The 57671-nt window shown below is 52.0% G+C and carries 38 protein-coding genes (1 of these 38 running past the window's edge); 20 read left to right on the top strand and 18 right to left on the bottom strand.

All coding sequences use genetic code 11. The features are described 5' to 3' along the window. Together JW814_06510 and JW814_06505 are read left to right on the top strand one after the other, a co-directional pair. Window positions 1–1166, top strand: the 3' portion of a protein-coding gene (locus JW814_06510; GenBank protein ID MBN2071095.1) for a sodium ion-translocating decarboxylase subunit beta. Its footprint begins 151 nt before the window's first position; 1166 of the gene's 1317 nt are visible here — the last part of the coding sequence; its start codon lies beyond the left edge, outside the window; its stop codon occupies window positions 1164–1166. Window positions 1167–1276: 110 nt separating this feature from the next. Then, the gene (locus JW814_06505) at window positions 1277–2326 is read left to right on the top strand and encodes a mechanosensitive ion channel (GenBank protein ID MBN2071094.1); all 1050 of its coding nucleotides are present in this window, start codon (window positions 1277–1279) and stop codon (window positions 2324–2326) included. Between the two features lie 4 nt (window positions 2327–2330). Here JW814_06505 and JW814_06500 read toward each other — a convergent pair whose 3' ends face one another. Together JW814_06500 and JW814_06495 are read right to left on the bottom strand one after the other, a co-directional pair. After that, window positions 2331–2750, bottom strand: a complete 420-nt coding sequence (locus JW814_06500; GenBank protein ID MBN2071093.1) for an OsmC family protein — start codon at window positions 2748–2750, stop codon at window positions 2331–2333. Window positions 2751–2802: 52 nt separating this feature from the next. Beyond that, on the bottom strand, window positions 2803–4941 hold the full coding sequence (locus JW814_06495; protein ID MBN2071092.1) for a neutral/alkaline non-lysosomal ceramidase N-terminal domain-containing protein: 2139 nt from the start codon (window positions 4939–4941) through the stop codon (window positions 2803–2805). A gap of 240 nt (window positions 4942–5181) precedes the next feature. Here JW814_06495 and JW814_06490 point away from each other — a divergent pair, with 240 nt between their 5' ends. The 4 genes from JW814_06490 to JW814_06475 all read left to right on the top strand — a co-directional run bounded on the left by JW814_06490 (window position 5182) and on the right by JW814_06475 (window position 7801). Continuing rightward, the gene (locus JW814_06490) at window positions 5182–6150 is read left to right on the top strand and encodes a DUF1722 domain-containing protein (GenBank protein ID MBN2071091.1); all 969 of its coding nucleotides are present in this window, start codon (window positions 5182–5184) and stop codon (window positions 6148–6150) included. 165 nt (window positions 6151–6315) lie between these two features. After that, the gene (locus JW814_06485; protein ID MBN2071090.1) at window positions 6316–6663 is read left to right on the top strand and encodes a helix-turn-helix transcriptional regulator; all 348 of its coding nucleotides are present in this window, start codon (window positions 6316–6318) and stop codon (window positions 6661–6663) included. Further along, complete coding sequence (locus JW814_06480; protein MBN2071089.1) at window positions 6660–7403, top strand: hypothetical protein; 744 nt, start codon at window positions 6660–6662, stop codon at window positions 7401–7403. The genes JW814_06485 and JW814_06480 overlap by 4 nt, the downstream gene beginning before the upstream one ends. A gap of 11 nt (window positions 7404–7414) precedes the next feature. After that, window positions 7415–7801 carry a MotA/TolQ/ExbB proton channel family protein gene (locus tag JW814_06475; protein MBN2071088.1) on the top strand — a complete coding sequence of 129 codons (387 nt, stop codon included), beginning with the start codon at window positions 7415–7417 and terminating at the stop codon, window positions 7799–7801. A 90-nt stretch (window positions 7802–7891) separates the two neighbouring features. Here JW814_06475 and JW814_06470 read toward each other — a convergent pair whose 3' ends face one another. The 5 genes from JW814_06470 to JW814_06450 are packed head-to-tail and all read right to left on the bottom strand — an operon-like array spanning window position 7892 to window position 22012. Further along, on the bottom strand, window positions 7892–9337 hold the full coding sequence (locus JW814_06470; protein MBN2071087.1) for a hypothetical protein: 1446 nt from the start codon (window positions 9335–9337) through the stop codon (window positions 7892–7894). A 26-nt stretch (window positions 9338–9363) separates the two neighbouring features. Continuing rightward, the gene (locus JW814_06465) at window positions 9364–10455 is read right to left on the bottom strand and encodes an anti-sigma factor antagonist (protein ID MBN2071086.1); all 1092 of its coding nucleotides are present in this window, start codon (window positions 10453–10455) and stop codon (window positions 9364–9366) included. A gap of 25 nt (window positions 10456–10480) precedes the next feature. After that, complete coding sequence (locus tag JW814_06460; GenBank protein ID MBN2071085.1) at window positions 10481–12040, bottom strand: SpoIIE family protein phosphatase; 1560 nt, start codon at window positions 12038–12040, stop codon at window positions 10481–10483. A gap of 10 nt (window positions 12041–12050) precedes the next feature. Next, entirely contained in the window at window positions 12051–14066 is a 2016-nt protein-coding gene (locus tag JW814_06455) for a PorV/PorQ family protein (GenBank protein MBN2071084.1), read from the bottom strand. Then, entirely contained in the window at window positions 14063–22012 is a 7950-nt protein-coding gene (locus tag JW814_06450) for a hypothetical protein (GenBank protein ID MBN2071083.1), read from the bottom strand. Before JW814_06450 ends, JW814_06455 begins: the two co-directional genes overlap by 4 nt. Before the next feature lie 491 nt (window positions 22013–22503). Between JW814_06450 and JW814_06445 the strand changes: the two genes are divergently transcribed. The 9 genes from JW814_06445 (at window position 22504) to JW814_06405 (ending at window position 32385) form a co-directional block, all read left to right on the top strand. Next, entirely contained in the window at window positions 22504–23163 is a 660-nt protein-coding gene (locus tag JW814_06445; protein MBN2071082.1) for a type II secretion system protein GspG, read from the top strand. Window positions 23164–23267: 104 nt separating this feature from the next. Then, the gene (gene tadA / locus JW814_06440) at window positions 23268–24941 is read left to right on the top strand and encodes a Flp pilus assembly complex ATPase component TadA (protein MBN2071081.1); all 1674 of its coding nucleotides are present in this window, start codon (window positions 23268–23270) and stop codon (window positions 24939–24941) included. Beyond that, window positions 24938–26140 (top strand): type II secretion system F family protein, encoded by a 1203-nt coding sequence (locus tag JW814_06435; GenBank protein ID MBN2071080.1) that lies wholly within the window; start codon window positions 24938–24940, stop codon window positions 26138–26140. Before tadA ends, JW814_06435 begins: the two co-directional genes overlap by 4 nt. A gap of 13 nt (window positions 26141–26153) precedes the next feature. Continuing rightward, a complete protein-coding gene (locus JW814_06430; protein MBN2071079.1) occupies window positions 26154–27251 on the top strand; it encodes a type II secretion system protein GspG in 1098 nt (365 codons plus the stop codon). After that, on the top strand, window positions 27248–28720 hold the full coding sequence (locus JW814_06425; GenBank protein ID MBN2071078.1) for a hypothetical protein: 1473 nt from the start codon (window positions 27248–27250) through the stop codon (window positions 28718–28720). The genes JW814_06430 and JW814_06425 overlap by 4 nt, the downstream gene beginning before the upstream one ends. Beyond that, complete coding sequence (locus JW814_06420) at window positions 28717–29364, top strand: hypothetical protein (GenBank protein ID MBN2071077.1); 648 nt, start codon at window positions 28717–28719, stop codon at window positions 29362–29364. Before JW814_06425 ends, JW814_06420 begins: the two co-directional genes overlap by 4 nt. Next, window positions 29345–29902, top strand: coding sequence for a hypothetical protein (locus tag JW814_06415; GenBank protein MBN2071076.1), 558 nt, complete (start codon window positions 29345–29347; stop codon window positions 29900–29902). The genes JW814_06420 and JW814_06415 overlap by 20 nt, the downstream gene beginning before the upstream one ends. 106 nt (window positions 29903–30008) lie before the next feature. After that, window positions 30009–31508 (top strand): hypothetical protein, encoded by a 1500-nt coding sequence (locus JW814_06410; protein ID MBN2071075.1) that lies wholly within the window; start codon window positions 30009–30011, stop codon window positions 31506–31508. Next, the gene (locus tag JW814_06405; protein MBN2071074.1) at window positions 31501–32385 is read left to right on the top strand and encodes an HDOD domain-containing protein; all 885 of its coding nucleotides are present in this window, start codon (window positions 31501–31503) and stop codon (window positions 32383–32385) included. Before JW814_06410 ends, JW814_06405 begins: the two co-directional genes overlap by 8 nt. 20 nt (window positions 32386–32405) lie before the next feature. Here the strand turns inward: JW814_06405 and JW814_06400 are convergent, their stop codons facing one another. Then, window positions 32406–34031, bottom strand: coding sequence for a hypothetical protein (locus JW814_06400; GenBank protein MBN2071073.1), 1626 nt, complete (start codon window positions 34029–34031; stop codon window positions 32406–32408). Between the two features lie 322 nt (window positions 34032–34353). Here JW814_06400 and typA point away from each other — a divergent pair, with 322 nt between their 5' ends. After that, window positions 34354–36192 (top strand): translational GTPase TypA, encoded by a 1839-nt coding sequence (gene typA / locus JW814_06395; protein ID MBN2071072.1) that lies wholly within the window; start codon window positions 34354–34356, stop codon window positions 36190–36192. 148 nt (window positions 36193–36340) lie between these two features. Here typA and JW814_06390 read toward each other — a convergent pair whose 3' ends face one another. Then, window positions 36341–37084 (bottom strand): hypothetical protein, encoded by a 744-nt coding sequence (locus JW814_06390; GenBank protein MBN2071071.1) that lies wholly within the window; start codon window positions 37082–37084, stop codon window positions 36341–36343. Between the two features lie 738 nt (window positions 37085–37822). Here JW814_06390 and JW814_06385 point away from each other — a divergent pair. Then, window positions 37823–38809, top strand: coding sequence for a hypothetical protein (locus JW814_06385; protein ID MBN2071070.1), 987 nt, complete (start codon window positions 37823–37825; stop codon window positions 38807–38809). A gap of 84 nt (window positions 38810–38893) precedes the next feature. Next, window positions 38894–39421 (top strand): hypothetical protein, encoded by a 528-nt coding sequence (locus JW814_06380; GenBank protein ID MBN2071069.1) that lies wholly within the window; start codon window positions 38894–38896, stop codon window positions 39419–39421. 25 nt (window positions 39422–39446) lie between these two features. Here JW814_06380 and JW814_06375 read toward each other — a convergent pair whose 3' ends face one another. From JW814_06375 to JW814_06365, 3 genes are all read right to left on the bottom strand, one after another. Then, window positions 39447–40721: a glucose-1-phosphate adenylyltransferase gene (locus JW814_06375; protein MBN2071068.1), complete on the bottom strand. Its 1275-nt coding sequence runs from the start codon at window positions 40719–40721 to the stop codon at window positions 39447–39449. Window positions 40722–40816: 95 nt separating this feature from the next. Continuing rightward, window positions 40817–42229: an insulinase family protein gene (locus JW814_06370; GenBank protein ID MBN2071067.1), complete on the bottom strand. Its 1413-nt coding sequence runs from the start codon at window positions 42227–42229 to the stop codon at window positions 40817–40819. A 21-nt stretch (window positions 42230–42250) separates the two neighbouring features. Beyond that, entirely contained in the window at window positions 42251–44179 is a 1929-nt protein-coding gene (locus JW814_06365; GenBank protein MBN2071066.1) for an insulinase family protein, read from the bottom strand. Between the two features lie 246 nt (window positions 44180–44425). Here JW814_06365 and JW814_06360 point away from each other — a divergent pair, with 246 nt between their 5' ends. Further along, window positions 44426–47362, top strand: coding sequence for a M1 family metallopeptidase (locus JW814_06360; GenBank protein MBN2071065.1), 2937 nt, complete (start codon window positions 44426–44428; stop codon window positions 47360–47362). 12 nt (window positions 47363–47374) lie between these two features. Here the strand turns inward: JW814_06360 and JW814_06355 are convergent, their stop codons facing one another. From JW814_06355 to pyk, 6 genes are all read right to left on the bottom strand, one after another. After that, complete coding sequence (locus tag JW814_06355; GenBank protein MBN2071064.1) at window positions 47375–48826, bottom strand: T9SS type A sorting domain-containing protein; 1452 nt, start codon at window positions 48824–48826, stop codon at window positions 47375–47377. Between the two features lie 136 nt (window positions 48827–48962). Beyond that, the gene (locus tag JW814_06350) at window positions 48963–49436 is read right to left on the bottom strand and encodes a hypothetical protein (protein ID MBN2071063.1); all 474 of its coding nucleotides are present in this window, start codon (window positions 49434–49436) and stop codon (window positions 48963–48965) included. A gap of 158 nt (window positions 49437–49594) precedes the next feature. Then, window positions 49595–51535 carry a phosphoenolpyruvate carboxykinase (ATP) gene (locus JW814_06345; protein ID MBN2071062.1) on the bottom strand — a complete coding sequence of 647 codons (1941 nt, stop codon included), beginning with the start codon at window positions 51533–51535 and terminating at the stop codon, window positions 49595–49597. A gap of 103 nt (window positions 51536–51638) precedes the next feature. After that, window positions 51639–53177 (bottom strand): citrate lyase subunit alpha, encoded by a 1539-nt coding sequence (gene citF / locus JW814_06340; GenBank protein MBN2071061.1) that lies wholly within the window; start codon window positions 53175–53177, stop codon window positions 51639–51641. A gap of 48 nt (window positions 53178–53225) precedes the next feature. Then, window positions 53226–54437, bottom strand: a complete 1212-nt coding sequence (locus JW814_06335) for a citrate lyase subunit gamma (GenBank protein MBN2071060.1) — start codon at window positions 54435–54437, stop codon at window positions 53226–53228. A gap of 646 nt (window positions 54438–55083) precedes the next feature. Further along, on the bottom strand, window positions 55084–56487 hold the full coding sequence (pyk, locus tag JW814_06330; protein MBN2071059.1) for a pyruvate kinase: 1404 nt from the start codon (window positions 56485–56487) through the stop codon (window positions 55084–55086). 231 nt (window positions 56488–56718) lie between these two features. On the opposite strand from pyk, the gene JW814_06325 reads away from it, so the two are divergent. Then, window positions 56719–57671, top strand: a 953-nt coding sequence (locus JW814_06325; GenBank protein ID MBN2071058.1) for a glycosyltransferase, incomplete at its 3' end; no start/stop codon positions are given.

Genomic DNA, 57671 nt, shown 5'->3' with positions numbered 1-57671 from the left:
CTACCGGGATATTTGCTTTCATCGGGGGCCCTGATGCCGAAGTCGCTGCCGGGACAGAAGGTGAGGCGCGAATACCGGCCGGTCTCGGCCAGATACTTATGATCGCTCTAAGTACGGGACTGATTTACCTGGCGATACACAACAAGTACGAACCCCTGCTTCTTCTTCCGATAGGGTTCGGAGGAATACTTGCCAATATACCCCTTGCCGCGATATCCGGACCGGAAGGCTTTCTTGGAATGCTTTACACATTTGGCCTTCAGACAGGGGTATTCCCTCTTCTGATCTTCATGGGAGTGGGCGCAATGACCGATTTCGGACCACTGATAGCTCACCCCAAGACAGCCCTTCTCGGCGCGGCAGCCCAGTTCGGGATTTTCACCACCCTTATCGGAGCGTTGTGGCTTTCAGGAGCCGTTGACGGGATCGATTTTTCCCTCAAGGATGCCGCTGCGATAGGTATCATCGGAGGCGCTGACGGCCCTACCGCGATCTTTCTCGCGGGAAGGCTTTCCCCTGGCCTGCTCGGCGCGATCGCCGTCGCCGCCTATTCATACATGGCCCTCGTACCGATAATACAGCCCCCGATCATGAAGATCCTTACTTCAAAAAAAGAGCGCGAGATCGAGATGAAACAGCTCAGGGAAGTCTCGGCGGTTGAAAAAATAATCTTCCCGCTCATTGTCCTCGGCCTCTGCATACTTCTCCTTCCCGGAGCGACCCCGCTGATCGGCATGCTGATGTTCGGAAACCTTCTCAGGGAATCTGGCGTCGTGGAACGGCTCTCGCATACCGCGGCTAACGAACTGATCAATACGATAACTATTCTTCTCGGTCTTTCGGTAGGTTCGAAACTGGCCGCCGATAAATTCCTCCACACCGAGACTCTTGGAATACTAGCCCTTGGGATGATAGCTTTTGCCATCGGCACCGCCGCTGGGATAATACTTGCCAAGCTGATGAACCTCGTAAGCAGAGAGAAAATCAATCCTTTGATCGGAGCCGCTGGCGTATCGGCCGTCCCGATGGCGGCAAGGGTAGTCACCGATGTCGGGTTGAAGGCGAACCCGGGAAATTTTCTTCTCATGCACGCAATGGGCCCGAACGTGGCCGGCGTGATCGGATCGGCCGTCGCCGCTGGCGTCCTTCTTACGCTCTGCCGTTAGGCCTGCTTGACCCGTCCAAAATACTCCGCCGCGCTGTCTGTCCTGTTTTTTTCATTGAGCGAGCGGGCCCGCGGCCTTAATATGGCACAAACCGTAAAAGGAGGCGCCTGATGTATCAGGAATTCTTGCAAAAAATATTCTATAATAACAGGGTCCTGGATTATCTCGTTTTTCTAATATACTTTCTTTCAGGCGTTGCTGTCATATGGATCTTTAAATCAATTATTCTCCGCCGTCTCAGGAAGCTGACTGCAAAAACAGAGGCAATCGTTGATAACATATTTCTTGCCAGTGCCAAATGGCTTGTGCCGATCCTCTATTACGGCGTCTTTTACATCAGCATCCACAAGCTGAAACTCGGCCTTCTCGCTGAAAAAACGATAAGCGTCGCCAGCATTGCCGTCATAATCTATCTTGCCGTAAGAAGCATCCTCGCGCTGATCTCGATCCTGCTGAACAGATACCAGGCGAAGAGAGGATCAGACCATTCCAGGCAACATGTCTACAAGGGTATACTCACGATCGCCAGGCTTATCATCTGGACATTCGCGCTGCTTATCCTGCTCGACAATCTTGGACTTAAGATAACGGCTCTCGTCACCGGACTCGGGATCGGCGGCATAGCTATCGCCCTTGCCGCCCAGACGATACTTGGAGATCTTTTCAGCTATTTCACTATATTTTTCGACAAGCCTTTCGAGATCGGCGACTTCATCATCATCGGTGAGTTCAAGGGAACGGTGGAACATATAGGGATCAAGACGTCGAGGATAAGAAGTCTCAGCGGAGAGGAACTCGTTTTTTCGAACACCGACATTACCAACTCGAGACTGAGCAACTATCGCCGGATGGAAAGGCGGCGCGCAATATTCAAGATCGGCGTGACGTACAATACTCCAGGTGACAAACTGAGGATCATTCCCGGACTGATAAAAAACATCATAGAGTCGACAGAAATGACGACTTTCGACCGCTGCCATTTTCAGGGGTTCGGTGATTACAGCCAGGATATAGAGACCGCATATTTCATAGAGACGAGGGATTATAATAAATATATGGATATCCAGCAGGAGATAAATTTAAGGATCAGGGAAGAGTTCGAGAAGAACGGGATAGAATTCGCTTTCCCGACACAGTCGATCTACATCGAAAACCAGTAGGGCGTCACCCGGCGATCCTGATCTCGGAACTTACTTCTATCGCTTTTTTGTATAGAGCGCTCACGCCGCAGTATTTTTCTTCGGAAAGGCTCACCGCCTTTTCCAGTTTGTCCATCGGCAGGCCGTCTCCGCGAAACTCGTATATTACATGCATCGCCCTGTAATACTTCGGGTGCTCATCGGTCAGCTCCCCCTCGACAAGTACTCTGAAACCCTCAATCTCGACCTTCATTTTTTTCAATATCGATACGACATCCATCCCGGTGCATCCGGCAAGAGCTACAAGCATCAGCTGTTTCGGCCTCGGCCCTCTGTCCTCCCCTCCCGATCCGCTCCCGGCGTCCAGGACGATCTCATGCCCGTCGAGTGTCGTGCTGAAAGACATATTCTCTGTCCAGTTCAGGTCGACCGTCTGTTTTGACATCGTATCCTTCTCCTTTGTTTTTCGGGGCGGCCGCCTGACAGCGATGCCTTGATCAGCTTTCCCGCTCGACAGGCTTCCTCGCTACTCCGGTAAGGCCGCTTTTCGCTCTTGCCGATTCGATCGTAAAGGGAGGAGAGATGAACAAGCCTGTATTTCCCCTGACGACGAACCTGTACTCCGCCTCTCGCAAGACCGGGTCGCTTTCTACCGACGCTGGTGGGATCCATATAGTGGACCACCGGGTCTTATCTATCAGCGACGCCACTACCGCCGTTACGAAATCGGTCCCCTCGTCCGTCTCATCGATCCCATCTACTTTCAGCCGTTTCCATCCGTCAGGGCTGAGGACTTCCACGGCGACCGCTGGCATCGGCGAGAGTTTCGAAGACCTGTAATCCGACCATCTGGGATTATCATCGATCCAGATAAAACGTGGATTATCCGTTACTGGAAGGCTGTTTTCGCCACCGCGCAACAGGCCGTCAAGGGTATAGTGAAAAGCTTTCAATCTGTCCTGGTGGGAGACAAGATCGAACTGCTTTACTCCGAAACTTTTTCCCGATCCTGTCGAATACCTGTACTTCCTGCTTTTCAGCCGTGGCTCCTTCCCGTCCATCGTCTTCGCCAACCCGGCCAGGTCATCCCTGATCCGTTCTCCGGCCGATGGCCCGTAAATCATCGAAGCTCCTTCGTAATGCTGCTCGGCATATTCTTCCCTTGTACAGAAATACGAGATATACTCGTTGGCAAGCCCGGCCAGGAGAACCGGCCCGCGCTCTGAACGCTCCCTCGCTACTGCTTTCGCTATCCTCTTACCCAGCACAGTGGTGAATTCCCCCGGCAAGGTGGCAATCGTCACCGGTCCTATGCCGTAGACTCCTATCGGAACGCTTGCCGGTGGCCGCATGACGTTCTTGACGATCCATGGATAGGCTGACTTGATCATATTTGATTCGATATCGTCCTTAAGAGGATTCCTCTTTACCCACTGCCCCGGCATCTGCCTTTCAGGATCTTCCTGTTTCATCCCCTCATAAAACCCCGCGTCCCGAAGGAATGACCAGTCTGCTTCAGCACCGCACAAAGTGGACGCTCCCGAGGCAGGACCGGTCAGTTCCGAAAGGCGGGATTCACCGAAACTGTACTTGATCGGACCGGTTATATCACTGCCCGGACCCTCGATCAGATCGAGGATCCCGGTGGAAAGCAGCCTTCCGATCTCGATCGTCTCCTCCCTGTCACGCCGCTTCCAGTTGGCGGCGACATCTCCCTCGGCTCCGTTGATCATCGCGACAACAGGCGTTCCCCTTCCAGCTGCGTGAAGCGAATTCTCCACGATCGATGTGGCCACACCGAAGATATCGCTGCTGTATACCCGTGTAGTCGTGTTCATGACGGTCGGATGTACCGCGTAAAAAGCAAGAGCGGCGATAAGCTCACCGCCACGCGTGGCGCTCTGTATCTTGATCATCCTCAGGGTCTGGTCGATCGCCATATATGCCTTGTCGCCGCCAATGGGAAAATCGGTTTTTCTGACCGGAAGCCCCTTGTTGGATTCGATAAGCTCCAGCGCGTCCGATCCGTTTTTCTTGAACGGTCCGATGCTGCGGTTTCGCGCTATTCCGGGTACCTGTCCCTGCGCGTAGCGCACCGCCGCCGGTTCTCTCTTCTTCCATGATTCAGCGATAGCCCAGGCTATCCTGTCAGCGAGAAAATCAAAAAGCGCCCGGTCGAACCCGCCTTCCAGAGAAGCCATCTGGTTATAGAATTTGCTCGATGAAAAATTGCCGGGTCCGTTGTGAGTATGAGTAGCAGCCAGGATCATCTGTTCCCTCGAAAGTCTCTCGATCCCGTGTTTCCGGGCTACCAGTTCGGCGACCCTGTCAGCTAGCCCCGCCGGCATCGCCCAGAGATCGGCCGAGACGATCACCATGCTTCTGCCTTCGGGATCTTCGAAAGATACCGCCCTTGCGTACAGCCGCGTCCAGACACCTCTTGATATATATCCCGCGATAGCGTATCCGCCCATCGGGTATCCCGGTATCGGCGTAATATCGACCTTAGCGGCGCCCGAGTTAAATTCCCCGCTCGCTACGGGTTCTGCGGGAGCTGGAAGCCGGCCGGAGATCCCGGCACAACCAATGATCGCGGGAAATGCGATGATCAGTACTATCGTTTTCGCGATCTTCATATATAATGACCTCGTTTCATCTCGGGGACCCTGATACAGATCGATCTTATTGCCTTAGCGGTGGCAACCAGGCGGAAATTCTTTCAGAGAGTACTTCCCATTGCCATTTTTGTCCAGTCTTGAATCGGATCGGCCTCCTGGCACCTCTTTTTCTGTTTGTGTCCGGAAAGCGGATCGTTTAATTTCCCCGGGTGAGATCGACGGTCCGGCATGCCGGCTTTTCCGGCGCGGTGAGGAGAAATGAAAAAGATCAGGCCCGTTATAGTAGTCAGCGAATGTCTCGGATTCAGCGCCTGCCGTTATGACGGCAAGGTCGTTTCGGCACCGTTTATCAAGCGTTTGGGGAAATATGTCGACTTCATACCTGTCTGTCCCGAGGTCGCGATCGCCCTGGGGACTCCGCGGGACACGATAAGGATAGTCGAAGAAAAAGGGTCGCTGCGGCTGCTCCAGCCCTCGACGGGCAGGGATCTTACAACCGGGATGATCGATTTTTCAGATCGTTTTCTTGAGCGCCTTGAAAAGATCGACGGATTTATTTTAAAAAGCAGGTCTCCTTCATGTGGACCGGGCGGCGTGAAAATATATTCTTCTCCAGCTTCTGTTTCACCGGGCTCAAGGGGTTCGGGATTTTTTGCCTCTTCCGTCTTATCGCGATTTGGTCACCTCCCGATCGAGGATGAGACAAGACTCGATGATCTGAGATTAAGGGAGCATTTTCTGACCAGGATCTTTACCATGGCCCGCTTCCGCGTCGCCGCTTCGAGCGGCAAAGCAGGGGCAATCGCCAGGTTCCACGAGGAAAACAACCTTCTTCTCACTTCCTACAACGCGAAAGAGAAGAGGTCTCTTGAAACGGTTCTCTCGGACCATGACGGCAGGACGACCCGGCAGTTAATGGAAGACTATGGAAGACATCTCAATTACGCGCTGAGAAGACCCTCAAGATATACTTCCAATATAAATATTCTTCTTCACGCGATGAGTTATTTTTCCTATACGCTGACCCACGAGGAAAAAGGGTTTTTTCTCGAATCGATGGAACGCTACAGGGAAAAGAAAATGCCGCTCAGTTCCCTGCTTCTGCTCCTTCGCGTGTGGATAGCCCGTTTTAAAACGGCAGATCTGAGATCCCAGACCTATTTTTCGCCTTACCCTGAAGGCCTGGTCCACATAAAAGATTCGGTCGGGGGAAAAAACTGCCTCTGACACTGCCATTCCCCCATGACAGGCTTTCCTTAATGGTTTTTAACGATTGAGATCGACAAAAGACATTGACAGGAATCACACCGCCAGTTATTATATAGATGGTCGATATATAGAGATCATACATATAGCCCTTCGGGGATCGAAACACGTCCCGGATAGGTAGAGATGGATAAAAACGGGCTCGAAATACAGAACCTCACAAAACATTGTAACGAGGACCTTATACTTGCCGTGCTTCGCCAGGGAAAGATGCACGGATATCAGATCGCGCTGGAAATCGAGGAAAAGAGCAGTCATTATTTCAGATTCAATCATGGAACTCTCTACCCCATCCTTCATAAACTCGAAAAAGAAGGCAAGATCAGGGGCGAATGGCTCAAGGAAGAAAGCAGACGGAAAAGAAAACAATATTCACTGACCGCCAGGGGGAAAAAATACGCTGACAGTCAAGCTCTCGCGTGGAAAGAATTCTTCGATCAATTCCTTAATATAACGGGAGGTGCTGGAAAATGAGGAGATTCAGCACGATTTTGAAGGAGATCAGCCGAAAATTGGACCTGCCGCAACCTGACAAATCAAGAATACTGCTCGAAGTCGGGTCTGACCTGGAAGAGATGTTCAAGCTCTACGTCGCGGAAGGACTCAGCGAGGCGGAAGCGGAAAAGAGAGCGGGAGAGAAATTCGATATTTCCGACGCGGCTCTTGCCGAACTTGTAAATATTCACCAGACGGCTATCAACAGGCTGCTCGCTCGTCTTTCGGAACAGGCAAGATCGAGATGGGAAAAAGCGTTGCTAATCGTGATCCTTCTTACTATCGCTGTCTTCTCCGTTCCACATCTTTTTTCTGACGGCTTTTTTAACAGGATCGGGCCATACGCCTGGCCTCTGCTGGGAATCGCCATAACCGCCATAATCTTGACGGTCAGGCAATTCTACCTTCTTTTCATAAGGAAAGACCACGGGACGGGAAAGCTGCGATCCGGTTCCGCGTGGTTCATCGCCCTTGGCTGCGGCAGCGTCCTTACTGGTGTATACGGATTATCCGTTGAGACCTTCAAAGCGATGAGAGCGGCACCAGGTAATATCGACTCGGCTTTCAAAGGAGCTGTCAATCTGGCGATAAATCTCTCGGCCATGATGATGACGTGTCTTCTTCTCTCTATCGCCATTGGCCTGATCTGGTTCTTCATCACAGGGAGGGTCAGGCGAATCGAAGAAGCGGAAACCGAATGGTTGTTTGATATCAGATAAAAGGAGATGATATGAGATACTTCATTACTTCAATGGGGACCTGGGCTGTGCCCCTGTTCATAATAAGTCTCGCTATAATCGCGCTCGTTGTTAAAAAGACCGTTGATCTATATTTCAGAAAAGGACTTTCAAACGCTCAGCTGTTCAAGGGTTTGCACGCGATAATCTTCTGGGGGGTCATTAGCGCCGTGACCGGTATTCTGGGACAGGCCACCGGTATCTATAACGCGATGCTGGCGATCTCCCGGGCCGAATCGCTTTCCCCGGCAATTATCGCGTCCGGCTTCGGCCAGGCCCTTACAACAACGATTTATGGCATCCACGTCCTGATCGTTTCCGGTATCGTCTGGTTTATTCTACTTGCCCGCTACAACAGGATCAAGGGCGCGCTCAAATAACACCCGCCGTGGAATCCTGGATTTTATGTTCGCCGCGCCCCTGATGGGCGTGGCGTTTTTTAATGACTGGGAATCCTTTTGTGGTGTCTGTCACTTCGCGACAGGAAGCCATATGGAAAATTCGGCCCCGTTCCCTTCTGAACTTTTACATAGAAGGTGCCCGCCGTGACCGGCGATTATCTTCTGCGAGACTGAAAGCCCGAGACCGAGCCCTTTAACTTCGCTTGTCCTTGAGTTGGAAGCTCTGGTGAACGGTTCTCCCATATCCTTGATCTCTCCGGCGGGTATACCGACGCCATCATCCCTGATACGTATCACGAAATACCCTTCGAAATCATCCCCGGCTTTTATTTTGTCTATCGAACGACCAGCGCCTTCCCCGTATCCTTCTTCTTCACGTCTGTTCTCAGCTAAAAAGGTGGATTCAACTCCCGGGGCTCCCCCCCTAATCTCGACTCCTTCAGAATCGTCCGGATCATTGACGTTGAAAGAACTCTCAAGACAGATTGTACCGCCCGTGTAGAGTGAGGAGACCGCGTTATCGATTATCCTGTCCAGGGCGATGCGTATCTTTGCCGAATCGGCCCTGATTATTCTCGCCTCTCCGATTTTATCGAATTTCAACGTTATCCCTTTTTCGGCCAGAACGGAAATGATATCTGTCGAATATTTTTCGAGGAACCCGGCCATCTCTGTTTTCTGGAAATTAAAAAACGACTCGTCCGATTCTACGGCGTTCAGGGAAAGGACCTGTTCTACCAGTTCGGCGAGCTTATTGACAGCTTCCATGGCTATATTGACAAGCATCGCGTCGCTTCCTTCCCTCGGATCGATCGAGGAGAGGGAACTTTTAAGTATTGTCAATGGCGTTCTCAGTTCATGCGACGTATGATGCATGAATTCTCTTTTCATTTTCGAGAAGTTCTCTAGTTTTATCCTGGATTGAACCATATGTTCGTAGAGTGCCGCGTTTTTAACAGTCATTGACGCGATCCTCGTCATCATGTGGAGTATCTCTATATTGAAATCGGTGAATCCTTCACCGGTGATCCTGTCACCGAAAATTATCATCCCCTGCAGTTCGCCTCCATCGATCAGTGGATAAGCGTACCTGAACGAGTCGTCCACCAGTAGGTTTTTGACATTCTGATCTTCGTCGCTGTTATCATCCGGTTTCGCCACGAATAGTTCTATCTTAGCCGGATATCCCCGCGACAAAAGCCAATTGACAAAACCTGAATCGATTGAGATTGAATCAACGCTGTTTTCCCGGCCCAGTCCGAGTGAATAGTATAAATCGAGTTTTTCCGTTTTCCTCGAAAAAAGATAGAATGATATCTGCCCCAGGCTCAATTGCCCGGCCAAGGTCATGACAAAAAGCCTGATGACCTTGTCAAGTTCGAGAGTCGTCCCGAGTTTCTCAAAAAGACGGAAAAGCGCATCGAATGAATAATCGCGGTTGTCAAGGCTGGTCCTCGTCTTTTCGACCGTCAATTCGGTCTTTTTTTCCTCATCAATACTTGCCGCCGCAGTCATTTCGGCCCTTTTTCACTGAGGTTATTTTAGCGCCCGGCAACTTCTTCAGGCGTTGAAAACTCGAAATAATCATTCAGGTTAAGTAGATTGAAGACTGATCTCACGTGCTCAGAGACATTGATGAAGGTCGCTTGCCCCTTCTCGCGCCTGAGTGACGAGACGAGCCCCAGGAGCATCCCCACTCCCGCGCTCGAGATAAAGGTCAACTTGTCAAAATCAAGTATGACGTTGTGTATTTTGCGTTCGAGCAACGCATTCATCGTCTCTTCCAGAATCAGAGCTCCCTTGGAATCCAGATCTCCCGAAAGCTCGATCTTGTATATCCCTTCGCCGACCGATTTCGGTACCCCTATGTTGAGTGGCGTCATATTCCTCTCCTTTCCCGGGATATCTTCTCCCGGAACAAATTTTTCAATTACCACCCTGTTTGTTTTTCTTTCTCTCGCGTATTTCATTTTCTCGTTAAGCTTCTTTATCATCATCAGGCCCAAGCCTCTTTTGGCACCGCCTTTCAGGTAATTATCAAGATTGAACTCGTCACTGCTTGTCGGATCGAATTCTATTCCTTCATCGGCTATAGAGATGAGTAATCTGTCGTTTTCCTTCTCAATTTCAAGATCGATCCATTCTTTATCGATACGGTAAATGCCGTATTCGACAATATTATTGAGCAGTTCGTAGACGCTGAATCGTACCCCGAAAGAGATGAATCCTGGAAATCCAAGTATGTTCGTTATCATCGCGGAAACTTTCGGAGCCAGTTCGACATTGTCCATGGTTGCCATGATCCGTAGCGAATATTTATCCGGAGTCATCCGGTTCCGGATGCATATGAATTTTTCTTCATTGCATATAATATCGTTCCCTTCGACATCTTTTTCGAGTCGGGATTTTTCTGCCGTCCTCTTGATTATCCCGTTGTTATCAATGATATTTTTGACAACATTTTCCATGAACACCGTATAATCATCCGGTGGGGCAAGCAATATCCTCTCCAGCCTGCATTCAACCGCCGTGTGCACGAGGCTGATCAGCTTGATCGCGAATTCCGGAGTCGGTTTTTCATCGCCACTGACCCTGATAATAAAAGGAGTAAATTTTATTTCTTCCAGAATCATCGATTCCTGCCTGTCGTTCCTTTGTTCAGCCCCTCTTTACCATCATTCCGTTTTTGCCTCCGGCAACTTCGTCTATTATCCGGTTCCCGGTGAGGCTTAGAGCAAGAAGGGTCAGATCATCGCTCTGCGCCGCTTCAGCCCTGAATTCACCAAGATCGCTCAGGATCTCGGGAAGAAGATCACGCGCCCCTTTGCGAGCGCTTCCTTTGACGATCGATGTGATCCTGTCAAATCCATATTCATCACCCGACAGGTTACGCATCTCGGTAAGCCCGTCAGTATACTGCAGTATCAGGTCTCCAGGCTCGAGAACTAGTCTGTTTTCCTCCAGCCCAACGGAAAATACATCATCGTCGAAAATTCCAAGCGGCTTGGCTTTTGTTCCAAGCGAATAGACTGTCTGTTCTTTATGCCGATAAAAGAGTATAGGCATATGAGCGGCGCTGGCGTAATCGAAAGTCCGCTTTTCCGTATCGAGAATTCCACAGAAAAGGGTCAAAAAGATGTTGTTCTTTATATCCTGCCCAAGGTGGATATTAAGGTATCTGAGCAACCTTGCCGGGTTTTCTCCTCTTTTGGCAAGATCCCTAACCATGACCCTGGCCATGGCCATGATCACCAGGCCCGGCACTCCCTTTCCCGCCACGTCGCCGACAATGAACATTATCCTGTTGCCGCCTATCGGTATCACATCGAAATAATCCCCCCCGACCTCCTGAGCGGGATTATAATACGTTTCCAGCTGGTAACCTTTCATCACCGGCATGTCAGACGGAAGTAGCGTTTCCTGGATGCTTTTCGCTATCTCAAGCTCCTTATCCATTCTTTCTTTTTCGAGCATCGCGATCCTGTCGCTTTTAAGCCTCACTGCCATCTGGTTGAATGTGTCAGCGAGGGCCTGGATCTCTCTGCCTGATTTTACGGTGATCCTCGTATCAAGATTCCCCTGCCCGATCAACTCGGCGCCCTCGGTCAGTATACTTACGGGTCTCGTTATATGCAGCGCCAGCAGAAGGGAAATTACAGACCCCGCGACAAGAGCGCTTAGTCCGATCTTGAGGACTCTGCTGTAAATCGCGGCGACCGCCTGCCGCATCCTCTTTTTTGAATATGTCAGATAGACATGACCGATCGATTCATCCTGATCGATGATCGGTATCTTCGCCTCAAGAATGTCGTCGTTTTCACGAAGTTCTTCTATCCCGTCCAGCCTCGAGGACCCTTTCGTTCTCTCCAATCCCGGGGAATGAGCGTACCTGCCGTCGATCATTCTAAGATCGCTGTGTCCTTTGATTATACCGGCGTTATCGACAACGATTATCTGTATGATATCGGCGTTCTTTTCAAGCACTCTTGAGATATGCGGATGAAGCTCGAACTCCGGATCGCTGTGAAGAAGGGGCTTTGAATAATTCAGCGCGAGGTTCCTGCCCTGGAGGATAACGATCTCTGTCATCTCTTCCAGAACGATATTTTTCTGTATCCTGGCAACGGTCAATGAAAACGCCCCGACAATACCTGCGACCAGAAGAATCACTGATAAAGTGATCTGTATTTTCAGACTTAATATCTTCACGTCTTTCAACGCCTTTCGGCTATCCGGCTACATTTTCGAGACTGCTCAGTTCCTCTTTTGTCCTTCTTATATATCTGATAGCTTTTTCATTATCAGGATCTACTTTCAATATCCTGCCCCAGATCTCGAGCGCTTCTTCGTAATCATGCATCGTGTAAAGCTCCATCCCCCGGTAAAGGTAGGCCTTGACCAGGTACTCTCCGATCTGCTCGGATCCGGGGTATCCATGCCACACTTTTTCCCACTCGACGATCGCTCTGTCGAATTTTCCGTTTTTGAAATATTCAGCGCCTTTTTCATATATCAACCTCAAGTTATCGGCTTCTTCTTTCGTCAGAGGCGCTTTCGTGGCCGCCGGTTTTTCTTTTTCCATGGTGCTTATTTCTTCTCTTTGTCTGAGTTCCATGACCTCGGCAAGTTTTTTCTCCAGTTCGGCGTCACCCTTGAATTTGTCCAGGCCAGAGCGTAAAAGATCGATTGCTTCTCCGTATCGTTTTTTCCTCGCCAGAACGCCGGTCTGCTGAAGGACCCTTGCGTAATCTTCCTTGTGCCTAGCCGTCGCCTTATCATAATAATGCCTGGCAATATCATGCCCCGGATCCAACCTGAGTACCTGCGCGAAAGCTGCCACGGCGCCAGTCCAGTCCCTTTCGGAGTAAAGTTCAACGGCATGGGCAAAGACGGCATCGATCATCTGCCTCTGGTCCGCGGTCTGGCCGATCAGTTTTTCGCATTCTCTGATCCTGTCGTCTATCGCGCTGATGGAGAGCTTCTCGTTCCCCTTTCGATAATGCATAAGGGCTTCGCCATAACTTCCATCGGCGAAAAGCGAATCCGCCAGGGTAATAATGATATATCCTTGCGCTTTCAGGTTTCCCGCCTTTGCTTCCTCGTTTTCAGGGTCCCAGAGAAGGACTGTTTTGAAATGATCCTCCGCCTGACTGAACTTGTCCTGCCGCAGGGCTTCCCGCGCTTTCGCAAGGTAGTTTTCCATCTGCCTTGTCTCATACCTCGCCGTCTCTCTTTCCAGCTCCCTTTTTATCTCCTCTTCTCTTTCTTTTTTCCGTCTTTCGATCCGCTCCGTCTTTGAGCTGCCGAATCTGTAAGAAAGAGAGAAAAGATGACAATTTTCAAGGTCGCTGTCTCGCCAGGCGTAGTCCAGCTGCAGGAAAGAAAGAGAGAATCCCAGCCCGAAGGTCGGAGAACCGGAATCCCATCCACCACGCAGAGCCAGCATCCGGTTTACTGAATATTCGAACCCGGCTTGTATCCGCGCTTCGTCATGTTTTGTCTTGATCATATCGACCGCTACGAGCAGCCTGTCATCGAAACGCCCTGAAAGAGACCTCCAAACGGCAAATCCGACCCTGGTCCCATACGGGTCGCCCGATTCTTCGTCTTCGAGTTTAAGCTTCGGTTCGATTATATTTATCAGTGTAAGTCCCAACGCGGCTCCATCGAACGCCTCATTGTCAATATCAGACTTGACCCCGAACCCGGCGTCGACACCGAACCCGCTGGCGTTGTACGACCCTTGGACGAAACGGTCGAGTTTCATCGTCACGCCGCCTGACAGTCCTCTGTATATTTTCCTTGCATACCCGAAAAGATACCTCGTCTGCCTGTTTGATAATTCTCCGTCGATCACCAGGTTTTCCTGGTCCCTGCGTTCTATTCCGCCGACATCGAGCCTGAGGACTCCGAACGATATCGCGCCGAAATCGGTCAATGGATATGAACCCAGAATGGAGGAATAGGAACTCGTTTCATCCAAAAGAGGGGTGTGGAACAGATTGATCTCCCCGCGTTCAAGATATTCCAACCCGGCCGGATTCCAGAGAAGCGTATATGCCTCTCCCCAGACCACGCATTTCGCTCCTCCCATGGCAATACTCCGACCTCCCGCTCCAAGAGAAAAAGGAGACTCCGTGCCTCCTCCCTCGCCCCCGGCCAACAGGGGAAGATCCCCGAGCGCGAGGATCGCCATCGATATCAGAACGGCATCGACATATTTTCTGCTCTGCACAAACATCATCGTACCAAAGCGGCCTTTCGTCTCAGGACCTGTTCCTTTCCATTGATTTTCGCTTTCAGAACCAGGTAGTAGACTCCGTTGATCACTTTTTCTCCCCTGCCATTTCGTCCATCCCATGAAATATCCTGGTGTGGCCCCGCGCCACGTTCTTCATTGAGCGCCAGAGTCCTGACGAGGCGGCCCAGAATAGTATAAACCTGGACCGTCACCGTTCCATTATCCGGCATGAAAAAAACGATCGTCGTCTTTTCTCTGCTGGCGACAAACGGGTTGGGATAGTTGGAAAACGAGTCTTCCAGTTCAGTCGAGAGCAGGGCTGCCCTCCCTGAATTAAAGGGAAACGCGCTTCCATCGGCGAGTCCCACCGCGACGGGATCGCCTGTAGTCTCGTCAGTGCCGGAAATATCATCGGCAGACCTGATCGCGGCAGATACCATCGTGATCGCGGTGCCGGGGGCGATGGTGAGAAAAAGTTCGAGATCGAGTGTTTCTTCCGATTCAAGTCTTTGAGGATCGATAAAATCCACCCTTACGCCATCTTCGATCTGGACTGCCTCTGTCTCTATCATCCCGGACCCGGATTCGATGGTGATTCCGGCGATATCGGAAGCTGTCTCCACCGGCATCTTCTTTTCATCCTCGAAGTGAAGAGTTATGAAATCGATCATGGCGGTCGAGCCGCCTGAATCAGCGCTTCTTGAGAACCGGAGGTCGAATGCCTTTACTTTCTCGCCCGCGGCAATATTCGCAGGCAGGACTCCACTGGCTTCGAAAGAGATGCTGCCCACGGGGATCACCACGTTGGTCAATCCGCTCGACAGGGGAAAAGCGCCTGTCGGTTTGTCGAAAACCGCTCCAGATGTCGCGTCAAGTATTTCGACCGCGGTTCCGTATAGATGCATCTGGAAATATCCCGGAACCGCATCCTGGTCAATATCCAGCGATATATCAAGGACCACGGAACCTTCCGGTTCGATAAGGACAGGATCGTCAAATTCCATCCTTATGTAAGATGAAGTATCGAGAGCGGTAGGGTAGACTGCGCAGATAACACTGTCGATCGATTCGACTCTTATCGCTGAAAATTTACTGTTCTGCGCGAGACCTCCTCCAGTCTGGTCGATCAGCCGCAGGGAAAGCCCCGATACTGCCGCCGGAGATTCGCCGGTTGTTCCCGTGTGACAAAGGGTCAGGCGTAGAGCGTCGACATCGTCGAGCCCACCGGTGATCCTGGTGGGAAGAAGTCCATCACCTGAAATTGAAAAGCTGCTCAAAGGATCTATAAAAATCGCTTCGCCGCAATTCATAGGAAACCCGTATCCTTCGGATGCGTTCGCCCTGACTTCCACAGTCTGACCGGAATTTATATCCCTGGCCGAAACAGAGATCGAATCGTGTAAAGATATGGCGAACGCGGATGGCTCGGGATCAGATCTGAAATCCAGAAATGCGTTAAGTACCAGGGGAGTCAGCGCTGAAACGACCAGTTCGGGCTGGAAAAGACAGTGGATCCCTGACGAAAGCGGGAAAACATCGGTGACGAAATAACTGTACCCGTACATATCCTGAATTCTTATCTTTTTCAGAAAACCGGATGGCGCGAGCGGTTCATTCGACATATCGAATGTCTTGAACTCGATCGCCGAAACACTGATATCGGCCGCCGAAGATCCCCCTGAATTCGCAATGACAAGACTGAACGCTGGTACTGTCTCCTGTCCCCTGTTGACCTTTTCAGGAAGTTGCGTATCGACGCCCACCAGAAGCTCGACCGCCGGATCTTTAAGAGTGATCGTATTGGTCGACCAGGGAAATGTCGATCCGCCGAAAATGACCAGGGCAGAGTTATTATGATCGATTATAGATATATCATCGGGGTCTTCCAACAGCAGCCTGAAATTCGCCGCCCTGGCATCCTCTGCCACATCGAGAGAAACTGTGAATATCTTCATATCGCCGGGAGAAAATATTACAGGTTCGACCGGTGTCAGTTCGATCGTCGAATCTGTCACCGATGAGGTCTGCGCAGAGAACAGGACCATTGTTTCATCCTCAAAAGTTATTTTAGAAGCGACGTCGTTTACCGCAAGTCCGGTTCCCGCGCCATCGGTGAAGATCAATTCGATCGAGACAAAGTCCACAGCGGCGCACTGCTCGCATCCTGAACTATAACTGACGGCCATTTCGAAAACTTCGGCTGCCCTGTGTCCCCTGTTGAGACTTACCGGGGAAAGATCGTCGATCATGATATCGAAATCGTCGGGGATGTTTTCAATCGATATTGTATCAGAGTATTCCAGGCGGCTCTGGGCGATTCCCCCGTCTTCAGAGGCTTTTGCCTGAAAAACGATTTTTCCCTGCGAGACGGCGTTGAAACTCCATGTGAAAGAGCTGTCGTGGTGGGCTTCCAGATCGATCGATTCCGGGAAAGGTCCGGAGAGAGGCGCGATTCCTCCGTCGCCAAAGTGCATAAAACTGTCGGGGCGGACCATTGTGAGCAGTGAATCGGTGACGTTGCTCAAAATCAATTCGCAGTCGAATACCTGGCCCGTAGTTACCGGCAGTATTGGTACGAATGATACGATGATCGGATCGGTGGTGACTGTAATTTTCGCTTTAGATATCAGCGGCCTGTCGATCGGTCCATCGTTACCGGACCGGACTTCGATCGCGTCTACAGGGAGAGAGAGAACAACTGTCCTGCCATCGACCGCTATCTCGGAAAAATCGGCCGTGACATGAAGAGACAATCCATCGCAATCGATATACTCCCAGAGGCTCGATACTGTGTTCCAACTGCTACCGTTCCACATGAAATACCCTATAAACTCTTCCTCCCCCGGATCGTAGATCCCATCTTCACCCCCCCCTTCCTTCCATAACTTGAGATATTCGATATCGATCCCCGGCATGCCGGAACCTTCGTTTTCAAGGACTATGCTTATAAGCGAATCCCCCTGGGTCCCGTTGCACGGCAGCCGGAAGGAAAAACAGGGAACATCCATGTCCCCGGGGGAAACCCGCGCGCTGTTTACCGTCGCGACTTCTATCTGCGATGCCACCATGCCATCAATCAGGTCTTCTCCGGCCGAATTGAGCGGAAATTCGCCCTCTATTACCGTAGTACCGCTTATAAATGATACCCATGTCCTGTCTGGTATGCTGAAATCGACCGCGACCGAATCGCGCACTCCTTCGCCGGGAATATCATAGGCAATAAATATCTGGCTGCTTTTATAAGGTGCCAGCGTCATCAGAAGGGCGTCGAACTCGAAGAGTACGCCGGAAGATTCTACCGTCTGAAGCAGTCTGTCGGACGCTGGATCGAAAAATCCGTCTTCATCCGCGTCTGAATATGCTTTCGCTCTGAGGATCTCCTCAGGCCTGGCCGAACCGCTTCTCAGAAGCTGGATCGACTGAAGCGTTTTGGGCAGCGCGTAGCTGTTGTACGCGCCGATCACCATTATGAGCAGATCATTTTCTCCCGGGTGGACTCGTCTGTTTCCCAGCATGCTGGTATATAGCGTCACGCGGTCTGGAACGGGAATCAGTATGCTTTTATCGGAAAATATATCCTTATCTGACGGTCCATCGTTCCCCGAGGCGACCCCGATGCCCATCCTGGGAATTCCCGCCATGATCGAAGCCCCGGTAGTAAAGGCGTCCTCAAGGTCTACCGATACAAACAGTCTTTCCCCCGATCCGCCAGTCAACGTTACCGCAAGGCCGGAAGAATTGTATTTCTTTGTCTCGATCTGATCAAGTTCGGAAAGGAATTCATCCGAATCCGGATCGAAGATCCCGTCTCCATCATCTTTCCAGAGAACAGTCCTTTTTATATGTTCTTTGCCAGCTGTTCCGTCGTTGACGACCGTGATCGAAGTGAGCGTATCGTCATGGCAACCGTTTCCGGGAATAACAAGATCAAGGACCGGGATATTTTCGGTCCGCCCCGAGATCGTGCTGTCCCCCGCGCTTAATCTGATCTGGAATGAAAGCATCCCATCGGTAGACGGCGCCTCCTCGACCATGAGGGGAAAATCTCCCGATATCTCATAAGGGTTCTCTGTTTCTATTGACAAATAGATATCCTCTACGTTATCAAGCCACACTGACAGAGTCTCACCATCAGCGGTCCTGAATGAATCGATGTCTGTGGCCAGATACAGTACTGCTTCGGCTCCCGAAGCTATATCGATTCCGATCTCGCCGAAAAATCCCTCCCCTTCAGACCAGGCTGTCTCTGACAGTATGGTATCCTTTTCAGGATCGAACGTGTCATCGCCGTCATCAAGAAACAGAAACACCGGCTTGAGAGGTTCGCATTCGAAGAGTCTCATCTCCGATGCAAGACTCAGAGAATCGATAATAGCCTGACCAATGGTGTTGTTTCTGACCCTCATCCCGAATATCTCCGCATTTCTATCACCTGGATACAACACGTCCGGCCGGTCGGCTGACTGAAAACTCTCGATTGTCACTCCTTCGCGCCTTATGAGGATCTGCGAGTGAGTGTTGATCAATTCTGAATCAAGTGGACCATCGTTTCCCGATATATATTCGACGCCGTTTTCCGGGATTCCGAATCTCACCAGGAGATTCTCTGTAAATCCCTGTCCGAAGACAGCCGTCAGAAAGAATCTTTTTGACCCGAATATAGGTTGCGAGAGTCCGGATATCTGGAAACGGCCTCCCGTGTTGCTTAAGATCCCGAGAGAGCCGTCGGTTTCCGAAGAAAAAACGCCATTCCCGTTATCAGCCCACAGGATCAACTCCTCGACCAGGCCGTTCGCTTCATAATCGCCGAAGTTCCATGCCGAAAGACCCGACAGTATATCGGGAGAATTACCGTTTCCGGGAAGGTCGACGGCAAGTACAAGCTCGCCGCTGCCTCCGGAATAGACCGTGTCGGGAAGAACATTGACGACCCGGGCCTGGAAGCTGAGAAAACCGTCTATGCGGCAGCTTCCCTCTGAATTCAGCGGAAGATCATCGATAAATATCGATGCATTTCCCGAGATATGGATCGAATCGGGAGAGTCGATCTCAACGTCGAGATATTCTCCATCCCGGGCTGAAAATGAATCGACATCCGCGGCGATGTAATAATAGACAGATTCTCCGGGATGAATCACCTTTCCACTCGACAGATCGAATACGGCCCTTCTGTTTTCAAAAACAGCCTCGGCCAGAAGAGAATCTCCTTCGCCCAGCGGCCTGCTCGCCGGGAGAGGCTCCCCGGCGTCTTCCTCGATTTGACCGGTCGTCTCGGGAACATCAGCCTCCTTGTAAAGATACAATCTTTCAAAATTCGAATCGCTTCCCGAACGCTCAGCCTCGCTGCCAATTGGATTCAAGACAACGAGGCTATCGATCGATATATCACCGATGCCATCGAGGCTTATCTCCAGGCGCATCAGTTCAATTTTTCTATCTCCGGGGTTTACATCTACCGAAGCGATCGAATGAGCTTCGATCAGCAGGAGAGGTTCCCTGACTATTAGCCTGTTCGTGATGGAAGCTGTCCAGGTTTGCTCCCAGAATATAAATCCCATGAAAGTCCCCTCAAGGTGGAGGGTCAGCTCGAGAGAATCGGGAGCGGAAAAATCTTCAGGAATATCGACCGGATCGAATGAAATCGGGAATTGAGTCGCGCCCGGGACAAGAAGGGTCTCGTTTGCCAGGTAAGTCGTGATGATCGAATCACCGTCATCTATTTGCAGATACGATACCGCGGGTAGAATTACTATATTTTCTGGATTTGGATTGCTGACTTTGATCGAAAAGACCTGATCCTCATCTCCCGGGTACACGAAATCGGGCGTAAGCGTTGACGGGTTGTCGAATACTATCGCCGAACCGAGTATCTGGATATGCTGTATACTGCTCACCGAACAGCTCCTGTCCGGAGCCCCCCTGTCGGAATCGTCGTCGCAGGCGAAGACCCTGTATACCAGGTCTGTCCCTTCCGCCACTCCTCCGACCATCCCGTCGCTTGTAAAATATCCGCCGCCCGCCGGGGACATCAGCATTTCATTATAATCGTCTTCAAGGCTGCCATCGGTATCCCAGAGAAGATATACTCCCTGGCCACCCGCCCCCGACTCGTCGTCATAGACGCCGCTCGGATCGGTTATAAGACATGTTATATAATCCACAGCCCCTGCCGGAAGTACTTCGGGGGAAAAATCCGAGATGACTGGACCTGCGTAATCATCGTCTATCATCCTGAGGAGAAGATGGAGCTCGTCGAGGTTTTCGTCCGGTTCCTTGCCGCCGAGATGAAGAAAGATGTCAGCCGTATCGCCATGCGCCCATTCAAGGTCCGGCTTAAACCATACTTCGTGGAAATAGTAGCGGTCCGACTCGCAGTTGCCCGTTATTTCCCAGTGTTTATCATCATCCCTGCAGTCGATGATCATCCTCGGAGGATCTAATCCCTCCACCAGAGCACCATACTCCTTGACTTTCCCATCGTCCACTTTCGGGTCGAGCAGGGGATCGGTCTTCATCGTCCAGGGGATAACGGGATCGTCGCTTTTGGTTGCGCCTATAAGATAATCAGCCGGATCGGCCTCCTCGTCCCCTATCATCAATTCGGAGAGAAGAAGCTCCTTCAGGCCGGGTCGAGGGGCCGAGATCCTCCCGAAACCAAGAGAAGAATCGTTGAAGGCGACGTAGCCTTCTTCACTTTCCTTAGGTTCCCAGTCCCAGTCAAATGTCGAATTGAACTGGATGACGAGGCGATAGAGCGTTTCCTGCTCAAATGGGATCGAAATCAACGGTCTGCCGCCATTCAAATAATGTATATTGTTGAGGATCACTCCTTCCTCATCCGAAACAAAAAGTAGTCCATCGTCCGCCCGCACTCTTGAATTCTTCGTGTCAAAAAGAGCGGCGGTAAAAAAGATGACATCGGACAGAACGGTCCAGTCGAACGCGCCGGTCAAAGTCTCGGGAGTCACCTTAATATCGTCGAAATATACAATTCCCGAACAGGTCCCGGAAGTCATGAGACGGATAGCAGTATCGTCGGAGATATAATCTGACATATCAAAGATCTGTGTCGCGAAAGATGTGCCGGGACCACTTCCAACAGTAAAGATCGTCTCCCATCCGTCTGTCCCGTTCTCGGATATTTCGACGACCAGGGTCCCGTTAAACCCGTATGCGGGATCCCTCGCCCAACTGAACTCAAGAAGGGCCCTGCCCGCGTCACCAAGTTTGATCGCTCTGCTGACTCCCACGGGGGAATATGAAGCGGGGTCACCGATCCGCAGATTTCCCGGGCTTTCGACTACCTGTATCTTTCCGATTCCGGGACCATCCGACTCGCCGATCTCCGTCCACTCAGCCCGCCAGTTATACGTTCCATCATTATTGTCGAGAGCTACTATGGAAAAACTATCGAGCGCGTAGATGATGTCGTCACTTCTCGCCGATATGATCTGCAGATTGTCCTGTTTCTCTCCGACGACCACCGCTTTGACAGAAATGTTGACATCGGTAATAGCATCGGGATTGACATCTATATCGAATTCGAAAGTGCCCGTCATATCCGGCGAAAGGAGCGAGTCGGCGCTCGGCGACCCTGTGACCGTGTAATCTGAATTGTGATCCCCCGATGAGACATAGGTAAAGATCAGCGACAGAAGCTGTATACTGATCTCCGAGTCAGAAAGGTTCTTCACCCTGACTGTCACCGGTATATTCTTCTGATTGATTGCGAGAGTATCGTACGGGCAGGATACTTCGGTGATCCATAACCCCGCGGTCACAGCGACGGCGGCTTGAGGTCTATCCGGGCTCCATTCTCCCCCCTGGTCAGCCAGGACTCGTGAGCCGGAGGCACAGAGAAGATAATTGAATGCCAGAATTGCAGCTACAGTGGGCAATAATTTACCGGTTTTTCCTTTTTTAGCGATTTTTAAGCTTCTTTTCCGCATCTTGTCCATCGATACCAGCATAGGTATAACTTATTATTATTTGATTCTTTATCCCCTATTGCGCATGTCGTGTCGGTGCCTGATACTTTTGCTCGACAATCGTATATCTTTTTATAATTGAGGCTATTACACCTCATCCACCAATGACGCCTCCTGGCTTGTCAAGCGATTGGGTTGCAAGAACTGTTCTCAACTATCGGCAATGACCGGAAATTTCCCGATACAATGGGAAATCAGAGTGAATGGAAGAAATACCCGCGGGTAATCCCCGGTTCTCGAATAAAAACCTTAAAGTGCTCCTGGTCCAATGCCGAAGATTCTGTGAGAGCAGAAATCTGTGTCCGGATGGACCGGCGCGTTCCCGAGTAGAGGAGTTCGCGCGGCGGCAAGGATGTGTAATCAGGGTCTCTCGTCCCGATGGGACAGGCAATCACCTTTCGCGGGAAGGTCCACGGATACTTCGGTGCAGTCAGAAAAGGAGGAAGGTTCTGATGCAGAAGCTTAAAGATTCCAGCGGTTTCACGCTGCTGGAGATAATCATCGCGGTCGCTATAGTAGCCATTATGGCGGTAGCGATCGCTCCACCCCTGATCAAGAACCTCAACGAGGGAAGAGTCGCCAGGGCTCAGAGCGACGCCCAGGTGATCGGTAACGCCGTCCTTTCGTTCTACAAGGATACGGGCCGGTGGCCCCTGCAGAACGACAGCGATTCGGCATATGACCTGACGCGCCTCGTCGGAAGTGGCCCGCTCGGTGGCGGAGACACCGGCGTCCCTCCCGGGGGCACGGGAATAAGCGGCGGTGGAAATTGGGACAGCTGGGGAGAATCGAGTACTCTCACTGAGCAGTTGGTAGCCAACGCGGTAGGAACGATCGATCCTCTATATCCGGAAAGTAAAAGCCCTCACACCAGACCGGGTTGGAACGGCCCCTATCTCGAATCGGTTCCTCTCGATCCCTGGGGTAATCCTTTCGTCGTAAATGTCAGGTTTTTGAACAATACCGTTGCTAACTATGACCGTCACAACGTGATGGTCCTTTCAGCCGGCCCGAACGGTGTATTCGACACGGCTTTTCAAAACAATACGTACGACGAGGAGATCGGTGGAGATGACGTCGGTTATATTATAAGGAGTTCTACGCCTCAATAGGATTGCGGCTTTAAGGGAAGATTGAAAAACAGGTTTTCTCCAGGCTTTCTCTCTTACTGCCTGTAATGGAGAAGGTCTGCCACTTTATTCACCAGGGAAAGCAGATGGTCGTCACTAAGACAAAAAAGCTGGGCCGGATCCTCGTCGAAGCTGGGAACCTGACCGAAGACCAGCTCGAACTGGCGTTGAAGGAACAGAAGCAGACAGGTGAGAAGCTCGGCGATATCCTCAGCCGGCTCGGCATCTGCACCCGCGAGGAGATCGACAAGGTCTTCGCGTCTCAGATCGGGGTCGGTTACGTCTCACTTGCCGAGGAATGGATAAAGCGTGACGCGATCGACCTGGTACCGGGTGAATATGCCGAAAAACAGATGCTCCTTCCTATTTCCCTCCAGGGAAGTACTCTGCTCCTCGCGATGGCCGATCCTCTCGATCTCGACACGATCGACGCCGTCGGCAGGATGACAGGCCATTACGTCGAAGTGGTATACGCGACCGAATCGGATATCCAGGAAGCTCATAGAAAGTATTACGGAGCGAAAAGCGATATAGACACCCTTATGCAGAGCACGATCGAGGAATCGCGCGCCGCGGCGGCCAACGATACGCCTCTCAGCGAAGCGGACTCCCCCTATATCCGCCTGGTAGACCTGATCATTGAAAAAGCTGTCGATGAAGGAGCAACCGATATCCACATAGAACCGGAGGAAAAAGTCGTCCATATACGATACCGCATCGATGGACGCCTCGTTCAGGGCCCTTCCCTGGCGCGAGAGCTCCAGAGCATCGTGACGACCCGCGTGAAAATAATGGCGGGGCTGAACATCTCCAAGACCCGTATACCCCAGGACGGAAGGATCCAGTACGGAAAAGGTCAGGATAAAACAGATCTGCGAGTCTCCACTCTTCCTACCGTTCACGGCGAAACGATAGTCTGCAGGGTTCTCGACAAGAAGAACCTCGTCTACGGTCTTGAGAAACTCGGTATGAACAGGGATATGCTGACCCGTTTCAGGCAGGATATATCGAGGCCTCATGGGATGATACTCGTCACCGGTCCGACCGGTTCGGGGAAAACGACAACGCTCTATTCGGCACTGACCTACCTTAACAAGCCTGACACGAAGATCATTACTCTTGAAGACCCGGTCGAGTATGAACTGTCGATTATCAGCCAGGCTCAGATCATGGCACAGCAGGGGTTCACTTTCGCCAGCGGATTGAGGGCTATCCTGAGGCAGGACCCCGACATTCTCCTCATCGGGGAGATCCGCGATACCGAGACTGCCCAGCTTGCCATAAGGGCGGCGCTTACCGGGCATCTCGTATTCAGCACTCTTCACACGAATACCGCCGCCGGCGCCATACCCCGCCTGATAGATATGGGCATCGAACCGTTTCTCCTTTCAGCGACCCTCATCTCCGTCCTGGCCCAGAGACTGGTACGAAGCGTATGCCCGCTTTGCCGGGTCAGGGAGGAACCGACAGAGGACCAGAAGATCCTTCTTCGCCTCGACGAACTTGAAGGAACACCGCGATACTCTACCGGTAAAGGCTGTCCTTCCTGCAAACATACCGGTTGCAGTGGCAGGGCAGCTGTCTTCGAATATCTGCAGGTCGATTCCAGCATCAGAAGACTGATAAGCGAAGGGGCCAGCATTGACGCGATAATGGAAAAAGCGATCGAGTCGGATATGAGGACCCTGAGACAGGACGCGATGGAAAAACTTCTTTCCGGAAAGACATCGCTCAGTGAAGTGATGAGGGTGGTGTCATGAAAGAGTATCAATACAAGGCGCTGAATTCTTCCGGAGCGGTAGTCACCGGCGTTCACCGTGCGTCGAACAGGTGGCTACTAACCGAGGAACTCTCGGCGCAAAACCTCATCCTCCTCAACTCCAGGCAGACCCTTCAATCTTTTGGAAAGACTTTCTCGATCGCCGGAAGGATAAATCCGCGGGAGCTTCGCGATTTCACCCTGCACATGGCGACCTGCCTTGCCGCGGGGATACCTGTAAGTTCGGCTCTTCTCGATCTCGAGAACGACAGCGGCAAGGGACACTTGAAAAATATGATCGCCGGGATCAGGCGCGAGATAAACAGTGGCGCCCAGGTAGACGAAGCTTTGACTAAATACCCCGAAGTCTTTTCGGAGACATATATAGCCATAGTGACTGCCGGACAGAGTACGGGAGATCTTGCCCAGGCTTTTTCAAACCTTGTGGATCACCTTGAATGGCTCGACGACCTCCATGGAAAATCGAAGCAGGCGCTCGTTTACCCGGCTCTCATGATAGCCGGTATCATCGGTCTCTTCATGCTTATGCTTTTTTACGTACTCCCGCGTTTTATGGATATGTTCAAATTTCAGGATTCGCAGCTCCCCGCTGTGACTCTTTTCGTGATGGGAGCTTTCGACTGGTTCACCGTATGGTGGCCCGCTATCCTCGCAGCTTCTGCCGCGATGATAGTGGGGTATTTTACTCTCCGGAAAAGCGTGAAAGGGAGATATCTCATAGATGATTTCATGCTCAGGCTGCCGGTGGTCGGCGGATTCGTCCACAAACTCGCACTGGCACGATTCTCCAGATATTTCTCCCTTCTTTTCGCGGCGGGAACAAGCCTTCTCAATGTGCTGGAGCTTCTTATCAAGGTCGTGGGGAATAATGTCCTTGCCGTGGAGCTGAAGGATATCCGCGACAGGGTGATGACTGGAGAGACGCTTACTTCGAGTTTTTCCCAGGCGCCCCATTTCCCGCCGATGATCCAGCGTCTTGTCGCTGTCGGAGAAAAGACCGGTCAGCTTGATAACTCGCTTATTCATGCCGCCGACTATCTGGACAAGGAGATCCCGAGAGAACTCAAGCAGGCTTTTACGATCCTTAACGCCCTGATAATAACCGTCCTGGGTGGACTGATAGCTATCGCCGCCCTGTCGATACTTCTTCCTGTAATGCAGATGCGCAATATGATGTAGGAGAGGAAAAACAGTGACCGCGAGAGAGACGAAAATATATTCAAAGACCGGAATGGGCCGCCGAACCACACTGTTACGCGGCGACTCAGGCGGATTCACCCTTATGGAGGTGATCATCGCTGTCGCCATAGTAGCCCTTATGGCTGGAGCTCTGGCACCTGTCGTCTTCAAACAGATCAATTCCGCCAGGTCAAAGGTGACTGTTCAGGAACTTGACCAGATAGAATCCGGCTTGCTTTCATTCTATCAGGATACAGGACGGTTTCCAACCGAAGCGGAAGGTCTTGAAGCGCTCGTATCCGACCCCGGCCTTGCCAACTGGCAGGGGCCGTATCTCTCCTCGGCGAAGAGAAGCCCCGCCGAAGCGATCAAAGGTGACGCTTTCGGGATGGAATATATATACGATCTCAATCCCGTGACCGACCCTCCGGGTTCTGCCGATGTGCTCGTCGCGAGCGGCGGAGCCGACCTGACTCCCGGTGCCGGCCGGCTCAACCGCACCTGGGACCTCGAGTCGGATACAGACGACATCTTTACGGTGGTCAGCGCGGCGGCGATTGAAAGAACAAAGGAGAACGAGGCCCGCGAAGAACTGCAGATACTCTCTGCCGCCTGCAGTGAATATTACCGCGATAACTCTTCATTCCCGACCACCCTTTCCGAACTCTCCGGAGTCTATCTTGACTCGGGATTCGCTGGCGGCATCTTCGAGGACGCCTGGAAAGTCGGATACAGGACGATTCAATATGGCGGCGGTGGAGCGGTGACCCTGATGATCTACAGTTGCGGACCGGACAGGCGGGACGATTCAGGCGGCGGAGACGATCTTTCCCTCCTCACCAGCAGCATACCGCCCGGCAGGATAACGACGAGAAGTGAACTCGATATAGCACAAGCCGCTCTGACGCGCGACCCGGAATTCGATCTCACTGGAAGCTGGACAGGCGCGGCGGGAATACGGGCCAGGCTGGGCCTGGCTGAAGTGTTCGATCTTGATGGATGGGGAAACAGCTATCGGGTCAATATCGGTTCCCGGTTGATCTTTTCGTGCGGACCGGACGGCCGCGCCGCGACCGTATCGGATAACCTGCCGACAGGAGTGGGACAATGAGAAAAAGCCATGGTTACGGCCTTGACCTGAACACCGATGACTACACCCTCCTGAAGGTGAGTCCCGGGAAAGAGAAGAAATACAGGCTTGAATGGATAAAGGAGTTTTCCAGTATACCGGGAGGAGAATCTTCCAGGTTACCGGATGCTCCTGGCGGCAACCTTGTCCTGACACTCCCTGGCGCCGACGTCTCACTCATGACGGTCATGCTGCCGGAGATGAAAAGCCGGATGCTGGCGAACGCTCTGAAAGGATTGATAGCGAAGGAAAAAGGCGGGGGAATAGATGACTGGATCATCGATTACACGATAGCGGGGAAAAAAGGGACAGGTATCCAATCCGGCCAGAAAAAAAGGATCACCGCCGTAGGGGCTGCCAGGGAGACTATAGAAGGACAATTCGATAAAGCTGAAAAAATGGGGCTGGTCCCCATTGCGATGATGCCCGGATATCTTGCTCTCGAACAATTATTTCGCGTCAATGAGCCAGCGCTTTCTGAAGATGGCGGCTGGATCCTCGTATTCATGGGAAAGACTGAGCGATTCCTCTGCGCGGGAGACAGCGAGACTCTTCTGCTTGCCCGGATCCTTCCCGGAGATCTTTCCGGAGGTACCGAAGAAGAAGAATATATAGGTAAAATAGCTGTCGAGATCGAAAGATCGGCCTTCTTTGCCCGCCAGAAGGAAGACAGTGTCGAAATAAACAGGGTTATCATCTGCGGCGAACCCCGCAGCGCGGACAGCCTGGTCACCAGAATGGCCGAAACCGGCGGAATGGAAATAATCCGCTGGAAGCCTGAGGAACTTTTCGAGACTGATGGCCCGGGCAGGTGGGAAAATACCCTCTCCCTCGCTGCCGCCGCCGCGGTGATCGAGTCTCCTTCATACTCTTTGCTTCCAATGCGCGCAGTGGTCGGCAAAAATGACTTTCTTCGGCGCTACGCCATTGTGACGGTCTCGGCCCTTGCCGCGAGTGTCGCTCCGATTCTTTTTATCGGCGGAATATGGACTGCCGGAGTCCAGGAAGAGTTTCTCGCGCGGGCCGGGGGAGACATGGATTTTCTGACCGAGCGCGTCGACGCATCCGCCGAATCTTACCTTCATAACAGGGCTTTGAAAACCTGCTTGTCCAATATCGAGGGGATAGGAAGAGGACAATCGTGGCTGGCTGGAGTCATGAGGGAGATCGCTCTTGGCGCGCCGGACGCGATCACGTTCGAAAAGATGAAGATCGACAGAGATGCCGGGGAAAAATATCAGCTGATATTGAAAGGCAGAAGCGTAGCTTCCGATGGGGAACTCGCGCAACTTTCCTTCCTGCGCTTTCTTCAATCGCTTGATTCAAATCCCAGGCTTCAGAGGAAAAGAGAACCTTCCTGGCTGGAGATCTCCGGAATAGAAGAGGATGAGATCGTAAGATCCCGGGTAGCCTTCACCGTTGAATACTATATCCTGGAGGATAGAGAATGACTCTTCACCCCTCAATGAAGGGAATATTCCATGGCCGGAGACTTCTTGTTATATCAGTCGTCGTCTGGGTGATCGTCTTCTTCGCCGGGGCCATTCCCTCGACCAGAAGAAGCCTTGAGAACAGAAAAAAGATCGAGACAGCCTCGGAAAGGATCGAAGCGATGGCTTCCCTCTCATCGGCAGGCGGATGGTTCGAAGAAGTCGTAAGAAAAGTCGAACCTGGAATGATCGAAGAGTACGACCTGCTGTTTCCCGTAGAAAAGCAGAGGGAGCAGCTCTTTCTACAGATCGCTTCTCTCGCCCTTGAAAACGGGATCGATCCGTTTACGCTCAGAGAGATAGCGCTTATGGAAAACAATGACGGGGGATCTGTCGACGAGCTGGCCGATGATTCCGGAGACGAAGACATGATTATGCTTTTTGAAGCACTGGCGATCGACCTATCCGGCCTGCCTGATCCAAGTCTGCGCTCTTTCAGGCTGCGGATGTCGTTCGACTCGGAGTATTCCGCGATGGCCGGGTTCCTGTCGGGTCTTCGAACGATACCGAGGGCACTGACTCTTCACGATCTTGACATAGAACAGGGTCCGGAAGGAATAACAGTAATAATGGAGCTTGATTATTATGCCCGTAAACCTGATTGATCTGCGCGACCGAAAGGTCGTGATGACCGCGCTGGTGATAGCAGCCGGGATCATCGTCGTAAACTGGCGCATAGTCCAGCCGATGCTATCGAAAAAAACAGCCCTCGCGCGCCAGCAGGAAGAGGAAATGCTTCAACTCCCCGCTGACCTGGCAGAGATGGCCGGTTTCGCCGCGTCCAGGCTCGCTGCCGGTCGGCATGCCACCCCTGGCGGGGCTGGAGATGGAGATCTGCGCTTTCCCGCCGCATACAGGGATCCCTTCTCTCGAAGAGATGGTGAGCCCGGAGCGCGACCCGTTGGTGCCAAGGTCAATTCCTCGGGCCTTATCTGCACGGCGATCTCGATAAACGACAGCCTTCCCGTGGCGGTCTTGAACGGGATATCGCGGCGAACGGGGGATCGTTTCGACGGATACATTGTCAGGCATATCTCTCTTGAGGGAGTACAACTGACAAGCAACGGTAAAAATATCTTTGTTCCCGTCGCCAGAAAGGCGACGAGCGAAAAATATCTCCCGGTGATATCCGGGATAGACTGATCTGTGTCCGGAAAAACTGCCGGACTGATAAAAGACGGGTGAAACGCTGATCGAACGGGCTGGCAGCCACCGATCGCGTCAGCCTCAAAATGGAAGGAATCAGATGATGAAAGATCGATTTGTTCGCGCTGGAGCAGCTGCCATCTTTTTCTGCCTGTGCGTCTCTGGCGTTGTTTCGGCAGGGACGGCCCTCGCCGAAGGCCTGCCGGCCGCTGAAGCGGAATCAGTCAAAAGTCCGGCACCCCCCGGCATGGGAAAGATCACTCTGATAACCAATGGCTGGGTCGATATCAGGGATCTCCTCGCCTCTATCGCCGCTAGCGCCGGGCTCGGCCTTGAGGTCGCTCCGGACGTCGCGGAAAATGTCAACGTGCATCTCGTCGATGTCGCGATCGAAAAAGCTCTTGAAACCGTTCTCGGAAGGGCCGGCCTCGGCTACGAGATCATAGACGGAGTGCTTATAGTATATCGTGGAGGTATGCTGACAAGATCTTTCTTTTTCGATTATCCCGTTACCGAGAGAGAAGGCCGGGGCGCGCTGCTCGTGTCGGGGAACAGCAGCCAGAGCGAAAATAACACGGAAAATGAAAGCCATGTAACCAGCACAGCCGTTATGAAAGTATGGCCGCAGGTAATCAGCGCCATCAACATCCTAGTCTTCAATAATCCCGAAAACGGTGGAGCGGTGACCGGCGATTCATCGACGGAAGCTCTCAGTATAGCCGATGAGGAAGGCCGCATACTTGTCATAAACCCGATGGCCGGCCTTGTCCAGGTAACGGCGGAATGGCCACGCATCAAACAGGTCGAAGAGCTTATAGAAAACCTCGAAGTATCGCTCCAGCGGCAGGTGGCGATCGAGGTCAAGATCCTCGAGGTACTCTTCTGGGAATCAGACAGGACCGGAATAGACTGGACTACCATCACCGGCGGCGATGTCAATGCGTCGCTTGAATCGGCCGAAGGGCTTGCCAGCCCGGTTTTTTCCTTCATCGTCGGGACTGAGCGACTCTCAAGCCTTATGGAAGCGATCAGTGAACAGGGCAATGTAGAGGTGCTCAGCACTCCGAGGATCACCACGCTCAACAATCAGAAAGCTATAGTAAGGATCGTCACCGAAGAAGTCTTTTTTGTCGCGCAGGTCGAACCGGCCCTTGTGAGCGCCGGCACGGGGACAAACCCGGTCGTCGAATACAGGCCGGAAATGATCCCCGTCGGGATGGTACTCGACGTGACGCCGCAGATAGGGAATAACGGAGTAATCACCCTCAACGTTCATCCGACAATATCGAATATCGTAAGGGAGGAAGTCAGCCCGAACCAGGACAGGGCTCCTGTAATCTCCATCCGCGAACTCGATACGGTAGGCAGGGTGGCCGACGGTGAGACACTGGTGATCGCGGGCCTCCTGTCGGAAGGAGAAAGGATCGAGTCCTCTGGAATCCCACTTCTGAGGAGCATCCCTCTTCTGGGTTATTTCTTCAAACGTTCTTACAAGGAAAAGACCACTACAGAACTGGTAATGATGTTGACTCCGGTCATCCTGAGCGAGAGCGGCGCTACGGCCGGCGATGCGGGAAAGGGAGAGGAAGCACAAAATGAGTGAAATCAACGTCGAAGAACAGGCCACAACAACGAAAGATCCGCGGGAAGCCCTCTCTCGTATCGACAGGCTGCCAAGCCTCTCGAACATCGTGGGGGAATTCCTTGATATTTCCAAAAAAGAGATGATATCGGGAAGGGATATCCAGAAGGTGCTCTCGAAGGACCAGGCGCTGGTCAGCAGGCTTCTCAAGCTCGCCAACAGCAGTTTCTACGGCCGCTCCGGCACTATCACCTCCATAACCGACGCGATCGTCATGATAGGGCTGGACAATGTCAAGAAGATCGTCTACGCCGTATCAAGCGAAGGATTGATCCGCAGGGACTTCAAGGGATATCCTTATTCTGAAAAAGGTTTCTGGCTCCACTCGATGGGAGTAGGGACAGCTTGCAGGGTCCTTAACGAAAGGGTCGGAGAGGCAGGATTCAACGATGAACAGGCTTTCATCGCCGGCCTCGTCCATGACGCCGGAAAGCTGATAATCGATGATTTTCTTAAAGGGCGGACCGGCCTTGGCCCGATATCCCTCGACGAGGAACGCTCCGCCGCCGGTATCGATCACGCCGATCTTGGAAAACGAATCATGGAAAGATGGAGCATCCCGGAGATAATATCCGAATCTGTAAGATTCCATCATGACCCACTAGAGGGGGATGTGGTCAGACCCGATGCTCTTGTCGTCTCCCTGGCTGACAGGATCTGCAATTTCTGGAACGTGGGTATCCAGCCATTCATGGACCTCGGCGAAGAGATCTCATACGCAGATTATGCCGGTGAACTGGAAATCCTCCGGATCGCCGAATCAGATCTTGAGGGAATACTCTGGGAGATCCGGCAGAAACTGGCCAACCTTGAAGCCCTGTACGACAGCAACTGCTAGGATCATCAGCCGCCGCGCTGTTATGACCCGCTGAGCGAAAAGGAATAGCTGTACGCCATCGGGATATCTTCTCCGGAAGGGTCTATCCCTGACCCCGAATCAGTCCCTCCATCTTCAAAAGGCACCTCTATGAATATATACTGCGCTATGATCGCTGATTCGAGCAGTCCGTAAACGGGGTACGGAAAATCCCCCTCTTCAGTATCCCATACGCAATGGAGATTGAAATATACCGGCATGCTCATCGCCACTATCTGCATCTCTATCATATCTCCCGATACCACGCCGGAGGCGAAAACGGAAAATCCCGGAGCGCTCATCCCCTCTTCGCCGCAACGGTTGTGGATCGAAAGGGATATATTGTGAGTTCCCGAGCCCGTTCCAGTTACGACCCCTTCCTCGATCGTCAGGTTCACCGATATCGAGACATCGTCTGTGAAGGTAAAAAGAGGCTCGTCGCCTATATCATGGACGAAGGTGATGTCGAGATCCCCGCTCCAGTCGTTGTTTATTTCTATCTGCGCGGCCCCGTCAGGCGATTCGCTTCCACCGCAGTTTGTCGTGGAAGCCCTGACAGACTCGACTCCCTCGTCATCTCCGGCGGTGAATGTCGTAAAAGCGGTGCCCCCGGACGAAGTCGTAGCCGACGCGGGACTGACAGTGCCGAATCCTCCAAGTGATTCGAATGTCACCTCGTACCCCCGCATCGCCTCATCGTCGCAGGCGACCGTCGCCGTCACACGGCTCGTCTGCCCCGTCCCGATCGACGACGGATCGGCCGATACCTCGACTTCGGCCTGGCAGCATTCGAGAAAGACATGTATCTCGAGATTGTAATTCTTGTCGAGTACTCCCGCCTGCACGAATTCATACGCAACGAAGAAGACTACCTCGATCGCTGTCGAGCTTCCTTCCATATGATAGGGGATACCTTCGTAGACTGGACCATCGGGCAGATGGTGAACACTGTATGAAAGACCTATCCGAAGCCCTACGACTTCGTGGCAGTCTTCCCTGTACAGGCCCTTTCGCCCGATATCGGTCACATTCGCCTTGAACCAGGATACATAACCGGTAAAGGCCGCTTCAGCTGTAGATCCGTCTCCGAAGTTTTCATGAAAATCATCGAAGACGTCGGTCACGGCCGAAAAGATAGAGAAGTGCGTCGACTCGAAAGTCACGCTCATCCCGTCCGGCGCGACCGAGACGATCGATTCGAGCCTGCTCCATCCTTCTTCGGTGTCATCCCAGTACAGGACGGTCACTTTATCGGTCGGCTGCAGGGGTGGATCGACAGGAATTGTCATCGTGACAGGGATGGCGAAAACAGTCCCGTCGGGACCGAACTCGCCCCCTCCGAGCATCGGTAGGAAGATCTGGTTCTCTTCAGGCAGGTCCCCTTTTTCCTGCAGCGTGTTGACCGTGATCCTGGTTTCGGAGGCGAGCGCTCCGGCAGGGATGATCACCGACGCTCCTCCCGGATCAGTGACAGTCCCTCCTTCGGGACCGATCACCGTATCAACCGGCGTTGATGGTCCGCTGCTGTCTCCGCATCCATAGAACACTATCTGCGCGATCAGAAGAAGAAAAGTTACAACGAATAGGCCTTTTGTATTCCCGGCAGGATTTCTTCTTTTTTCTTTCATTACTGTACCTTCTTCCATCGATCGATCTGATTGATTTCCCTTTACTGTCTGACTGCCAAAACCCGATAATGACACGGGCTGAAGAGATTATCACCGGGCCTGCTGACTTTTTTCAAGCCCAAATCCTCAAAATCTCACCGATTGAAGGAATATTTTATCGCTTACAGATCCGACCGGCCTCTTCTCTGTTGACAAACGCGCGCAACAGCTTATCTTTTGTCACACTTTGGTGCCGCGTCCGGTCTCTGCCTGAAGGGCAGGATCGCCCGATCGGCGCACTGCCCTGTATCAGTGGCGGAATACTTGATCGCGGGAATATATCATGAGCTCGAAAGTTGAAAACAAGGATATCAGGAATATCGCAATTATCGCCCATGTCGATCACGGCAAGACGACGCTCGTCGACGCGATCTTCAGGCAGAGCGGGCTGCTTCACGAGAAGCAGGTGATGGACGAACGGATCATGGACAGCATGGATCTTGAACGCGAACGAGGCATAACGATAACCGCCAAAAATTGTTCCGTTTCCTGGAAAAAGGTAAAGATCAATATCCTCGATACTCCAGGGCACTCTGATTTCGGGGCGGAAGTAGAAAGAGCCCTCTCGATGGTCGACGGCGCCATTCTTCTCGTTGATGCTTCAGAGGGTCCTCTCCCGCAGACAAGGTTTGTCCTCAAAAAAACTCTCGAAGCTGACCTCAAAATCATAGTCGTGATAAACAAGATCGACCGTAAGGACGCCCGGCCGGCGATCGTCCTCAATGAGATATATGATCTCTTCATCGATCTCGGCGCCCGCGATGACCAGATCGATTTCCCTGTTTTTTACGCTATCGGCCGCGATGGGATCGCCAAAAGGACGCTTGAGGAAGAAACAGACAATATCCACCAGCTGCTCGATACTATCATCGACAAGATCCCTTCTCCATCGTTCGACCCGGAAGAACCGTTCCAGATGCTCGTATCCGATCTCGGCTACAGCGACTACCTCGGCCGCCTCGCCGTCGGAAAGATCATCAACGGGAAGGTAAGCTCTAACCAGTTGCTCGTATGTATTGATTCCAGCGGCGCGCAGATCCCTATCAAGGTGACAAAACTCCAGAAGTACGAAGGGATGACGTACAGGCCGGCCGAATCGGCAGATGCTGGCGATATCGTCGTCCTTGCCGGTATCGAGAATGTGAAGATAGGCGATACTGTCTGCACGAGAGAACACCCCAAGGCCCTTCCGCGGATCACGGTCGACGAACCTACGATCTCGATGCGTTTTACGATCAACAACTCTCCTTTCAGCGGCCAGGAAGGCCGCTTCGTCCAGTCCCCGAAGATCCGCGAACGCCTTTTCAGGGAGACGTTGATGAATGTAGCGATCCGGATGGAAGAGGACCGGGGGACAGACAGCTTCATAGTGAAAGGACGCGGGGAATTCCAGATGGCGATACTGATCGAAACGATGAGAAGGGAAGGATTTGAATTCTGCGTCGGGCGTCCTCATGTCATATACAAATATGAAAACGGAAAACGCCTTGAACCTGTGGAACGCCTTCTGGTCGATTGCGAACAGGATTATCTCGGCGTCGTGACCGAGAAACTTTCGCTGCGAAAAGCGAGGATGACAGACCTTGTCCATTCCGGTAGCGGCAGGGTCAGGGTCGAGTTCTCGGCGCCGTCGAGAGCCCTGATAGGATACCGTGACGAGTTTCTTACCGACACGAAGGGGACCGGCGTGATGAATTCGTATTTCGCCGGATACGAAGAGTACCGGGGAGACTTCACCACGCGCTTCACCGGCTCCCTCGTCGCTGACAGGCCTGGAAAGGCCGTAGCTTACGCTTTGTTCAATCTTGAAGCGCGTGGCAGACTCTTCGTCAGGCCGGGCGACCCAGGATACGAGGGAATGATCGTCGGAGAGCACAACCGCGATAACGATATCAATGTCAATCACGCCAAGGAAAAGAAACTGTCCAATATGAGAGCGGCGGGAAAGGATGACGCAGTGATCCTGACTCCGGTCAAACCTATAACAATCGAAAAAGCTATCAGTTTCATCCGCGACGACGAAATGGTCGAGATAACTCCGAAATCGATCCGTCTCAAGAAGACGGTCCTCTCTGCCCGGAGCAGAAAAATGATCAAACCCGGTTACCAGCCAGGATTATAACGATTCTTCCCTCTTCCGGCCACATCTGGCCCACCCTGGGAATATCCATTTCTTCTCGCCGCGGCATAGAAATAAAAACCCCGGGAACAGTACCCCGGGGCATCACGATATCATTCAATAATGGCACTTCCCCGATGGGAGTCGCCAGCTAGACCTTGCACTTGTCAGGACGCAGAGCGAGAAGGGCATCATACTGCTCCGGTGTCAGTATTGCCTGCAGGGCCGCGTCGAATTCATCCCTGAGGACTTGAGCTGCAAGAAGAGCCTCTTCTTTTGTGATCAAGCCGTCTTTGACCTGGGCTACCAGGTCTCTGATCCCTTCATGAAGGGCCTCAAGAGCCAGATAGACGTCGGCGGTCTGCGCGGAATCAGCACCGATCTCTGTGAGCCAGATCTCCCAGCGCACATATTTATCGGTCGCGTGAATCCTGTCCCTGATCCGGTCCCGGACTCGTCTCATCTCCTGAAGCAGATCATACTGCTCTGGAGTAAGGATAAGCTGAAGCTCCGCTTCAAAAGCTTCGCGAAGAATTACAGCCTCGGCGCGCGCTTCTTCGAAAGTGATCTCACCGGCGCGGACAAGGTCTCTTAGTTCTATTACAGCTGTCCTGAATTCGATATAGGCGCTCAGCAACGCTTCCTTCTGCGCGTCATCGAGGCCCAGTTTCTCGGCAAGACGGTCGATCCTCATACCTGGATCCTCGGGAGTGTACCCGTCTGTGGAGGTCAGGACCTGCTCGAACGGGTCTTCTGCGATCTTGGAAAGCTCTATATCCGAACTTTCAGGGGCTGTAGAAGTCGAATCCTGGCTGCACCCGATCATCGCGACCGAGGAAAGCAGGATTATGGCGAATGTCAGAATCGATCTGACCTGCAGTCGATGAATCCTCATTTTTAGTCTCCTTTCAGAATTCATGCAAATTTATATTTATACTACGCTGTCACAAGCAGGATAAAGCAACCTCTGTGCCCCGGTGGCCGGAGAATCGGGAACGGGTGTAATTGCCATTTATATAACGTGTTGCCTTTATCAAGCCTGGCAAGATGATGCTTTTTTAAGCGGGAAGCTGAACCGGTCCGGGCAGATCAGACCTGCCAACTGTACTATTAGGTACACTTTCTGCCGGGCCTGTCTGTAGATAGGAGTACTGATCTTCACTCAGTGTAGATACTCTTGATCCTTCCCCATCTATCGGCCAGGGCGTCGGTCTCCCCGGGAAGATTGATCGTATATACCCAGAGCTCGGCGAGGGTCTGCGTTGTCAGTGTGATCGTATAGGCGGAGAAAAAAATGTCCGCGAAACTACTGCCCGTGGTTATGATATTGCCTCCTCAGGCAAACCCAAGCCCGGTGAAGTGGAAATCAAAGACCTGTTCTTCAGTCGCCCCATCGGCTCTGATCGAAAAGGGTTTTACATTCATCATTATGGCAGCATTGTTTTATTGCGTCAATTATTGCTTTGCTCAAGCAATCAATCCCCGGCTTGAAACCTTTTACCGGACCTGATACAATCTTTTCTCGTCCGATGAAAAACAATTGATAGCCGGAGCAAGGCAATTACAATTGGGAGACGATCTCGGCGATCGATACCGCCGCGATCTCCTGGCTTCCTCCCCGGAGAAGGATAAAATGAAACTGGAACAGAGCTTCATGGACTTCATGCTTCACCACCAGGAAAACCACAAGAGAAGTTATAACTTTCTCGTTCTCCTTGAAGCTGTCCAGACGGCGGCGAAATATATTCAGTATTTCTACCAGACAGGTTCTCTCAAAAATGTAATGGGCGAAGCAGGGATCACAAACGTCCACGGCGAGTCTGTTATGGAGATGGACGATATTGCCAACGCTATTGTCCTGCATTATCTGCGGCGGTCCAACCAGGTGATCTGCGCCGTGACGGAAGAAGAAGCCGACCCGGTGCTCCTTAACGAGGATGGGGGCAGGTATTTCTTCTATTACGACCCGCTTGACGGATCGAGCAATATCAAGCATAACCTCCCCGTAGGTTTTATGTTCGCCGTCGCGAAGAGAAACTTGAGCGGTCCCGAGGACGGACATCTCAGAAAAGGATCTGAACTCCGCGCGGCCGGGATCTTTCTGATCCCCAATGGAGTCTTCACTCTTGCCCTTGCCGACTCGGGAGTCTTCCGGTTTCATCTCGACGAGACGATGACGTATGTCATTCCTGACAATTCCGAGCGCCTTGTTATCCCGGAAAATAAAAAAAGCTGGGAGCTGTCTTTCAATTCCGCCAATCGCAGCACCTTCTCTGATAAGATCCGGAACTGGATCGAGCAGAATGAGATTAAATATTCTTTCAGATATATGGGCTCGCTCGCCGGTGATTTCCACCGCCTTCTTTCTAACGGCGGAATGTTCTTGTATCCAGCGATCGTCAATCACCCCAGTCCGGCAAAAAACCGTCCCCGGGGAAAACTTCGACTTCTTTATGAAGCAAATGTAGCAGCTTTCATCGCGAAAGAGGCAGGTGGTTGCGCAATCGATGAGAACGGAAAGGAGATACTTGAAATAATCCCTGAGACCCCGCACCAACGCACGGCGTTATATGTCGGGTCGAAGCCCCTTATCGAAAGCATCAGGAAACAAATGCTTTAATGGAAATATTATCCCCGTTCCACTGATCAGGGGGCGGTAACTGTTGATTGTTGATCTTAATTTTCCCCAAAAGGAGGAAAGATAATGAAAAAATCTCTGGTCTGTTTGCCTGTTCTGCTATCTGTACTATTTCTTGCCGTCGTTCTGTCACCATCTGGCGCTTCAGCCGAAAAGCATGAAAAACTCTACGGGGAGCTCAAGGATATAAAGGGGTGGAAAGGGGAAGAACCCGAGGGGATGGCGATGGATATGCCGGGAATGAAAATGGTCCAGGCGATGCGGATTTACAAGAAGGACAAAGTCGAGATCAGCGCGATGATCATGATCGGTAACGCCGCCTCGGCGGCAGCTTCGATGCAACAGCACGGGGAGGCAAAGTTCGAATCCTCCGACGCGAAGGCGGAGACGAAAGAGATCGACGGATTCACTGTTCATATTATTTATGACAAGAAAGACCGCTCGGGAGGGATAACCGTCCTTCTCAACCCGACCGAGACCGAGACTTCCGTTTTTGTTCTCTCTTTTGAGGACCTTGACGAAAAAGAAGCGCTTGCGCTCGCCAGGTCATTCGACTGGAAAAGCATGAAAAAAACGACCGGATCACTCGATTGACCCCGGCCGTCAGGGCGGAAACCTGTTAGAACTTTGTTCCGTCCCTTATGACAGATCCTTTCGCGAGAACGATGATCCCGTCGCGGACATATATGTTTCCTTCGGGATCGTCGTATTTCCGGAGTCTCTTTCTGTTTTCCAGGACAACATTCTTTCCTATATGGACGTTTGTATCAATTATCGCTTTTTTTATTACGGCGTTCGGTCCGATCCCGAGTGGCGGCACTCCCGGCACTCGGTCTTTATCTGAATCGTAGTAGTCGGCGCCGAGGATTATTGAGTTTTCGATCTTTGCGCCCTTGCCGATCATCGACCTGATCCCTATTATCGAATGTCTTATACTTGCCCTGTCGATGATGCATCCCGCGTTCAGGATCGACTTTTCAACCACCCCTCTGTTGACCCGCGATCCGGGAAGGAATCTCGGATGCGTGTAGAGATGAAAATCGACGTCGAAGATATTGAATTCCGGATCCTTCGAGAGAAGCTTCATGTGCGCGTCGTAAAAAGACCTGATCGTACCGATATCCTCCCAGTATCCTTCGTGAGGAAAGGCGCTGACCCTGCGTTCCTTAAGAGCTCTCGGTATTACCTGTTTCGCGAAATCAATGATCTCCGGATCGAGATCGAGCGCCTCTCTGAGCCGATCGGTCTTGAAGAGGTATATCCCCATCGAACCGAGGTACGGATGTTTTTTTGCCTGCGTCGGGCTCAACCCAAGCGCCCTTGTATCGGTCCTTATATCGCGCAGCGCTTTACCTTTCGGTTTTTCCCTGAATTCTGTTATCCACCCCTCGGCGTCCGCCTGTAATATCCCGAATCCTTTGGCTTTTGCCGCCGTCACCGGTTTCACGGCGATACTTATATCGGCGCCCATCTTTCGATGATGCCTGATGAATCCGGTGTAATCCATCCTGTACAGGTGGTCTCCCGAAAGGATGAGGACATCTTCGCTCTGCCGGTCGGTCAGATGAGGCATCGCCTGCCTCACCGCGTCTGCTGTTCCCTGAAACCAGGCAGACGAGGCAAGGGTCTGTTCTGCGGCGAGTATTTCGACGAACCCCTTGCTGAAGTTGTCGAAACGGTACGTCCTCGATATATGCTGGTTCAACGAAGCGGAATTGAACTGGGTTAGGACGTAGATCCTGTCTATTCCGGAATTGATGCAGTTACTTACCGGGACATCTATCAGCCTGTAGTTCCCGGCAAGCGGAACGGCCGGTTTCGACCTGTTTCTTGTAAGCGGGTAGAGTCTTGTCCCTCTTCCTCCTCCAAGTACTACTGCTGTTATATCACCCATTGTATCTTTCCGTGAACCAGCTGCGCCAGATCAAAGCAACCCGGCGCAGCTGGCAACTGCGTTCCTGCCCGAAAGACGGCTTTCAAGGCGGGCTGTTACTTGCCGAGTTCGATCTCGTTTACCGTTCCAAAATCTGAAAGAGGCCTGTCGAACTGTCCCTTGTCTCCGACAACGAGAATCGTCAGCCTGTCAAGATGGAGATACTTTTCAGCGGCTTTCCTTATATCCTCGACCGTAAGGGAAGCATAAGTCTCCATATCCTTTTCGGGAGTATCGAGCGGTCTCCCCTGGAATTTGAGGTTGACCAGCCTTCGGACGAGCCCCGACTTGGAATCGTAATCAAAGACCTTGCTGTTGAGGAACGAATCGACCGCTTTTTTAAGCTCTTCCTGCGTCGGCCCTTCAGTCTTCATTCTTTTTATCTGTTCTATGATGATCGTCATCGCCCGGCTGTACTCTCCCGCCGAGGTCTGGGCCGAAGCGGCGAAGGTGCCCAGGGCAAAGGGATCGCTGCTGAAACGCGACCGGGCTGAATAGGCTAGCCCTTTCTTTTCCCTTACTTCCTCCGTTATCCACGAAGTGAACGAACCGCCTCCGAGGATAAAATTCATTATTGTCACCGCGCAGCGGTCCGGGTTGTTCGAATTTATCCCGAGATGGCCGATACTCATGTATGCCTGGTTAATATCCTTATAGATATAGTTATAATTCTCCGTCTCTTTGATATCGACTGCGGGCACTTTCGGAACGACGACTTCCTTCGGTTCCCAACCTCCAAGCACCGCGGCAAGTTCAGCCTCCATCTCGCTTTTCGTGACATCTCCGCTTATCCCTATCAGGGCATTATCAGGATGGAAATAGCTGTCGTGGAATTCGACCAGATCCTCTCGGCTGACAGAGGAGACACTCTCCTCGGTCGTTTCCCAGCCGTACGGATGGTCTCTGTACAGCAACCTGTTGAATTCGCGTCGAACGATGTCGCTCGGCTGGTCGTTCTTCCTCCTGATCTCCTCGAGCATATCTGCTTTTCTCTTTTCAAGCTTGTCCTGGGGAAAAAGAGGGTTGAGCAGAAGATCCGCCATTATCGGGAGGACCTCTTTCATATCTTTCTTGAGGCAGCTGACGAAGACCATCGTGCTCAGATCATCGCCAAAGACTTCAACTGTGGCCGGGAGAAATTCCAGTTCATCATTAAGCTTGTCCGCCGGCCAGTTCTCGCTTCCACCATTCCTCAGGACCCATTGCGCTATATCATTTAGACCGTACTTTTCCTTCCCGGGGAAATAAGTCTTCAGCAGGATCACTATGTTTACCATCGGTATCTCGTGGTCCTCGATCATGAACCCCTTGATCCCGTTGTCGAGGGCTATATCAAGGACTTCGGGAGTCTTGACCTCAAGCGGAGGATATTTCAATTTGCTCGGATGTTTTCTCCCGGCAGGCAGAGGGGACGCGAACGAGATCGTAAGCATCACCGCAAGGAGCGATATGACAATTTTTCTATTCATTTTAGATCTCCTTTTCTTCCATTATTCCTTCTTGTCGAAGAAACCTGCGGCTTTTGCCCTTTCCATCAGTTCCTTAGCGTATTCCATGGCTTCCGCTTCCGACCTCATGCTCTGGAATTTCTGCACGATCTCCATCATCTCATCCTGCGGAAGAGACATGATATAGGCCCTTAATTTCTGCTCGTCGAATTTTTCCTCTTCCCCCGTTTCCCCCGCGTCCTCTTTCTCGACCTGAACCCGCCACGCAACGGTACGGTTTTTCTTTGTAAGATACTTTTCGGCGACACGCATCACGTCGTCGGCAGTCACTTTCTTTATCATCTCGATCTGCCTGAACATCGCCTTGTAATCTCCCCTGTAGATCTCTCCGATCAGCACCGTGAAGGCAATCCCGAGGTTGGATCCCAGCTGCTGGATCATCTGGGAATCGATCTGGTTTTTTATCCTCTGGAGTTCCCGGTCAGTCACCGGTTCGGTCTTGAGTTTTTCTATCTCTTCAAATATCGCCTCTTCGACCTCTTCGAGCGTGTGAGGATGCCGCGGTTCGGCTGAGAAGATCAGAAGATTGTCATAGCGTTCTCCCGGCCCGGTGTAGACTGCCGGAGGCTCCGCGGTAAGCTGCTTTTCTTCGTATATAGATTTATACAGCCTCGAGGTACGTCCGCCGGCGAGAATATTGTTCATCACTTCGAAGACGACTGCCTCGGGATCGGGATAGAGAGGTTTATGATATCCTATCATAAGTTTCGGATTGGCGTCATGCTCGATGACGAGCCTTCTTTCACCCTGCTGCTCGGGTTCGCGCGTCTCGAGAGGAGCGGGGTCGCTCTGGGCCGCGATCGGACCGAAATATTTCGTTGCCATCTTTTTCACCATAGCCAGTTCGATATCACCGACCACGACGGCTGTCGCGTTGTTCGGAGCGTAAAAGATCTGATGATATCGCATAAGCTCCTTGCGGTCGGTAGTTCTCAGGTCGCTCATCCATCCCAGCACCGGCCACTTGTACGGACAGGCGGTGAACGCCACGGAGTTGAACGCTTCGTCTAGTACGTCGTCAGGATCGTTCTCTGCCAGGCGCCTTTCCTCCATAACGACATCGCGCTCTGTCCAGAACTCCCTGAATACCGGTTCATCCATCCTGTCAGATTCAAGGGTCATCCATAATTCCAGCCTGTTCGCGGGAAGGTACACGAAATAGACTGTAAAATCGTTCGATGTCCCGGCATTGAGCATCCGAGACCCGTTGTTCATGTATGATTCCCAGAGTTCATTGTTGACTATGTATTTTCCCCTCTGCTCGTCTATCAGCCTGACGATCTCCCCCCAGGCCTCCTCGTATTCAAGGTAAAGCCGCAGATAGTCGGTCCCGTCCTGCTCAAGAAGGTATTTTCTTGAGACCATCTCTTCCGGCATCTCTTCAAGGGCCCTTATCTTCTCGATGAGAAGCCTGTTCTGCCTGTACTTGTCAGTACCGACTTCCGCCTGTTCCTCTTCGCTGAACCCCGAGATGACAGTTTTGCTGAAATCCTTGAAAGCCTCGAACCGCCACTCCTCTATCCTGCTTCGCAGTTCTATCGTTTTTTCTCCAAGCTCATCGGTTTTTTCGATATATGGGATCTCTTTTTTATAGTTTGTCGTTCCGATATTTTTTGATCCCTTGAACATCATATGCTCAAGAAGATGCGATATCCCGGTAACGTTCGGCCATTCGTTCGCCGATCCCACGTTGAACACGATGGCACAGAAGGCGACCGGGGCCTCGTGCCGTTCGACGACAAGAAATTTCATGCCGTTATCAAGCTCGAATTCATTTACCTTTTCTTCAAGAGTCCCTTCTGCAAGCGCCGGCTGGACCAGAATAGCCAGCAGAAGTGAAAGCGCCGTAAAGAAAAGGGCGCTGCACTTTCTGTTCATCCTTCCTCCTTCCCGGAAGTCGATCATTGTCACCTGGTTACTCGTCTCTGTCAGAAGGCCCCGGGAGCCTGTCCCGGACGGCCGAAAGATGATTTTATCAGCCTCTCTCCACCGGTTCAAGGAAAATGAATAATGGAACTGCTCGTGGTTGTCGTTGTACAACTTTTATCTGTCTTGATAAGTAACAGCCGCTGTGGTAATTTACACGAACTAAAAAGAAGCGGCTGAGGCCGCCATCAAGCATATCCGGATCCGTCTTATGAAGGGATGACAGGCAAAATGAAAAAACCAGTCACGAGAATATCTTTTATTATTTTGTTATTTATCCTCTATGCTTCCGCTCTGTCCGCCCAGACCGGGAGCCTCCCCGGCATCGATCGACCTTACTGGCAACAGAGATCGGATTATATTATCAAGTGCCGCCTCGATACGGAAAGGCACACCCTCACCGGAACGCAGGAGATAAAGTATAAGAATAATTCTCCCGACACCCTTTCAGAGATATACCTTCACCTCTATCCGAACGCCTACAGGGAGAGGGATTCCGAACTTTTAAAGGATTTTCTCGCCGGCGTCTGGTTCCAGTTTGTCGGACTCCCCGGAAAAAACAGGGGATTCCTCGATATCGACACCCTGACTATAGACGGACGCGCCGCGCTTTTCACCGTCGACGGGACGATCCTCAGGGCCGGGCTTGCGCGCCCTCTCCTTCCTGGAGCTGAAGTGGCGATGACCCTCGCCTTTACCGAAAAAATACGAAAACGCCTCGGGAGGGCGGGATATGTCGGCGACCATTACGATATGGGGCAGTGGTACCCGAAAATGGTCGTATACGACAACGAAGGATGGCACCCCGACCAGTTTCGAATGGGAGAATTCTATGGAGAATTCGGCAGATACGATGTCCATATTACCCTGCCGGAAAGATATGTCGTGGCGGCTACCGGGGTCCCTGTCTCCGGCGACCCTGGCTGGGGGAAAAACAAAAAGGGAGAAAAAAGCTCTTCAGATGGCGGCAGATCCGATAAAACCGGGGAAAAGATGAAGACCGTCGTTTTCCGCGCCGAGAACGTCCATGATTTCGCGTGGTGCGCCGATCCTGATTATATAGTCGAGAGCGCCGAACGCGACGGTTACAGCGTGATGAGTTTCTACAGGCCATGGAACACCTCCTGGGCCGATTCAGCTCTCGCCCGCGGAGTAAGGGCGGTCGAATGGCTCGATAGATTCGCCGGGCCTTACGGTTATCCCCAGATAAGTATAGTCGATGCCAATTCGAGTGGCGGGATGGAATACCCGATGCTCGTCATGAATGGATCGGCAAGGGAAGGTCTGATATTCCACGAGCTTGGACACAGCTGGTTCTACGGGATGCTCGCCAATAACGAACGCGACGAAGCCTGGATGGATGAAGGCCTGACGCAGTACCAGAAGTTCCTCTACAATGAACTGACTTACGGCCCTTATGGAAAGCCTGACGGAAAGGGGTCTTTCTCTTTCCTTGCTCCAAGGAAGACTCTGTGGGAATCGCTTTCAGACGAGGTGATCGGGTATCACCGGTCCGGTTTCGCCGAACGTGTCGCCACACCGCACCATGAATTCAGAAGTTCAGGCAGGACGATGGTATATATAAAAAGCGCCCTTTTTATCCGCGCGCTGCGTTACTACGTCGGTGACGAAGACTTCTGGAAGATACTGCACACCTATTTCGAGCGCTGGAAATTCAAACATGTAGACGAAGAGGTGTTTCTTTCGATATGCGAAGAGATATCTGGAAAAGACCTTGGTGAGTTTTTCAGGCAGTGGCTTCATACGACGAAAGATTGCGATTATGCCGTCGATCGCTTCGACGTTGAAAAATCCTCGGACGACTGGGTCGCCGACGTAAGGGTAAAACGCAAGGGCGAGATGATCATGCCGCTCAAGCTCGCTTTCCGGCTGAAAAACGGCAATACGGTATCCGAATGGATCGATGGATTCCCCAGAGAGCATGAAAAATCCTTCACTTTTCCCGTCGAACCTGTCTCGCTCTCCATCAACCCTGAGAATGAGATCCTCGACATATACCAACTCGATAATTTTTCGCCCCGCAGGCGAGCTCTCGTCCTCGACAACCCTTTCAGTGGATACTACCCATCTGACGCCTATCAGCTGCGTCTTCTGCCCCTGGGCTACTATAACGATATCGATGGCGGAAAGGCCGGGTTGAGGATACGCGGCAGTTATGACGGGACCTACAGGAATTTCACCCTTCAGGGCCTTTACGGATTTGAAAGCGAGACGATCGATTTCTATGGAGCTTTCGAGTCTCCGCTGGGATATTTCGGACGTGAGGCGAGCTGGTCATTCGACGCCTACAACCGGGAAGGCAGGCAGGGGGGATCACTCGCGATAGACAAGATAAGGAGAAAGCACCTATCCGAACCACTGGCGAAACAATACACGGTGAAACTTACTTACCAGGAAATGAAAGACCCGGAATATATCATCCCTGGCAGCTACGAAGAAGGAAAGAACCTGAAAGCTTCACTGTTCATAGCCAGTTATCCCCGCACCGATATTCTTGATTCCTCGGTCCTGCTCGGGCTTGAGCGTTCGACCTGGGGAAGCGAACACAACTATGAGAAGCTCTCCTTCGATCTTCGGATCTGGCCTTCGATATACTGGCCCGCGCCTTTCCTTCCGAAGCTTCGCTTCTTTTACGGCCGTGCTACCATAGACCCACCGGTGCAGGAACTTTTCAATCTGGCCGGCGCCGGCAGCATCGACAAGGATGATTACTTCTGGCTTCGGAGCCGTGGCGCTTTCTGGAAGGACAATTACGGAAACTTCCACGTGCCTGGAGACGGGAACCTCCGCGGATACTACAACGGCGATTTCGGATTCAAATCGATATTCACCTCCAATTTCGAGCTCGAGATGCCGCTGCCACTTCCTCTCGGTCCGGCCCTTCGGAAAAAAGCGGGAGCCAGCTTCTGCCTCTTTCACGACTGGGGAAAGATCCTCGGAGGAGACAGGATGAGGTCCATACCGGATCCTTTTGCCAGCGAGATAGGTTCAGACCTTTTTGATGGCATACTCCAGGACTTCGGCGTGGGAGTGAAGGTGTGGAAACTGAGGGCTGAATTTCCGATCTATCTGAGCGATCCTGTACTCGCGGGGGATGAGGAAAAATGGGAATTTCGCTGGACGATCGGATTCAACAGCCTTTTCTAGGACTGTAGCCTTCTATTTCAACAGGACGATCTTCTTTGTCGTGTCTTTAGTCCCCGCTTCGATCCTGCAGAAATAGACCCCTGACGATACGACGGAACCGTCTTCCGACCGGCCGTCCCATTCGACTGTATAACTTCCCGGTTCGCGTGTCTTCTCCTCGACCACCCTGACCAGGTGACCGTTACTGTCGAAGATCGTGATCCTCACTTTCCCGGCCTGGGTAAGCGAATAGGAAATAGTCGTGGTCTCGGAAAAGGGATTGGGATAGTTCTGTCTGACCGTGTTCCCCAGAGAAATATCAAATCCGCCGCTGCGGTCGCTACCCCTTATCCCGTCTCCCAGAAAAGAGATGATCTCTATCGAAGCGTCCTCAACGTAAAGTTCGGGAACTTCCCAGACATAGAGATTCGTGCCGGTAAGCCCTGTCGCCAGGACCGTCTGCACCGGCGACATGTCGTTGTACTCAAGGATGATCCTCACCGAATCTGGTTCTACGTTGCCGGTAGTCCATTCTATATTGACGAGGTCTCCTATATTGAGAGTCTCTCCTCCGCTCGGATACACTATCTCGACGATGGGATGATACGATATCTGCGTCGCGTACCAGCCGATCCAGCTGACGCCGTACTTGATGTAGAAAAATCCGTCTATCCCCCAGCCGGTACCCCAGCTGTTTTTGCATATCCAGGCGCCGCTCCCGCCGCAGGCGGTATCGTCCCATCCGACGATAAGCACGGCATGGTCGGGTTCATGAAGATTGTCGTCATAATCGTAACATCCGCCGTCATATGCGTCGAAAAGGGCGTGAGTCCTGACCGCTGAATATACAGGTCCAGACAGAAGAGCTTCCTTGATAGAGGCGATATCGTTGTTCACCGCCATCCCGGCGCTGATCAGCGCGACGCTGAGACAGGCATCCTGACCGCAGGTATTGCCGTCGGTCGCCGTATATGGGATGCATGATTCCAGGACAGCTCCGTTCGTTCGCAGAAGATGATACGCCGCTTGCGTATTCCCTCCGCCACAGTCGCTGCCATAGATATTGCAGTCTATAACGTGCTGCTCGGAAAGATCGAAAACCACTCCGTCGTTGATGATTATATGCGATTCCAGCTGCCCTATCGAGGCGAAGGCCCAGCATGAACCGCATGGGCCCTGGTTGCGGACACCGGTTACGTACCCTCCCGAGCGCCAGTCGAAAACAGGGTCGTCGATATCAGCGCCCGATGTCCTGAACTTCGGCAGGGATTTCCACATCTCTGCGGAAGGAGGAATAAACCCCCGCATCAGGCTTCTTTCTTCCGGAGACAGCCGCATTACCGATGTGTTGCCTACGCTGAAACCGTATCCACCCTGATCCACGATCCGGGTCAGGGCCTCGAGCTCTTCTTCCACGCCTGAGGCATAAAGGTTCATTGAAGAGGCTGCCATCAGCGCTGCAGCAAGCAAAATAGTCCGATACATCTTGACCTCGCATACAGGGGCGGGTTTAAAGTGCCGGAGTCCGTGCTTCCAATATAGCAGAAAAACCCTCTTATGGAAAGGGGTCTGAGCTGTTTTGCCGCTATCTCTTCATACCGGTTCTCCCAGCTTCGACAGTCTAAAAACTGCCACCGATGGCGACACCTGGAAGAACTAAAAAAAGCCCCTCCGAATCGGTGTCAAAGATCACATTGATCGTCGGCCGCACCCAGAGCCCACTGTCCGACTGGTACTGGTATCCGATAGACCCTGTAAAGAGAGCTGCCGATTCGGTCTCATCCCAGTTCGAAGCCGCCGCGATCAGCGTCCCGCCCGACAGATACAGGCTGTGCATATCACCGACCGGATTGAGTGAGATATAGATGGGGAAAAGTCCGACGAAGCCGTCGCTGACGCCGATACCCATTACTCCTGCCCCGATGCCGAAGGTGTTTGTGAGATACCTTTCAACCCCCATACTGTAAAATATGGCCTTTCCACCAAGTTCGCCGTAGACGAGCGTCGGCTTTCTCTCGCGGATTCCTTCTCCATTTACTCCGGAAGCCGCCGCGAGAATGATTACGAGCAGGGACAGGGCGATAAGACGTCGCATAAAACTCCTCCTTCTGGGCCAGTTGTCGTTACACTCATCAGACTCGCCACAGCCTAGTATATTCTGACCAAAAGAGCAAAGAAATATTTCAGGGAATAAAATAACCTGGGATTGAGGCCAGACCGTAAGAATACTCCGGCGGGACGTGCCTTTAATAACTAGATGTCGAAATTATTCCTTATCCTGGGATCGAGATCATCGAAAGAATGAAGCCATTCTATCCTTTCTTTTCTGATCCTCTCCTTCAGCTCGATCAGTTCCGGCGGAGTGTAAAACCTGTTTTCGTCGAATCTCGACATATCGATTCCGGGAAGGGAGACGGGGACCTCATATCCCCAGTAATCATCCCTCTTCCATTCGACCGCGCCCCTGGAAATTTCCCTGATACATGCCGCTGAATCCTGTATCCTTATCTTTTCACCCAGGAGCCTGTCGATCCTGACGAGATCATGATCTGAGGCGTCAGCATCGCCTCTTTCGATCTTTTCAACGATCTCCTCAAGTTCTGCCTTTGATCTGTATCTTCTGTTGTCCTTTTCTACCTCGAACCTGACCTGGTCGATCGTGAAACGGGCCTCGGCCCCGTCGACAAGAGAACGCTTCACCACCTTTCCCTTTTCCCCGTGGGGTCTCCCTGAAAGGTAGTCAGTCAGAGCCTCCATCCCTTCCGGCGAATCGAGCGTCCCCGCCATACTCTCGACTGTCCGCCCGCCGAAACCGCCCGTGTTGAGCAGAAAGGCCTGGATATTCCTGTTACTTTCAAGAATATCGAGGAATATATTCCCTTCTTTTCCCTTTGATCCCACGATAAAAGGATTTGTTCCCACCTCGAGGACCGATTCTCCCGCTCTCGCCGGATCGGCTGCCGAGGTAAGTATCGATTCACCGAGCATGAAAGTGGCGGCGGCCTGTTCGGTATCGAGTCTCATAACGGGAGGAATGACTGTTTCTCTTCTCGTTATAAAGAAGATCATGTCGACCCGGTCGAGATCAATCCTCTCGTCGGTAAAATCAAGTTCCTTTCTGATCACGATCCCTCGCCCGTTAAGGCACCTGCCTCCCTGAACATGAGGGTGGTCGTACCTGAAAAAATCAGGCCTGAGTGTCCCGGGCTCGATATAGACATTCTCAAGCACCGCCCGGGGGCTCGTCGCCCCCGCATAGAGGAGTGGCTGCCCTTCAGCCTCAAGTCCCTCCGTCTTGATATAGGCGTTATCCTCGGTGCCATACGCCTTCGCGTCTTTTCCCAGGACGAAGAAATCATCCTGGCGGATGATCACGTGTTCTCCATTTTCCGCGTCGAGCCAGAAATGGTGGACGGAGAGAGTCGTCTTTCCTGTTCCGCTGAGGCCGAAGAAGAGAGCACCCTTCTCTTTCACTTTCCCGGTATCTTTTTCTACCACACCTATGACTTTCCCCCCGGCATGCACGCCCAGTCCTCCCCCTTTTCCCTCGAGGAAAGACAGTTTTTCACTGTACATCGCCATTCGCAGATGGCCTTTCTTGACCTCGCCGAAGTAATCGCTTCCGAGAGCGAATGTGATCCTGTTTACCGCGTCGACGAGAATGGCTACCGGAGGGAGGCCTTTTGTCCTCGCGTATTCCTCCCATTCCGGAATAAGGACTTCCACCTGCCCCGGGCCATCGCCTTTTTCGTCGGCACTCTGGTCGAAGATCAGCCTGTCCCACATGACGAGCATCCTCGCGTAATCCGGTGTCACTATGGTTCTGCAGAGGTGGGAATGATCGCGGTGAAGCCCCATCTTCTTGTCCATAAGAAGAAGTTCTCCCCCGCCGGCAAGGTGATCTTCGAGAAATTTTACCGCGGCGAGGATGATCTCTTTTTGTCTTTCATCCGGATCGGCGAAAAATATCTCCGTCTGTGCCGCCGATCTGCTTGTTTTCCTTGTTATAAAAGAAGGAGATCCGTGAATGTTGAGTACATCTTCGGTTTTTCTTCCCCGCAGAGTAACTTTGTCGTGAAGTGAAAGCCGGTAGATCTTTTCCCTATCGCTGACAAGCAGCCCTTTATTTTCAGCAAGGGTGGTGATCCTGCTGACGATATCTTTTAAAAATGTCTTTGAGCTGGAGCCTTTCAAAACTCCTCCTTTGAAGAGATGTGGTGCCTTTGCGGCCGGGAGAAGTATTCGTTCATACGCCGCCGGGATCGTTCGATCATCTTATTACCGCGCAGTGGCAGATCTATACTTTCAACTGCCTTACGGTATCAATAACAGTGCCATCACGATATTCTATCAGCGCGACGATCCTCTCTTCAAACTGAGGTTTTTCCGGTTCTCCTGCGATATCTATCGCCATCTTTCTCAGCTCGGCTATCGATCTCATCGGAATTCGCGTCCCTTTGAGCCTTTCGAGAAGGTCTTTTCTGGCGGGATTTACCGCTATCCCCTGTTCGGTGACCAGGACATCGACAGTCTCTCCCGGCGCGGTGACGGTCGTCACCTTTTCTACTATCGTTGACAACCTGCCTCTCAGCAGGGGCGCCGTTATTATCGTGCAGTACGCGTCGCATACGTCGGTGAATCCGCCGATCCCGTGCAGAAGCCATCCATCGGAGTGGGTATTTACATTGACGTTGAAATCAAGATCGATCTCAGTAGCTCCGAGGACCGCCGCCCTGACCCGCGTAGCGAAATTGCCCTTCTCGTGATAACAGTATGAAGTAAACGGGTCCGTCTCCACATGCCGGGGGTTTTCCCTGAGAGACCTTATCCCGACTCCATCGAAACACTGGCCGTCGAGAATATATTGGACAAGCCCCTCCTCGAGCATATCGACGAGGAATTTATTCGACCCTCCCCTGGCGAAATCGGCCTTTGCTCCTCGTTCCCTGAGCATATCCCCGAGATATTTGATAAAAGCGAGGGATATCCCTCCAGCTCCCGCCTGGAATGAGAATTCCGGCTCTTCGATAAGACCCATATCGCTGACAAGCTGCGCCGCGTATTTCGCTATAAGTAACCTGGTCGGGCTCTTGGTTATCATCGTAGTGCCGGAGACTATCTGTCCAGGGTCTCCGAGTTTTTCCACGACCGCGATATGATCGACATTCCCGCCCCTGATTATCCATGGATGATTCGGAAATGGCACAAGATTGTCAGTCAGTACGACTACCCTGTCGGCGTACTGTGAATCGGCGAGAGCGTAACTCATCACTCCGCAAGCGGACGGGCCAGTCCTGCCATTGCAGTTTCCGAACGAATCTGCCGCGGGAGCGGCGATAAAGGCCACATCTATATGAAGGTCGCCATCCTGGATCGCCCTGTATCTTCCGCCATGAGAACGAAGTATCGAGGTTTTGCTCATCTTTCCGAGAGAACAGGCCCTCCCGACCGGCCCGTTCATCGATCCCTCGACATGCGTGATGACACCATTCTCTATATGTCTTATCAGCGGTTCGTGCACGGGGAAAAGGGCCGAGGGGGCTATGGTCAATCCTTTAAGCCCTTTTTCGGCGAGCTTGTCGATAACCATGTTCACTACATGATCACCGTTTCGCAGGTGGTGGTGGAACGAGACCGTCATCCCGTCCTTTATCTCGCATGCTTCTATCGCTTCATCAAGGGATTTTCTAACCTTATTTTCATAATCGACGACCGCCCTTATCGGAGGGGAGGCTTTTCTTCCGCCGCCATGATCAGCATGCGCTCCATTGAAAGGTCTCAATATTCGGCCATCGATCTCCTCTGGAATCATTCTTCCAAGAGCGTTCCGGACCATCTTCACGATCCATCCCCCTGACTAAGGTTTAATCACCCAACTCTATATTCATACCACCGGTGGATCATCATCGAGCAGGCCAAGCGCGCCGGCAAGCCTCAGGATCTTTCTCGCCCTGATCTCTATCGGCGCGTCCACCATCTTGCTTCCGATCGAAGCGACTCCGCTTCCCTTTTCTCTGGCCGATTCTATCGCCGCGACGACTTTCCTCGCGTATTCTATACGTTCTTTCGTCGGCGTAAAGACCCTGTGGACTGGATCTATCTGTGACGGATGTATCACGCCCTTGCCCTCGAATCCGATAGCCATCGCTTCCTCTGTACTTTTTACCAGCCCTTCTTCATCCTTGAAATCGGAGAATACCGTATCTATAGCCTGTACCCTGGCCGCCTTGGCGCCAAGGACGAGCAAAGACCTCGCGACAAAGGTCTCGGCCCCTTCCCTTGTCCTCTCGACACCGATGTCGGCAGTGAAATCCTCCGCCCCGAAACAGAGCGCGACATTCCTGTCGCTTGCTGAAGCGATCTCAAAAGCGTTCAGGATCCCTTTTGCCGTCTCGATAAGCGGCATCAGCAGGGTCTTTTCCTTTATACCGTTTTCCTGCTCTATCCTGTCGATGATCGCCGCCACGTCTGCGACATCGGAAGCTGTCTCGCATTTGGGGATAAGGATCGTATCGGGCCTTACCGGCACTATCATCTCAAGGTCTTCCCTGCTGTACGGTGTTGAAAGGGGATTGATCCTCACGATCCGTTCGGCGGCGCCGAAATCAATCGTGTGAAGGGTATTGCGAACAAGGATCCTTGCAGAATCTTTCTCGATGGGAGAGACCGAATCCTCGAGATCGAGTATCAGGCAATCGGCGCCGTAAAGCCCTCCGTTGCGCATCAGGTCTGGATTGTTCCCCGGCATGTAGAGCCTTGTCCTGCGCAGCCTGTCCCTGACCGGCGGGCCATATTTTATTGTGTTTTTCGGGAGATCGGACTTTTCAACTTCCTTAAGCCGCCTGACCGCCGTTTCCACGCGGGCCTGGATGACATAGTCGAGAGCCCCCATATCAGCGACTTCTATCTCAGCATCGCCGACGCCGAGGTTAATCAGAGTCTTTTCCACTCTTTCCGCGATCTTCGCGCCGAACAAATCACCGACCGTACTGTCCACATTGACAGATATCCCGCCGCGCTCTTTCAACTTCAGGATGATAGAAAGGTCTCCCTTTTTTTCATCCCTGCCTGCACGAGCTTCATTTTTTGAAACCATGACCCACTTCCACCAGGTTTTATTTTCAGGGAATATTCGCCGTCAATACCACTCTCTTTGACAGGCTCGATCCCCTGCCCAAGGAACCAGAGGCGGCCTGTCCTGTTTTCTACAGGCCCTATGGTCTGCAACAATGTAACCAAAACCGTTTTGTTTGTCAAAAGGGTTTGCCGCCCTTTCCTCTTTAATTTAAAAGGGTCGTCTGTCATAACTGTCGAATGGATAATAAAAAAGCGGACCAGGTCACGGTCCGCTTTATAAGGTCCCCGAAGGTTTTCAAATATGATCGTGCTGCTCAAGCCTCCTTCGGCTCTGGCGCCTGTTCGAACCTTCTCTTAACGTTGGGGGGGGAGGCCCCGTTTTTATAAGAGTTTCCGCGGGCTCATCTCAGGCTCTATCCCATTATTACATCAAGTTTTATGCCAGAAAGGTGGAGTCTGGCGACCAGCACGGGAAAGAGGAAAGCCTCGACTGCTCGCGACTTCTAAAAACGTCAGTAACGTTTTTATTGGCTTTGTGTTATAGAATGATGGCCAAGTTTCCGGCCCTTCATTTCCTGGTTTTTTAACAGATTATCATCGTTTTTTCACATTTTTGTGCCGTAAAATATTTTAACTCCCGACTCTTTGCCGTAAACTTTCTTTCCCTATATATCGATTACATGTATCGTGTTGCTCGGCCTTCTTTCTCTTGTAGGAATACCTGCCGTCATAACGACTCTCCCTTTATATCCCGCTTTCCTGACCTTTTCCTTTACAATCGAGAATATCGTTTCGGTCTCTTCTATGCTTTCAACCGGGATAGCCTCCACTCCCCACACGAGAGACATCTGTCTTACAACGGGAAGAAAATCTGTCAGGGCGATGATCGGTACTTCGGGCCTTCGTCTTGCGATCAACCTGGCTGTCTGCCCACCGTGTGTCAGTACGGCGATCGCCGAAGCGCCCACATCTCTGGCAACGGCAGCGACGCCGGAGGCTATTGCATCTGTAAGCGCGCCAGCTTCATCGGAAATGAATCCGCTTGAATCCTTTCGGACTATGAATGAATTGCTTTTGTATTTTTCAGCCGCTTCAGCGATCCTGCTCATCACCTCGACCGTCTCGACCGGATAATGGCCCGTCGCTGTTTCGGCAGAGAGCATGATCGCGTCCGTCCCGTCTATGACTGCATTGGCGACATCGCTCGCTTCGGCCCTTGTCGGCCTTTTCGAATTTACCATCGATTCGAGCATCTGGGTCGCAGTTATCACCGGTTTTCCTTTCGCCAGACACATCTCAATAAGTGATTTCTGGATCACGGGGACTTCTTCGGTCGGGATCTCCACGCCGAGATCCCCTCTTGCTATCATTACGGCGTCTGTCTCGTCAAGGATCTCGTCGATTGATTCGAGCGCTTCGCGCTTCTCGATCTTAGAGACTACCCTGGCTGATGAATCTGCCATATCTATCAGGTGTTTAAGTTCTCGTACTTCTTCAGCGCGTCTGACGAATGAAAGGGCGACATAGTCCACTCCAAGGTCGAGTCCAAATTCGAGATCCTCCCTGTCCTTTTCGGTAAGCGCCGGCGAACTGACCCTGACCCCGGGGAGATTTACTCCTTTTCTGGAAGTCAGTATCCCTCCGAGCAGGACTTTGCATCTGACCTCCCGTCCTTCAACACGAAGGACCTCGAGCTGGATCAGTCCGTCGTTGAGAAAAATACTGTTGCCGGGCACGACATCATCGGGCAGATGAGAATATGTCACCGGCACTATTTTTCCTGGCCCTTTCTTATCGCCGGTAGTGAGAGTGATCTCCTCGGCGGAACCAAGCATCATCTCTCCCGATTCTATTATCCCGACCCTGATCTTTGGCCCCTGAAGATCCTGCATTATCGCCACTGAATCATCTATTTTTCTTATCCTGTCGTATACCTCGAGATGTTCGGCATGCTCTCCGTGAGAAAAATTCATCCTCGCCACATTCATCCCGGCATCGATCAATCTTTTAAGCGTCTCCTCATCTCTCGATGCCGGTCCGATAGTACATACGATCTTCGCTCTTTTCAAAGAACACCTCCAGCGATTTACACTTCCGGCAGTCCAGGCAGGACTATTCCTGGTGATCCAGCGGCACTTTAAATATGCCATGTCATGCCGCGCCCGCGGCCTGACAGTTTTATCGGCAGATATTGCCCACTGTTGATAACAATATCAGGATATCGCGATTCTTTTTAGTTTTTAATCAAAATTCTCTGATTAATCTGGAAAGATACCCCTGCCGTTCGGTACTATTGCGTCATGACGAAGTACAGGATTGCCCATATAGTATATTCCCTCTACCATGGGGGCGCCGAGCATATAATAAGCACTCTGCTGCGATGTGGGGATGATAGAACCTTCGAACACTTTGTTTTTGTCCTTTCTTCAGGCGGGGATCTTGTCGAGGAAATCGAAAAACACGGGGGTAGAGTCTTTCTTCTGGGGAAGAAAAAAGGGATCGACAGGTCCCTGCCACGAGCCCTTTCCTCACTGATCAGGGAGACAGGGCCGGACATTCTCCACCTGCATAACTCCTCCGCCGGTATCTGGGAAGCGATCTCTTCACTGCTGATCAGAAACAGGATACCCGTGATAAGGACGGAACACCGTCCATGGCTTCCCGCCGACCTGCCTTTTTTCCACAGGGTGTCGTACCGGTTTTTCGCGCGCAGGGCCCGGACGATCATCACCGTATCAGAACATGCTCACAGATCGTTCGAGGCCTGTTTCCCCACCCTGGCTGACCGTATCGTGACGATCCGCAACGGTATATGCCTTTCTCCCTATAAAGATCCGCTCCCCCCGGAAAAAGGAAGAAAATGGTTCGGCCTTCCCACCGGCTCGCCTCTCATCGGTACGGTAGGACGACTCGTTCCGGTCAAGAACCATATGCTTCTGATAGAAGCCTTTTCCACCGTAAAGAAGGAATTTCCCGAGGCCCATCTCGCGATCCTCGGCCAGGGCCCCCTGGAAACTTCTCTACGTTCGCTTGCCTCATCCCTCGGCGTTGGAAGCTCTCTCTCGATCCTGCCGGCGACGCCGAAAGTCTCTACTTTTTTCAGCGCTCTTGACCTTTTTGTCCTTTCATCCGATTCTGAAGGACTTCCTCTTACTCTTCTCGAAGCGATGGCTTCGGCTCTGCCGGTCGTGGCGACTTCTGTCGGGGGTATCCCCGAGGTGATCAGCGATGGAGAAGACGGATATCTCGTGCC

The sequence above is a fragment of the Candidatus Krumholzibacteriota bacterium genome, assembly GCA_016932415.1.
In the GTDB taxonomy this organism is placed as follows: domain Bacteria; phylum Krumholzibacteriota; class Krumholzibacteriia; order Krumholzibacteriales; family Krumholzibacteriaceae; genus Krumholzibacterium.
Note: the sequence above shows the minus strand (reverse complement) of the source record. Positions and strands in the feature narration are given on the sequence as shown.

What these genes read in the sequence shown, in the direction of transcription:
- JW814_06505 (MBN2071094.1), top strand. Translation starts at nt 1,277, where the DNA reads ATGTATCAGGAATTCTTGCAAAAAATATTCTATAATAACAGGGTCCTG.
- JW814_06500 (MBN2071093.1), bottom strand. Translation starts at nt 2,750, where the DNA reads ATGTCAAAACAGACGGTCGACCTGAACTGGACAGAGAATATGTCTTTC.
- JW814_06495 (MBN2071092.1), bottom strand. Translation starts at nt 4,941, where the DNA reads ATGAAGATCGCGAAAACGATAGTACTGATCATCGCATTTCCCGCGATC.
- JW814_06490 (MBN2071091.1), top strand. Translation starts at nt 5,182, where the DNA reads ATGAAAAAGATCAGGCCCGTTATAGTAGTCAGCGAATGTCTCGGATTC.
- JW814_06485 (MBN2071090.1), top strand. Translation starts at nt 6,316, where the DNA reads ATGGATAAAAACGGGCTCGAAATACAGAACCTCACAAAACATTGTAAC.
- JW814_06480 (MBN2071089.1), top strand. Translation starts at nt 6,660, where the DNA reads ATGAGGAGATTCAGCACGATTTTGAAGGAGATCAGCCGAAAATTGGAC.
- JW814_06475 (MBN2071088.1), top strand. Translation starts at nt 7,415, where the DNA reads ATGAGATACTTCATTACTTCAATGGGGACCTGGGCTGTGCCCCTGTTC.
- JW814_06470 (MBN2071087.1), bottom strand. Translation starts at nt 9,337, where the DNA reads ATGACTGCGGCGGCAAGTATTGATGAGGAAAAAAAGACCGAATTGACG.
- JW814_06465 (MBN2071086.1), bottom strand. Translation starts at nt 10,455, where the DNA reads ATGATTCTGGAAGAAATAAAATTTACTCCTTTTATTATCAGGGTCAGT.
- JW814_06455 (MBN2071084.1), bottom strand. Translation starts at nt 14,066, where the DNA reads ATGATGTTTGTGCAGAGCAGAAAATATGTCGATGCCGTTCTGATATCG.
- JW814_06450 (MBN2071083.1), bottom strand. Translation starts at nt 22,012, where the DNA reads ATGCGGAAAAGAAGCTTAAAAATCGCTAAAAAAGGAAAAACCGGTAAA.
- JW814_06445 (MBN2071082.1), top strand. Translation starts at nt 22,504, where the DNA reads ATGCAGAAGCTTAAAGATTCCAGCGGTTTCACGCTGCTGGAGATAATC.
- tadA (MBN2071081.1), top strand. Translation starts at nt 23,268, where the DNA reads ATGGTCGTCACTAAGACAAAAAAGCTGGGCCGGATCCTCGTCGAAGCT.
- JW814_06435 (MBN2071080.1), top strand. Translation starts at nt 24,938, where the DNA reads ATGAAAGAGTATCAATACAAGGCGCTGAATTCTTCCGGAGCGGTAGTC.
- JW814_06425 (MBN2071078.1), top strand. Translation starts at nt 27,248, where the DNA reads ATGAGAAAAAGCCATGGTTACGGCCTTGACCTGAACACCGATGACTAC.
- JW814_06420 (MBN2071077.1), top strand. Translation starts at nt 28,717, where the DNA reads ATGACTCTTCACCCCTCAATGAAGGGAATATTCCATGGCCGGAGACTT.
- JW814_06415 (MBN2071076.1), top strand. Translation starts at nt 29,345, where the DNA reads ATGCCCGTAAACCTGATTGATCTGCGCGACCGAAAGGTCGTGATGACC.
- JW814_06410 (MBN2071075.1), top strand. Translation starts at nt 30,009, where the DNA reads ATGAAAGATCGATTTGTTCGCGCTGGAGCAGCTGCCATCTTTTTCTGC.
- JW814_06405 (MBN2071074.1), top strand. Translation starts at nt 31,501, where the DNA reads ATGAGTGAAATCAACGTCGAAGAACAGGCCACAACAACGAAAGATCCG.
- JW814_06400 (MBN2071073.1), bottom strand. Translation starts at nt 34,031, where the DNA reads ATGAAAGAAAAAAGAAGAAATCCTGCCGGGAATACAAAAGGCCTATTC.
- typA (MBN2071072.1), top strand. Translation starts at nt 34,354, where the DNA reads ATGAGCTCGAAAGTTGAAAACAAGGATATCAGGAATATCGCAATTATC.
- JW814_06390 (MBN2071071.1), bottom strand. Translation starts at nt 37,084, where the DNA reads ATGAGGATTCATCGACTGCAGGTCAGATCGATTCTGACATTCGCCATA.
- JW814_06385 (MBN2071070.1), top strand. Translation starts at nt 37,823, where the DNA reads ATGAAACTGGAACAGAGCTTCATGGACTTCATGCTTCACCACCAGGAA.
- JW814_06380 (MBN2071069.1), top strand. Translation starts at nt 38,894, where the DNA reads ATGAAAAAATCTCTGGTCTGTTTGCCTGTTCTGCTATCTGTACTATTT.
- JW814_06375 (MBN2071068.1), bottom strand. Translation starts at nt 40,721, where the DNA reads ATGGGTGATATAACAGCAGTAGTACTTGGAGGAGGAAGAGGGACAAGA.
- JW814_06370 (MBN2071067.1), bottom strand. Translation starts at nt 42,229, where the DNA reads ATGAATAGAAAAATTGTCATATCGCTCCTTGCGGTGATGCTTACGATC.
- JW814_06360 (MBN2071065.1), top strand. Translation starts at nt 44,426, where the DNA reads ATGAAAAAACCAGTCACGAGAATATCTTTTATTATTTTGTTATTTATC.
- JW814_06355 (MBN2071064.1), bottom strand. Translation starts at nt 48,826, where the DNA reads ATGTATCGGACTATTTTGCTTGCTGCAGCGCTGATGGCAGCCTCTTCA.
- JW814_06350 (MBN2071063.1), bottom strand. Translation starts at nt 49,436, where the DNA reads ATGCGACGTCTTATCGCCCTGTCCCTGCTCGTAATCATTCTCGCGGCG.
- citF (MBN2071061.1), bottom strand. Translation starts at nt 53,177, where the DNA reads ATGGTCCGGAACGCTCTTGGAAGAATGATTCCAGAGGAGATCGATGGC.
- JW814_06335 (MBN2071060.1), bottom strand. Translation starts at nt 54,437, where the DNA reads ATGGTTTCAAAAAATGAAGCTCGTGCAGGCAGGGATGAAAAAAAGGGA.